At 58.7% G+C, this 55,295-nt stretch carries 63 protein-coding genes (2 of these 63 running past the window's edge); 24 read left to right on the top strand and 39 right to left on the bottom strand.

Annotation, left to right across the window (positions count from 1 at the left end; translation table 11 throughout):
• On the top strand, nt 1-149 hold the 3' portion of the coding sequence (locus tag G3N96_RS05100) for a hypothetical protein (RefSeq protein WP_206136493.1). The gene continues 118 nt to the left of window position 1, outside the view; the window shows 149 of its 267 coding nt (coding positions 119-267); its start codon lies beyond the left edge, outside the window; the stop codon is at nt 147-149.
• Nucleotides 150-229: 80 nt separating this feature from the next.
• Entirely contained in the window at nt 230-379 is a 150-nt protein-coding gene (locus G3N96_RS05095; RefSeq protein ID WP_206136492.1) for a hypothetical protein, read from the top strand.
• Nucleotides 380-582: 203 nt separating this feature from the next.
• On the opposite strand, the gene G3N96_RS05090 is transcribed toward G3N96_RS05095, so the two are convergent.
• Nucleotides 583-1,305, bottom strand: coding sequence for an SOS response-associated peptidase family protein (locus G3N96_RS05090; RefSeq protein WP_206136491.1), 723 nt, complete (start codon nt 1,303-1,305; stop codon nt 583-585).
• A 355-nt stretch (nt 1,306-1,660) separates the two neighbouring features.
• Here G3N96_RS05090 and G3N96_RS05085 point away from each other — a divergent pair, with 355 nt between their 5' ends.
• Nucleotides 1,661-2,227 (top strand): hypothetical protein, encoded by a 567-nt coding sequence (locus G3N96_RS05085; protein WP_206136490.1) that lies wholly within the window; start codon nt 1,661-1,663, stop codon nt 2,225-2,227.
• 32 nt (nt 2,228-2,259) lie between these two features.
• Here the strand turns inward: G3N96_RS05085 and G3N96_RS05080 are convergent, their stop codons facing one another.
• The 11 genes from G3N96_RS05080 to G3N96_RS05030 form a co-directional block, all read right to left on the bottom strand.
• Nucleotides 2,260-2,667, bottom strand: a complete 408-nt coding sequence (locus tag G3N96_RS05080; protein WP_206136489.1) for a hypothetical protein — start codon at nt 2,665-2,667, stop codon at nt 2,260-2,262.
• Nucleotides 2,668-2,697: 30 nt separating this feature from the next.
• The gene (locus G3N96_RS05075; protein ID WP_206136488.1) at nt 2,698-3,027 is read right to left on the bottom strand and encodes an H-NS family nucleoid-associated regulatory protein; all 330 of its coding nucleotides are present in this window, start codon (nt 3,025-3,027) and stop codon (nt 2,698-2,700) included.
• A gap of 58 nt (nt 3,028-3,085) precedes the next feature.
• Nucleotides 3,086-3,475 carry a hypothetical protein gene (locus tag G3N96_RS05070; protein WP_206136487.1) on the bottom strand — a complete coding sequence of 130 codons (390 nt, stop codon included), beginning with the start codon at nt 3,473-3,475 and terminating at the stop codon, nt 3,086-3,088.
• A gap of 17 nt (nt 3,476-3,492) precedes the next feature.
• On the bottom strand, nt 3,493-4,791 hold the full coding sequence (locus G3N96_RS05065; protein ID WP_241022487.1) for a DUF6402 family protein: 1,299 nt from the start codon (nt 4,789-4,791) through the stop codon (nt 3,493-3,495).
• A gap of 198 nt (nt 4,792-4,989) precedes the next feature.
• Nucleotides 4,990-5,244, bottom strand: coding sequence for a type II toxin-antitoxin system Phd/YefM family antitoxin (locus G3N96_RS05060; protein ID WP_206136486.1), 255 nt, complete (start codon nt 5,242-5,244; stop codon nt 4,990-4,992).
• Between the two features lie 21 nt (nt 5,245-5,265).
• The gene (locus G3N96_RS05055; protein WP_206136485.1) at nt 5,266-5,661 is read right to left on the bottom strand and encodes a hypothetical protein; all 396 of its coding nucleotides are present in this window, start codon (nt 5,659-5,661) and stop codon (nt 5,266-5,268) included.
• A gap of 24 nt (nt 5,662-5,685) precedes the next feature.
• Entirely contained in the window at nt 5,686-6,357 is a 672-nt protein-coding gene (locus tag G3N96_RS05050) for a hypothetical protein (protein ID WP_206136484.1), read from the bottom strand.
• Nucleotides 6,358-6,517: 160 nt separating this feature from the next.
• Complete coding sequence (locus tag G3N96_RS05045) at nt 6,518-6,787, bottom strand: hypothetical protein (RefSeq protein ID WP_206136483.1); 270 nt, start codon at nt 6,785-6,787, stop codon at nt 6,518-6,520.
• Between the two features lie 194 nt (nt 6,788-6,981).
• Nucleotides 6,982-7,662 (bottom strand): AAA family ATPase, encoded by a 681-nt coding sequence (locus G3N96_RS05040; protein WP_206136482.1) that lies wholly within the window; start codon nt 7,660-7,662, stop codon nt 6,982-6,984.
• A 62-nt stretch (nt 7,663-7,724) separates the two neighbouring features.
• On the bottom strand, nt 7,725-8,762 hold the full coding sequence (locus G3N96_RS05035; RefSeq protein ID WP_206136481.1) for a DNA-binding protein: 1,038 nt from the start codon (nt 8,760-8,762) through the stop codon (nt 7,725-7,727).
• Between the two features lie 254 nt (nt 8,763-9,016).
• The gene (locus G3N96_RS05030; protein WP_206136480.1) at nt 9,017-9,307 is read right to left on the bottom strand and encodes a hypothetical protein; all 291 of its coding nucleotides are present in this window, start codon (nt 9,305-9,307) and stop codon (nt 9,017-9,019) included.
• A 380-nt stretch (nt 9,308-9,687) separates the two neighbouring features.
• Here G3N96_RS05030 and G3N96_RS05025 point away from each other — a divergent pair, with 380 nt between their 5' ends.
• From G3N96_RS05025 to G3N96_RS04960, 14 genes are all read left to right on the top strand, one after another.
• Nucleotides 9,688-10,716, top strand: coding sequence for a hypothetical protein (locus G3N96_RS05025; protein ID WP_206136479.1), 1,029 nt, complete (start codon nt 9,688-9,690; stop codon nt 10,714-10,716).
• 2 nt (nt 10,717-10,718) lie between these two features.
• A complete protein-coding gene (locus G3N96_RS05020) occupies nt 10,719-11,939 on the top strand; it encodes a tyrosine-type recombinase/integrase (RefSeq protein WP_206136478.1) in 1,221 nt (406 codons plus the stop codon).
• A 67-nt stretch (nt 11,940-12,006) separates the two neighbouring features.
• Nucleotides 12,007-12,447 carry a single-stranded DNA-binding protein gene (gene ssb, locus G3N96_RS05015; protein WP_206136477.1) on the top strand — a complete coding sequence of 147 codons (441 nt, stop codon included), beginning with the start codon at nt 12,007-12,009 and terminating at the stop codon, nt 12,445-12,447.
• Between the two features lie 38 nt (nt 12,448-12,485).
• Nucleotides 12,486-12,941 (top strand): hypothetical protein, encoded by a 456-nt coding sequence (locus tag G3N96_RS05010; protein WP_206136476.1) that lies wholly within the window; start codon nt 12,486-12,488, stop codon nt 12,939-12,941.
• The gene (locus G3N96_RS05005; protein WP_206136475.1) at nt 12,850-13,200 is read left to right on the top strand and encodes an outer membrane protein assembly factor BamE; all 351 of its coding nucleotides are present in this window, start codon (nt 12,850-12,852) and stop codon (nt 13,198-13,200) included. The genes G3N96_RS05010 and G3N96_RS05005 overlap by 92 nt, the downstream gene beginning before the upstream one ends.
• Nucleotides 13,201-13,219: 19 nt before the next feature.
• Nucleotides 13,220-13,447 carry a hypothetical protein gene (locus G3N96_RS05000; protein ID WP_206136474.1) on the top strand — a complete coding sequence of 76 codons (228 nt, stop codon included), beginning with the start codon at nt 13,220-13,222 and terminating at the stop codon, nt 13,445-13,447.
• A 17-nt stretch (nt 13,448-13,464) separates the two neighbouring features.
• Complete coding sequence (locus G3N96_RS04995) at nt 13,465-13,899, top strand: hypothetical protein (RefSeq protein ID WP_206136473.1); 435 nt, start codon at nt 13,465-13,467, stop codon at nt 13,897-13,899.
• A 145-nt stretch (nt 13,900-14,044) separates the two neighbouring features.
• Nucleotides 14,045-14,431 carry a hypothetical protein gene (locus tag G3N96_RS04990; protein ID WP_206136472.1) on the top strand — a complete coding sequence of 129 codons (387 nt, stop codon included), beginning with the start codon at nt 14,045-14,047 and terminating at the stop codon, nt 14,429-14,431.
• Nucleotides 14,432-14,441: 10 nt separating this feature from the next.
• Complete coding sequence (locus G3N96_RS04985) at nt 14,442-14,747, top strand: hypothetical protein (RefSeq protein WP_206136471.1); 306 nt, start codon at nt 14,442-14,444, stop codon at nt 14,745-14,747.
• Nucleotides 14,748-14,756: 9 nt separating this feature from the next.
• On the top strand, nt 14,757-14,987 hold the full coding sequence (locus G3N96_RS04980) for a hypothetical protein (RefSeq protein WP_206136470.1): 231 nt from the start codon (nt 14,757-14,759) through the stop codon (nt 14,985-14,987).
• Nucleotides 14,984-15,244: a hypothetical protein gene (locus G3N96_RS04975; protein ID WP_206136469.1), complete on the top strand. Its 261-nt coding sequence runs from the start codon at nt 14,984-14,986 to the stop codon at nt 15,242-15,244. The genes G3N96_RS04980 and G3N96_RS04975 overlap by 4 nt, the downstream gene beginning before the upstream one ends.
• Before the next feature lie 32 nt (nt 15,245-15,276).
• On the top strand, nt 15,277-15,684 hold the full coding sequence (locus G3N96_RS04970; protein WP_206136468.1) for a hypothetical protein: 408 nt from the start codon (nt 15,277-15,279) through the stop codon (nt 15,682-15,684).
• Between the two features lie 27 nt (nt 15,685-15,711).
• The gene (locus G3N96_RS04965) at nt 15,712-16,134 is read left to right on the top strand and encodes a hypothetical protein (RefSeq protein ID WP_206136467.1); all 423 of its coding nucleotides are present in this window, start codon (nt 15,712-15,714) and stop codon (nt 16,132-16,134) included.
• Nucleotides 16,135-16,177: 43 nt separating this feature from the next.
• Nucleotides 16,178-16,429: a hypothetical protein gene (locus G3N96_RS04960; protein ID WP_206136466.1), complete on the top strand. Its 252-nt coding sequence runs from the start codon at nt 16,178-16,180 to the stop codon at nt 16,427-16,429.
• Here the strand turns inward: G3N96_RS04960 and G3N96_RS04955 are convergent.
• The 13 genes from G3N96_RS04955 to G3N96_RS04895 all read right to left on the bottom strand — a co-directional run bounded on the left by G3N96_RS04955 (nt 16,426) and on the right by G3N96_RS04895 (nt 33,198).
• Nucleotides 16,426-17,346: a zeta toxin family protein gene (locus tag G3N96_RS04955; protein ID WP_206136465.1), complete on the bottom strand. Its 921-nt coding sequence runs from the start codon at nt 17,344-17,346 to the stop codon at nt 16,426-16,428. The two genes, G3N96_RS04960 and G3N96_RS04955, sit on opposite strands and share 4 nt — an antisense overlap.
• The gene (locus G3N96_RS04950) at nt 17,343-17,564 is read right to left on the bottom strand and encodes a hypothetical protein (RefSeq protein WP_206136464.1); all 222 of its coding nucleotides are present in this window, start codon (nt 17,562-17,564) and stop codon (nt 17,343-17,345) included. The genes G3N96_RS04955 and G3N96_RS04950 overlap by 4 nt, the downstream gene beginning before the upstream one ends.
• A 65-nt stretch (nt 17,565-17,629) precedes the next feature.
• Nucleotides 17,630-18,301 (bottom strand): response regulator transcription factor, encoded by a 672-nt coding sequence (locus G3N96_RS04945; protein ID WP_206136463.1) that lies wholly within the window; start codon nt 18,299-18,301, stop codon nt 17,630-17,632.
• Between the two features lie 38 nt (nt 18,302-18,339).
• A complete protein-coding gene (locus G3N96_RS04940; RefSeq protein ID WP_206136462.1) occupies nt 18,340-19,518 on the bottom strand; it encodes a hypothetical protein in 1,179 nt (392 codons plus the stop codon).
• 34 nt (nt 19,519-19,552) lie between these two features.
• A complete protein-coding gene (locus G3N96_RS04935) occupies nt 19,553-20,986 on the bottom strand; it encodes a DNA topoisomerase (RefSeq protein WP_206136461.1) in 1,434 nt (477 codons plus the stop codon).
• Between the two features lie 9 nt (nt 20,987-20,995).
• Nucleotides 20,996-22,516 (bottom strand): DNA cytosine methyltransferase, encoded by a 1,521-nt coding sequence (locus G3N96_RS04930; protein ID WP_346778877.1) that lies wholly within the window; start codon nt 22,514-22,516, stop codon nt 20,996-20,998.
• A gap of 22 nt (nt 22,517-22,538) precedes the next feature.
• Entirely contained in the window at nt 22,539-23,570 is a 1,032-nt protein-coding gene (locus G3N96_RS04925; RefSeq protein ID WP_206136459.1) for a hypothetical protein, read from the bottom strand.
• 9 nt (nt 23,571-23,579) lie between these two features.
• Nucleotides 23,580-23,822, bottom strand: coding sequence for a hypothetical protein (locus G3N96_RS04920; protein WP_206136458.1), 243 nt, complete (start codon nt 23,820-23,822; stop codon nt 23,580-23,582).
• A 69-nt stretch (nt 23,823-23,891) separates the two neighbouring features.
• Entirely contained in the window at nt 23,892-25,322 is a 1,431-nt protein-coding gene (locus tag G3N96_RS04915; RefSeq protein WP_206136457.1) for a hypothetical protein, read from the bottom strand.
• Nucleotides 25,319-25,615, bottom strand: coding sequence for a hypothetical protein (locus G3N96_RS04910; RefSeq protein ID WP_206136456.1), 297 nt, complete (start codon nt 25,613-25,615; stop codon nt 25,319-25,321). The genes G3N96_RS04915 and G3N96_RS04910 overlap by 4 nt, the downstream gene beginning before the upstream one ends.
• Nucleotides 25,616-25,626: 11 nt before the next feature.
• A complete protein-coding gene (locus tag G3N96_RS04905) occupies nt 25,627-26,352 on the bottom strand; it encodes a hypothetical protein (RefSeq protein WP_206136455.1) in 726 nt (241 codons plus the stop codon).
• A gap of 68 nt (nt 26,353-26,420) precedes the next feature.
• A complete protein-coding gene (locus G3N96_RS04900) occupies nt 26,421-31,859 on the bottom strand; it encodes a strawberry notch C-terminal domain-containing protein (protein WP_206136454.1) in 5,439 nt (1,812 codons plus the stop codon).
• Nucleotides 31,860-31,965: 106 nt separating this feature from the next.
• A complete protein-coding gene (locus G3N96_RS04895) occupies nt 31,966-33,198 on the bottom strand; it encodes a hypothetical protein (protein ID WP_206136453.1) in 1,233 nt (410 codons plus the stop codon).
• Between the two features lie 408 nt (nt 33,199-33,606).
• Here G3N96_RS04895 and G3N96_RS04890 point away from each other — a divergent pair, with 408 nt between their 5' ends.
• Nucleotides 33,607-33,843 (top strand): helix-turn-helix transcriptional regulator, encoded by a 237-nt coding sequence (locus G3N96_RS04890; protein ID WP_206136452.1) that lies wholly within the window; start codon nt 33,607-33,609, stop codon nt 33,841-33,843.
• On the opposite strand, the gene G3N96_RS04885 is transcribed toward G3N96_RS04890, so the two are convergent.
• From G3N96_RS04885 to G3N96_RS04820, 14 genes are all read right to left on the bottom strand, one after another.
• A complete protein-coding gene (locus tag G3N96_RS04885; RefSeq protein ID WP_206136512.1) occupies nt 33,840-35,774 on the bottom strand; it encodes an acyltransferase family protein in 1,935 nt (644 codons plus the stop codon). The two genes, G3N96_RS04890 and G3N96_RS04885, sit on opposite strands and share 4 nt — an antisense overlap.
• 210 nt (nt 35,775-35,984) lie before the next feature.
• Nucleotides 35,985-37,535: a shufflon system plasmid conjugative transfer pilus tip adhesin PilV gene (locus G3N96_RS04880; RefSeq protein WP_206136451.1), complete on the bottom strand. Its 1,551-nt coding sequence runs from the start codon at nt 37,533-37,535 to the stop codon at nt 35,985-35,987.
• A gap of 11 nt (nt 37,536-37,546) precedes the next feature.
• On the bottom strand, nt 37,547-38,557 hold the full coding sequence (locus tag G3N96_RS04875) for an ATPase, T2SS/T4P/T4SS family (protein WP_206136450.1): 1,011 nt from the start codon (nt 38,555-38,557) through the stop codon (nt 37,547-37,549).
• Nucleotides 38,558-38,569: 12 nt separating this feature from the next.
• Nucleotides 38,570-39,127: a type 4 pilus major pilin gene (locus tag G3N96_RS04870; protein WP_206136449.1), complete on the bottom strand. Its 558-nt coding sequence runs from the start codon at nt 39,125-39,127 to the stop codon at nt 38,570-38,572.
• Nucleotides 39,128-39,219: 92 nt separating this feature from the next.
• Complete coding sequence (locus G3N96_RS04865) at nt 39,220-40,338, bottom strand: type II secretion system F family protein (RefSeq protein ID WP_206136448.1); 1,119 nt, start codon at nt 40,336-40,338, stop codon at nt 39,220-39,222.
• Nucleotides 40,338-41,981, bottom strand: a complete 1,644-nt coding sequence (locus G3N96_RS04860; RefSeq protein ID WP_206136447.1) for an ATPase, T2SS/T4P/T4SS family — start codon at nt 41,979-41,981, stop codon at nt 40,338-40,340. The genes G3N96_RS04865 and G3N96_RS04860 overlap by 1 nt, the downstream gene beginning before the upstream one ends.
• 154 nt (nt 41,982-42,135) lie before the next feature.
• A complete protein-coding gene (locus G3N96_RS04855) occupies nt 42,136-42,702 on the bottom strand; it encodes a hypothetical protein (RefSeq protein ID WP_206136446.1) in 567 nt (188 codons plus the stop codon).
• Complete coding sequence (gene pilO2, locus G3N96_RS04850) at nt 42,689-43,942, bottom strand: type 4b pilus protein PilO2 (RefSeq protein ID WP_277399428.1); 1,254 nt, start codon at nt 43,940-43,942, stop codon at nt 42,689-42,691. Before pilO2 ends, G3N96_RS04855 begins: the two co-directional genes overlap by 14 nt.
• Before the next feature lie 11 nt (nt 43,943-43,953).
• A complete protein-coding gene (locus tag G3N96_RS04845) occupies nt 43,954-45,711 on the bottom strand; it encodes a PilN family type IVB pilus formation outer membrane protein (RefSeq protein ID WP_206136444.1) in 1,758 nt (585 codons plus the stop codon).
• Entirely contained in the window at nt 45,699-46,493 is a 795-nt protein-coding gene (locus tag G3N96_RS04840; protein WP_206136443.1) for a toxin co-regulated pilus biosynthesis Q family protein, read from the bottom strand. The genes G3N96_RS04845 and G3N96_RS04840 overlap by 13 nt, the downstream gene beginning before the upstream one ends.
• Before the next feature lie 17 nt (nt 46,494-46,510).
• Nucleotides 46,511-46,777 carry an IcmT/TraK family protein gene (icmT, locus tag G3N96_RS04835; protein WP_206136442.1) on the bottom strand — a complete coding sequence of 89 codons (267 nt, stop codon included), beginning with the start codon at nt 46,775-46,777 and terminating at the stop codon, nt 46,511-46,513.
• Nucleotides 46,774-47,889, bottom strand: coding sequence for an ATPase, T2SS/T4P/T4SS family (locus tag G3N96_RS04830; RefSeq protein WP_206136441.1), 1,116 nt, complete (start codon nt 47,887-47,889; stop codon nt 46,774-46,776). Before G3N96_RS04830 ends, icmT begins: the two co-directional genes overlap by 4 nt.
• Entirely contained in the window at nt 47,886-48,566 is a 681-nt protein-coding gene (locus G3N96_RS04825) for a type IV secretory system conjugative DNA transfer family protein (RefSeq protein WP_206136440.1), read from the bottom strand. The genes G3N96_RS04830 and G3N96_RS04825 overlap by 4 nt, the downstream gene beginning before the upstream one ends.
• Before the next feature lie 148 nt (nt 48,567-48,714).
• A complete protein-coding gene (locus G3N96_RS04820; protein ID WP_206136439.1) occupies nt 48,715-49,158 on the bottom strand; it encodes a DotD/TraH family lipoprotein in 444 nt (147 codons plus the stop codon).
• A gap of 383 nt (nt 49,159-49,541) precedes the next feature.
• Between G3N96_RS04820 and G3N96_RS04815 the strand changes: the two genes are divergently transcribed.
• The 6 genes from G3N96_RS04815 to G3N96_RS04790 form a co-directional block, all read left to right on the top strand.
• On the top strand, nt 49,542-50,555 hold the full coding sequence (locus tag G3N96_RS04815) for a PRTRC system protein D (protein ID WP_206136438.1): 1,014 nt from the start codon (nt 49,542-49,544) through the stop codon (nt 50,553-50,555).
• A complete protein-coding gene (locus G3N96_RS04810; RefSeq protein ID WP_206136437.1) occupies nt 50,528-50,920 on the top strand; it encodes a hypothetical protein in 393 nt (130 codons plus the stop codon). Before G3N96_RS04815 ends, G3N96_RS04810 begins: the two co-directional genes overlap by 28 nt.
• A 623-nt stretch (nt 50,921-51,543) precedes the next feature.
• Nucleotides 51,544-52,476 carry a site-specific integrase gene (locus G3N96_RS04805; protein ID WP_241022484.1) on the top strand — a complete coding sequence of 311 codons (933 nt, stop codon included), beginning with the start codon at nt 51,544-51,546 and terminating at the stop codon, nt 52,474-52,476.
• A gap of 77 nt (nt 52,477-52,553) precedes the next feature.
• Entirely contained in the window at nt 52,554-54,128 is a 1,575-nt protein-coding gene (locus G3N96_RS04800) for a UvrD-helicase domain-containing protein (protein WP_206136436.1), read from the top strand.
• Nucleotides 54,129-54,377: 249 nt separating this feature from the next.
• Nucleotides 54,378-54,728, top strand: coding sequence for a helix-turn-helix transcriptional regulator (locus G3N96_RS04795; RefSeq protein ID WP_206136435.1), 351 nt, complete (start codon nt 54,378-54,380; stop codon nt 54,726-54,728).
• Nucleotides 54,728-55,295: the 5' portion of a DotI/IcmL family type IV secretion protein gene (locus G3N96_RS04790; protein WP_206136434.1), read on the top strand. 131 nt of this gene lie beyond the right edge of the window; the window shows 568 of its 699 coding nt (coding positions 1-568); the start codon lies at nt 54,728-54,730; the stop codon falls past the right edge of the window. The genes G3N96_RS04795 and G3N96_RS04790 overlap by 1 nt, the downstream gene beginning before the upstream one ends.

The raw sequence follows: 55,295 nt of genomic DNA, 5'->3' as shown, positions 1-55,295 counted from the left end.
TGGCCCATGCAGGAAAGGCGCTGCGTTCGACACTGGTTCAGCCTGTGGAGTTCGATGACTGCATGGACTGGGAGCAATGGACGCCCGAGAACTGCCATGAGCTTTATCACGCATTGGTCGGTGAGAAGCTTCAACACCTCACTGTCTAAATCGGGAAGCGGCAGTAGCGTGGGCCGGAATATTGCATTCGGATTGCCACAAATTCGTCGCCAATCAACGAGGGCCGACCATGACGCAAGAACAGGAAAGCATGACCCAAGAGCAAATACTGGCGAGGATCAGCGTGCTCTCAGACGAGATGGACGCGAACGAGGAAGAGAACCGCACGATGCAAGCGGAAATTGATGGCTTGTACGCGCGTCTCGACGCCATGAAGTGAGATCGGATGAACATGGAATTGACCCCGGAGCCGATACCGTTCGATCAGGGTGCAGAGGCGTACCGTAGGCGAGTGAATTTCAGTGCAAATCCGTTTCCACCTGAAACATGGCAGCATGGTGAATGGGATGGCGGATGGTGGAACGCCTGTGAATGCGATCTCGACGAGTCGTATGATTGGGCGACGTCGAAATTCAAAGAGGTCTAAGCGGCCTTTGCCTTGGCGCGCTTCGGTGAGTCCGTCGTTTCAGCCCGCATTTCGTCGGCCGGCAGCAACTGCATGATGGCGCGCGCAGCCTCAACGTTCTCCGTGTGCAGCCATTCGTCGTAGTCGGCCGGCCGCAGGATCACGATCGAGCGCTTCTCGTCCTCGGGTCCGTGCATCTGCTTCATCAGCGGGTGATTGTCGGCGTTGAGCGTGAGCATTGAGACGCCGATCAACGGCCGGCCGTCGCGATCTGGATATCGCTTCCAGATCCCGGCGACGCAATACGTCGACCCATCGGCCACGCCGATCCTCTGCCACACGCAAGGGCCTTTGACCCACTTGCCCTTTTCATCCAGCTTCGCATCAGGGTAGGAGGGCTCCAACACATATGCGGCCGGGATCAGGCATCGCTGTCCGTCCGCCCAAGCTTTCTTGAACGTCGGCTTGATGCTGACCTCCTCGGCGCGCGAGTTGTATGTGCTGAACTTGTGCAGCTTCTTGCCGTTCGGAAGGATCTTCTCGGGCTGCATGAATTTCGGCCAGAGGCCGTACACGCCGGCGACGATGATCGCATCATCGCCATCCGGTAGCACGGCTGGCGCAGTGTAGTCGGGCCATACATCCAGGGCCCACGGGTCGCGCCGGAACAGGTCGCTGATGCCGAGCTTCAGTTCGTTGATGCCCGGATCTTCGTTTGGCGCGCGGTAGGTAGTGCACACGGTGAATCCTCGCCGTCAGTTTTAGAACAGGTCGGCAGTCAGTCGCCTCATGAATCGACCGTGGCCGCCGGCTCCGCTATCGACCAGGCGAACCCAAACCGATCCGCATTCGTCGCATTGGAAAAACGTGTGCTCGGTCTGGTCGTGACCGCGGCCGACCGCGACCCGGCACGTAACGGGCCTGCCAATCTCCGTGAGGCCCTTCGGTTCGCGATCCTTTGAGCAAGCTTTGCAGGCGGACATCGTGGGGTTCCTTGGACAGGTGACAGCCTCCGTATCGTATTCGCCCGAACCGCCTATCGACAAGCGGACGCCTTGCGTTAGACTGTATATCCATACAGTGCCGGTGTCAAAAATGGGGACGGTTTGGGAGTATCAATACGAGTACACGGATCTCGATGACGGGAAGGTGAAGCTCTATCCATTTTGGCTAACGGTGGCGGAAGCCGGGCATTGCCAAACGCTCATCGAGAACGACTTCGGGCGCAAGCTCAAGCGCCGCGAGCGAGTCGGGCCGCCGGCGTGGCGCGACGCGTACAAGGTCGAGCCTCACGGCGTCAAGACACTGCCGGAGTTTGATTCGCCGATGCATTCGGAGCTGGTCGAGTTGTATCGACGCGAGCGCGATCCGGATGTTCGGAGGGTGATCCTCGAAGTGGTCCGCGCACGACGCGTGATGGGAGAAATCGAGAATCTGTTCCGCGCAATACGGGACGAGTACAAGGACAAGCTGGTGGCAATGAACGTGCTGCGCTGCCTCATCCAGAAGGAGCGATGGCGGGTTGGAGAATTCGGCGGCGCATCGGACGTGAACGCAAAGAAGCGGGCGGCGGCCGGTGCCCGCGTGGAAGATGGCCGGCCGGATGACGAAGTTAAGGGACGAAGTGAACCGGCTCAGGACTCGTCGTCCAGTTCCCAATAGGGCGTGCTCTCGCTAGGCGGCACGCTTTCGAATCACAGCGCCTCGGGACCAAACCGCCCGACACGCTCGGCAGTCTCAAACCGTGTTCGAAACATCATTGCATCCGAGCGTCCCACTTCGACCGGCAAGGCCCGCAGGCCATGATCGCGTAACCACGCGAAACGATGCCGTCCGTCCGTGAAAACTGCTTCGCCATCGACCAGCGCGAGACTTGGGACGGGAATCCGATCCTTCCCGATGGCGCGCGCCAAGTAATCGCCGACCCGCGAATATTTGCCGTCCTGGTTTGAGCCGCTGCCACCCTGACCGACGTAGTCCAGTGTCTTGCGCCACGACGCGTCGAGTAAGTCCACCGCCGTCCAGATGATCGGATCGGGAGACTCGTCCCAGCCTTCACCGATCGCGCGCTGGACCCAAACCAGCAGTTGAAAATCCGTCATCGCGCTCACCGTTTCAAGTTCGTGCCGGTACTACGCGTCGTCGCCTGGCCACCACGGCTGCGGGACGCGATCGACCGCATAGTCGTTGAGATCTTTTCCGACCAGCCACTTCGGCCGCGGGCCGTGACCAGACCAGCGGCGGCCCGACGACGGATCGTAGTACTTCGCCGGCGCGCGCTTCGACTTCGCTCCGATGTAGCCGAGCGCCGACAGCACTTCCTGTTGGGTAATACCGTAATGGGCGACCTGCTCCTTGAACGTGGCCAGCGCGGCTTTTTTCTCCGCGGCCTTGGCCTGAGCCAATTGAACATCGAGTTCGCGCAACTTGAATTGCAGCGAGTGCAGGGTGAAAGCTTCCATGAGTTTCTGTAAATGCGTAGAGGAAAAAGCAGCAGGGGGCCGCTATTATCCTGCTTTTCTATGAAAAGACCGCGAGCAGTCGTTGCAGCAAAGGTACTCTTGCCGTCCACCAGTCCATCCTGGAAGGCGGCATGGCAATGAAGCGCAACGGAGACGACTTCGATTGGTCGTAGTAGAAAATATTGTCGTCCCCGTACTCTAGCTCCCGAGGCGCTGCATCGTTAATCGTGCGCACCGCAAAATATCTCTCCGCCAGCACATCGCCTGCCGGCCCCATCACTTGGAGGCGGATTTCGTCACCGTCGCCAAAAGAGCGAGGCACCCCACACAACTCAATCTTGTACTTCTCGCCACCGTACTCTTTCGTCCCTCCATTAAGAGTCTGCGTATAGCTCTCGCAAGCCTCATATGACTTCCGCAACGCGAGCGACGGAATCGCCAGCACCAAGACTAGCGCGATTGCGATTACATGTTTTCTGGTGGCCTGCATATTTCGCCGAGACTGAGCTTAATGGGGTTGGTCAGCTTGAGATATTGCAAGTTTGAATATATCACGAAATCCTCCCCGCGATTATGCTTGTTTCTCCAGTCGCTGTACGTTTTGTTGAAAACGGGATAGTGTACGTCGCACGCTCTAAATTTCTTGACGACGCCCTTACGTGTATCGATTGGCTTATCCAGAAAGTCATCGATCAGATACTTCCACTTAACCGTTGACTCAACGTCAGGTGAATTTCCTAGGTTCGAGTTTACGCCGCTTCGATACAAAAGCTCCCGAATTCTTCCGCCATTCGTGATAATCATGCCGCTTTTGTTCCAGTGCCCCAAGTATTGGCTGCTCGATGGCGGATTCCCGTCATTGAAAGAGTAGCTATCTTTTATGTATACGTAGATATGTGTTATGGATGCGGTCAAGTCAGCGCAGTATGATTTGGATTTTTCATGGTTATCGTATTTATAATATCTATCGCCGTAAAACTCAACGCGCCCGATGGCGGCATAGATGTTGAAGTTCGCCAGGGCAGCGGTCAAATCAGTCGGCGCATACGGGAGACCTCCCGTCGTGTCAAAGCTGGACACATTGACCAACTGAAACTGCCACTTCCTGCAAAACTCGACAAGATTGCCTTTGTCGCCAACCGTCTGGAAATCAAAATCTACCGACGATCCGAATTTTTCTTTCACCACATGCCGCAGCCGATCTCTCAACAGCGCTCTGGCATTCTCGTTGTAGATATTTTTCGAGATAAGCTCGTCATATCGCTCTCTAACCTTCCCGAATTTTAGCGCCCACTCGATAGTGACGATGGTATTGTCAAACGGCTGGTCCGTTTTGAAGCTGTTATCCCAAATGTGCTTGGGCCCGCTGAACCATCGCCTGGCAAGTTTGGCCGCGACCGGCCATTTCATTTGCTCCATCGCCACGGGAACATCCAGTAGATCAAAAGGAGGCGGATTCTCGCAATCTTCCGCATCGGCCGGCGCGGACGACGTGGGAGGCGGGGCTTGCTTGGGTGGCGGAGTCTTTGCTGGCTCCGGGGCTTTCACCGCGTCACTCTTCGCTGGCGCGGGTTCCGGTAGCTTGAAGGGTTTCGGTTCGCCAGGCGCAAGCCTGTCCATGCAAACACCTTGCGGTGTATTCAAAGGAATGCATCCATTGATGCCAGCGTATTCCTTCCACTTCCGCGGCGAGAATGGAATCGACGATGCCTTTATTTCATAATACGGAACTTTCTTGACAACTGGCATGGATGGATAACGCATCTGAATGAACTTTCGTCAGAATAATCGATACCCAGACACGTCCGGCGATAATAATGAAAACAACTGTTAGATCACAACGTCGTCGCTGAATCTGCCGCACTAGTTATTCTGATAAGGGGCGTGCCATTGCGGCAATCTTAGGGCGGTCAGCTTGGAACACCCGGAATTTCCGGAAATCTTCGAGTCCAGTGTCGATGATCATGCCCACGGATCACGCACCCCGTCTTCAAAGCCGGCGCGACTGTCGCGCAACCAGCGGGCCGCATCGTCGGTGCCGAGGCTCTGCGGCAGGCCATCGAGCGCCTGCGTGGCATTCATGACTGGTTCGGCGGGCACCAGACGTGCGACCACGGTCTGGTTGCGTTTGATCACGACGGTCTCGCCGCTCTGGGCAACCTGGTCGAGGATCTGCCGCGTGTGGCGCGCCAGATCGGTGGCGGTAATGGTCAGCATAGCGGCCTCCGGGGACAATGACTATGTATCGCGCTCAGTCAGATAGTGGTCGATCGCCGTGTGAAATTCTCGCGTCAGTTCGTCTACTGTCTTGCTGTGAAAGCTGATGACCGAATCCGCGGCGAGCACGCGGCCGACGAAAATTCTGTCGCGCTCGTCGAAATCGATCCGGGCGACAAAGCCCCTATAGGTCATGCCCTTAAGTATGTCCGTTCGACGTTGCAGACCAGCTTTTGCCGCTGCGAACGAGGGGGTGCCCGGCGGGCACCACGCGGGCATCATGCCGGTATCGCGCGCAGTGCAAAAGGCGTTCGACAGGCCACCTTGGTTCGGCCGTCGTGTGTCGCCGACCTTTAGCATTTGCTCATAGGTGGCGCGCAGCATCGGGTTCTTCGGTCTGTACGGGCGATTGGTCACGTTGGCTCCTCGTCGCGAGCACAATCAATCGGGGAAAGGGCGGGCCATTGCAGCAATCCTGCGGCGGTCGGCCTGGAACACTCGGAACTGCCGGAAGTCCTCGAGGGATGGATGATCCCGCCATGCATCATTGAGCTTGTCGAGGTGCTGCCCAATCGACATAATCAGTCGCGACATCTTCGCCTGCCTGTCGGGTTCAGCACATTTCCGAACAACCTTGGCGAGTTCATCGAGACTGTAGTTGACGTAGAAGTCGAATGAACTTTCGGGCCTTCCGGTGGCCGTGACCCACCATGCTCGCGCTGCTTTCCCTGCGAACTCGGAAATGTCCTCGGCCAGTTTCAGCACTTCGTCCGTAGATGCAGTCCCGATGGAAGCAACGCCAAGCTGCGCGAGTATGAGTTTGGTTTGCCGTTCCGTCGTCTCCCGCTCGCGTCGCGCATCTGCGTCCTGCTTCACCTTCCGTGCGATCTTCTCTGCGCGTTCGAGATCATCACCCAACACATCGAGGGCCAGGCGGGCTTGCTTGATCGCATCGATCTGTTCGGACGACAGATATTGCCCGAACAGATCGAGCGCGCTGCGCAGCGATCCGACCGTGCGTCGCACGGTACCGCGATGCTTTTTGATGTCGGCGTCGCCGACCCATTCGGCGTTGAGCCGAAAGCGCTTGTAGATGAGTTCGTCGCGCGTCATCGCGGCAAAATCCGCGCACTCATCCTTGAGGTAGACGTACTTGTTCGGTGCCTCATAGCCCTTCGAGCACCCCCAAGTTAGCGAGGTGCCAGTGAAATGCCGGCATTCTTCACATCGGACTGGACCGTGAGCCGGGCGCTCGATAGGCGGCTTCATCGCGTCAGAGCGCCTTGCGGATCTCTTCGGCGCGGCGCTCAAGCTCAGGAAGCAGGATCAGGTCCAGAAGCTTTTGCTTGCTCTTGACGTTGGTGTGTTCGAAGACGAAGTTGTAGAGGTCCAACGTGGACGGCGTGACGCGCCAGAGCACCGACTCCGAAGCCTTTTCGGCGACATCGGTAGTGGCTTTCGCTTGTGCCGCGGCGACGCGTCGCTCAACGGCAGCCGGCGCAGCGCTCGCGGCGACCACTGGCTCCGGCGCAGGCGAGTCCACCGGCGCGGGCGTAGCGACGGGAGCCGGTGCGGCGGCCGCTCGGGGAGCGGGAGCAGGCGAAGGTGCGGCTGCCGGCACTGCGGCCGGCGGCTCCGCTGCGCCAACGGCAGCGCGTCGCTCGTCCGCGCCTGACGCAAAGCGCTCCAGTGCAGCCGGGTCTACAGCGGGTTTCCTGTTAGGACGGACGAATCCGCTCATGCCAATACCTCGTATGCGAACAACTGGATCTCAGCCTTCGCTTTGGAGTTGTCCATCTCGACCACGCCGAAGCCTTCAAGAAGCGCTTGCTTGTAGATCTTCCGATAGCCGATGGTCGTGTCCGCCAATTGGATCTGGTCGAATTCTTGGAGAAATGCCTTTGCGTTGAGCACTTCCTTCGGCGATGGATCGTGCGGGGTCATGTTCAGCAGACCAAACGCACGCAGTTCAGGATTGAGTCCCTTCGCCAAGCTGATGACCTCGTTCATGTGGTCCAGCGTTTCGAGATCGGCTTGGCTTGCTGCGAAGGGCACATACACCTTGTCCACCGCGGCAAGCGCCGTTCGAAGTTCCTTGCTGTCGTGACCGCCCACGTCAACGAGGACGTATTTGTAGCGAGTGGCGAGATCTTGAACGGTCTCGTAGACGTTCCCCGACTTTTGAGTGCAGTGAATCTTCGCGATCCGCGCACCTTCGAGGATCTTCTTGTTCCTGCGGTCGATCCAGTTCGATGCGGTAGCCTGGGGATCGCAGTCCACAATCATTACGTCGTGACTTTCACCGGCGAGATGAGCGGCGAGATTGGTAATAGTCGTGCTCTTCCCAGTGCCACCTTTCTCGCTGGCGACTGCGATAACCGAACCTTCGTCTCCGTTGACGCCAGGATTCACGTTCATTCGATTGCCCCTTTGTAACTATATCGAATCATATCAAATGCTATCACTTGATAGCACGTTTTCTAAGCGACCGATGCCGTGCCTGCGCCGCGACCATCGCCATGCAGCGCGGATAAGGCGGCTTCCAGTTCGCGAACACGGGTTTCGGCTGCTGCTGCACGCGCCGTCGCCTCCGCCAGCTTCGCAAAAGCTGCGTCGCGATCCTCCTGGAGGCGGTCAGCCAGTTTCTCGGCCGCTTCGGCGCGCCCCTCCAGGATTCCGCGCTCGTTGGAGAGGCGATTGATGTTGCCCTGCATGCTTTGCATGGCGATGTTGAGCGCTCGATTGTTCTCATCGGCCTCTTTCCTCGCTTCGCGATCGCGTGCGGCAGCGGTCTTGTAGTCATCCGCCACTACGAGCAAACGTCGTTGCTCGCGCTCGACACGATCGGAAGCGGCCCGAAGTTCTTCGATCGTGCGCTGCAAATCGGCAGCTTCCTCGGCACGCTTGCGCTCACGCTCTTCGCTTTCGGCCCGCACCTGAGCGAGCGATTGTTCGGCGGCATGACGGGCGGCTTGTTCGCCCGCAAGCTGGACGGCCAACTCTTCACGTTGTGCGTCGGCCGCCGACGCTCTTTCGGCAGCTTGGCGGGCGGCAGCTTCCGCCGCAGTTGCGCGGCGATCGGCTTCGGCCGCGCGCGTGTCAGCAGCGCTTATGGATGCTTCGGCTTCAGCACGAAACGCCGCAAGCGCAGCGTCTGCTTGGGCGAGGGCGTTGTCCCAGACGGTTGCCGCCGCCTGGCCGAAGACTTCGAGAAGGAAGTCGGGAAGATCTGGACGCTCAATCCGGACCTTTGCGCTCTCTTGAAGCCGTTTCCAGAACTGGTTGATCTCGTCCTGCGCGGTGCTTGTACTTGGCGATCGACCATCCTCGGCGAGCAGCGAAACCAAACGCGTTGCGCCTGCGCGCTCGCCGAACTTGAAGAAAAGGGTTTCGATCAGTGCTCGAAGCTGCTTCCGGTAGTCCCCGCGATAGGCGTGCTCCTCGCGGATACGCTCAACCTCCGCACGAATGCGGTCTTCAAGGTCAAGGTCGCGAGGTCTGTTCGTACCCGATTTCATGCCACTCCGCTTCGATTTGATATCACACGCTATCGAATGCAATCATACGATTGCATTCGATAGCAAATGGTTCGATTGCGCGAGGCGAGGACAACTATCTTCGCGAAATCAACCCTTTGCGGCGGGATTTTGCAGCATATCAACAGGGCTATCAACAGAAACTGTTGATAACTCACCAGATTCGATATCGAATCATATCAAATGATAGCATTTGATATCGAATCCAATCGAATTGCAGCATATCGAATCGAACGCTAAGCTATCGAAGGATTTGATGTGCTGATGTAGTGCAGCATCATCGCGTAGTTTGCTGCATGAACCTCATGCCCAGGCGACTTGTCCGCGCAGATCGCATGCGCAATCAAGTCGCTGACGATCGTCGCGCGCAGGGAAGGGTCGTCCCACCCGGTGCGGCCCTCTGCGGCCTTCCTAGCCATGGCCACTTTCATTGCGGCCGCGAAGCCGTCGATCGCGGCGTTGATCCGCAGGATCTCACGCTCGACGGCCGCGGGATCGATCGATTGTCCATCCAGTGCCTTGCGCATGCCAACTTCCTCCAAGGTGAATTGCGCGCTCGCCGGCGCGGGCTCGTTGAAACGGCCGACGCACGCCGCGAAGCATAGAAAAGCGTCGACTCGCAGTCAACTCATGATTACGTACAACGTCATTTTTATGATTCTCACTTGCTCTTATCTGACATAACGATTATTATGTCACTCAGTAGGCGCGGGGCAGGTTAGATCATCGCATTTCCGTGGAACATTGACAGCATTTAGCCGGAAATGCTTTGCTGCGCAAGGGATGCAGCGGGGGCGCAGTTTTGCCGTGAAACATCCCGAAGATTGCGTATCGTTATAGCGATACGTGTTTTTTGAGTGAAATTCTCGCTTTTAGCGGGCTTCGAGGCCCGCGACTGGAGATCAGAATGGCAAACCACGTATCCCTCAAGGCAATGGCCGAGGACAAGAGCATCGAGGGCGTATCGAAGGTCACCCACTTCAAGGTTGACCCTCGCCTCATCACGATCGAGGAAGGTTTCAACGTCCGGGCGAAAGTCAACGGCGTGATGACGCCCGCGCGCCGCGAGTACATCGACAGCCTCAAGGCAGCCAAGTTGGCTGGAGCAACCTTCCCTCCTCTCGATGTCCGGGTCGAGGATGGCGTCGTTATCCTCATCGACGGCGAGAATCGGCTAATCGCTGACCTGGAACTTATTAAGGAGGGGCACGACATCCAGACCGTGGAATGTCGTCAGTTGCGCGATAACGACGCCGAACGGGTCGCGCATATGGTCGGTACCGGTGAGCAAGGCTTGAAACTCACGCACCTCGAAGCGGGACACGGCTATCGTCGCCTTCGCGGCTTCGGCTGGTCGGTGCAGCGCATCTCCAAACGCGCTCGAAGATCTGACACACATATCGAGCAAGGCATCATGCTGGCAGAGTCGGACACGGCGATCCAACAAATGCTTATCAAAGAAGAGGTGGCGGCCGATGTGGTCCTACCCCTACTGCGTAAGCACGGCAGCAAGAAAACCCTCGAGATCCTGATCGAGCGCCTTGAGAAGGAGCGCGCCAACGGCGGCAAGAAGGTCACGGCGAAGTCCCTGTACGGCCCGGCGATCCCGCGTCAGGTTGTCAGCAAGGTGGTTTCTTCGCTCGATACCTTCTACACTCGGCTGTCGGAAAGCGATCGCGAGAACCTCCAAACGCTGCTGAACGGCAACGAGGCCGAACTGGAGGGCAAGACGGTCACCATGTCGGCCGCGAGCCTGAAGGCGCTTTTTGACGCGCACCAAGAGGTGCAGCAGGTGTACGCGAAATCCGAAAAGCGCGAGCAGAACAAGCGGGCGCGAGCAGCTTCCGCGGCGGCAGATGGTGACGCCAAGGACAGCGATGACGAGTTCAGCTTGGACGACGTGGTGACCCAACACAAGACCCAGGCAGCAGCGTGACGATGACGGCACTTACGACGACTCCCAACCAGGCGTTCGCACTCGCGCTGAACGCCACGCTTCCGCCCTCGCTCGACGGCAGTGCGGGCGAGAACCGGGGTGCCGGCAGGCAGCAGATCGCAGCAAATACCGATTGGGAAGCAATTCGGCTCTGGTTGGGCCAGTTCGCCGACCAGCAGAAGACCTACGCCGCCTACGAAAAGGAGGTCGTGCGCTTCTATGTGTGGGTGCTGGCGAGTCGCGGCAAGCCACTGTCATCCGTTGTCTACGAGGATTGGGACGCGTATCTCGCATTCCTCGCCGATCCTCAGCCGCGATCGGTTTGGGTGGGCACGAAGCGTGGTCGGCGCGACAAGGATGGCGGAGTGTCGAAGGACTATCGGCCGTTCGCCGGCCCGCTACGGCCATCGAGCATCCGTTACGCACAGGGCATCATCTGGTCGATGTTCGAGTGGCTGCGCAGCGTGGGCTACCTGGCCGGAAATCCCATCATTCGCAACCGCCGTCGCCTGAAGAAACCAGAGCGCTCGCAATCACGCTTTCTGACCGAGGATCAGTGGGGCGCGGTACTCGCCGCTATCGAGGAACTACCTCGCGAAACCGTCTATCAGCGGCAGCACCACGCCCGCTGGCGATGGATGGCGACGCTGTTCTATATGACCGGCATCCGTACTGCGGAAGCGATCAACGGGACGATGGGCGGGTTTTCTGCCATTCAGGACCGAGATGACGCGCGCAAGCGCCATTTCCTGACGGTGATCGGCAAGGGCGACAAGGAACGCGCCATCCCGATCCCGGACGCCTTCCTGCCCGAGATCTCACGCTACCGTGAGGCATTCGGCATATCGCCATGGCCAGCCCCGGCCGAGGCGACGCCGCTCGTGTTCTCGCTTCGCGCCAAAACCGCGTTCCGACCACTCACGCGGCAGTCGGTGTGGGTCTTGTTCAAGGAAATTTTCAAGCATGCCGAGTCGGTGCTCGCTCGAAGCGATCCGGAAAGCGCTTCGCGTCTGAAGGCGGCTTCGACGCACTGGATGCGCCACACTGCCGCAACCGACATGCTGAACGCTGGAGCGGACCTGCGCACAGTACAAGCGGTCTTGGGACACGAAAGCATTTCCACGACGTCCATCTACTCGCACACCGAAGATTTGAAGCTGCACCGCGACCTCAACGACAAGCACCGCATCCGTTGGTCTGAGTCCGGCGATAAGCCGAGCTAAAACCGACATTGCGTGTCAGGCAAATTTCACGCATCATATATACGATACGCAATTCATCGGGGGATATATGAGCAGCATCAACAAGCAGATCCTTCTCGGTCGTCTGACGGCTGACGCAGAGGGCCGGAGCATGCCGAGCGGCGGCATGGTTGCCAACCTCAGAATCGTGACCTACGAACGCTATCAGGAGAAAGGCAGCGGCGACTGGAAGGAATTCGCAGACTATCACCGCATTTCGGTGTTCGGCCCGCCGGCGGAGTTGGCGCGCACCCTGAAGAAAGACACGGAGGTGTACGTCGAGGGGCGCACGCGCACGCGCAAGTACCAGCAGGACGGCCAGGATCGCTACATCACCGAGGTCGTCGCCAATGTCCTTTTCCCGACTGGCGCAGAGGCCGGACGTGAAGGCGACGCGGCTCAGCCCTCACCGGCCTCTTCCCGGCCCGCTGCTACAGCAAGCAGCCCGGCAGCCGCGTCGGACGAGCCTGAAAACGAAGCGCCCTTCTGACGATGGCAGCCATGCGAGCAAGGAGTGGACGGACGCCCGTGGCGTTTTTCCACATCGTCAGCAACGGCGGCGTTGACATGGGATGGGTCGGCTACTGCGAAGCAATTGGCGAGGCGATGATTCCCGCCCTACTTCATCCCGACGGCGCGGACGGCGCGGAGAAGCGCTCTCTTTCTGATCCCCCGGAAGTGATCGGTGTGTACAACGGTGAGGCATACGTGCCGCACTCGTGGATAAGGAAAGCGCTCAAGGAAAAGCGTGATCTGTTCGTTATTGACGTAATGAAGATTGCCGCCGAGAACGGCATCAAGAAATCCAAGGGCGAAATGCCCGACGAGTCGGGCCAACCGGATGATCCGGCACAAGCTGCACCGGAAGGCCAACCACTGCACGGAGAAAAAGATGAAACGAATCCTGACCACGACGGCAACGATGCTCCTCGCGGCAGCTTTGTTGAGCGGCTGCGCCGTTGGAGCTTCCCCCGCCGTCGCTGATGATGCAAGCGTATCGACCATCCAGGCGGGCCGAACGACGAAAAATGACGTGCTCACCAAGTTCGGCCAACCGAGCGAGCAGACGAGCGACGACAAAGGCAATGCGACATGGCATTACCAGCGCGTCGAGAGTTCCGCGCTTGCCTTCCTTCCCGGCCTGAACATGCTCGGCCGCTCGGAGAAGAACAGCGAGCTGACCATTCGGTTCAACTCGCGCGGTGTGGTGACAGGCTACGACTACAACCATCGCAACCTGTAACGCAACCGACACGCCAACTATGCCGACCATCCTCAAGCGAGTTAAACGCGCCTCACTGGCGAGCCATCGCCGATCCGCGGCGATCGCCAGGCTCCGAATGGCTTTCTCGATGGACACGATGGAGATGAAACTGCCAGGCATCGAGTCTCTCGCCGAACTCGCGCAGAGTTATCGCCCGCACGTCGAGGTAGTGAGACAGGACTTAGAAGTGCTGCAAACTCACTACTCGAACGCGAAGCAAGACTGATCGGGCCGGAGGAAAGATTGACTACAACCAAGCTTCTAGTCGGTCTGTTTTCGCTAGCTCTGTGCGCTCAGGCTTTCGCGGCCGATTGGAGTGCCAAGTCTATCCAGATCGAAAAGCAGTACAACGATGGCCAATGGGGAGCTTACGATTCTCTGTTGCTGACCGAGAATTTCTCCATCCAAGGTCACAGCGTGGGCGAACCCGACGCGAGCATGAGACTTCAACCTCTGGCTTCTGATGGGAAGGTCAAGTTCGCGCGTGTGTTCAACGTCTTCTGCGGTACGCGGGAAATGTTCCACACGGGTTTCGATGAAGCGGCGTTACATGCACCATGGTCGATCGAAATCCACTCACCCTGTGGAACGTGGCGATACACGCTCGTCGATACCACGAAAGCGCGACATCCGGAGATTGCCAAGGGCCCTTTTCGACCAAGTATCGCGCCGCAGTGAAGAACCTGATGCCAATGGACGTGTGATCGTTGTGATCGTTGCCGCTATATCACCAGACGTGGGATTGGGGTAGCTCCGGTCACGCGTAAGAAGAACTTGGCGCGCTCGCGCCCCGCATCGGCCGGTAGCCGCTCTAGGACAAGCAATGAAAAAGATTATTCTCGCAGTCGCAGCACTGGCAACTTCGGGCTTCGCATTCGCGCAATCGTCCGCCGCAGTATCCTCGCCGGATGCAGCACAACAGGTCACGCAAGCCCATCTGGTAATGCTGCATCAGGATCTGCAGCAGATCGCCGGCGAACTGGTCAATCACCAGGCAAGTCAACTCGCCGCTCACCAGGCGTCGCAAGACCCCTTCTCGTTCTGTTACTTCAAGAACGAGGCATATTCGCTTGGCGCTGTTCGAGACGGCCTCGTATGCGAAGACACCGGCGTCCATATGAGGACGTCCGATGGTGACGTGGACCACAAACGTAGCGATCCGCTGCGCTGGAATCCCGTCAGCTCGAAAGCACACCGCAGCAATGGCTAACGAGGGGACGATGGACAAGCACCTGATACTGCTCGATGACGGCGATTTCTACATCGAGCGCAACATTAACGGCGATGCGGCCAAGGCCAACGGCTTCCTGCATCGCCGGTGCCCCACGTCACCAACAACACCGGGTGGTTACGAATGCGTCGGCGGGTACGAGCGGCGCGCGGCCGGCGAATGGCAAGCCTCGATCAATGCGCCGTATGACAGCGCGTCGGATAGCGATTGCCGGGAACTCGGACGCTTTGCGACCAACCTGGACGCGATTACGGTCCTATGGAAGGCTCGTCGAGACGCTTACTGCGAGCACTAGGAATCGGACATGCTAAAACGCCTTTGGTGCCGAGTATTCGGCCATGCGAAGCCGATCACGTACAAAGTGCGTGACGACAGCTTTTTCTACGCGGGACTGGATGGTCAAGGTATGGCCAGCAGCATTCAGTGGGAGTGCCCGCGCTGCGGCGGGCAAGCCAATGCGATTGCGCTGAAGGCCACTCGGCCACAGCGCGCACAAGCGGTCAAGCCCGCACTCCCAATGAAGGATAGGAGATGAGCATTCGTATCGCGATCGATGCATTGGCAGCCATCGCAATCGATGCATTGGCGCCCATCGCAAAGTTTGAATTTATCTCTGTCGCCATGGTGCCGTATGCATTGATGGCAGCACTCGCCATCGGCTGTGCGTTCGCCATCGCCGCACTCTGTTTGGAGGGTCATAAGACTGCCCATGACAAAAAGAAGGGCCGAGTGCAAGAGGCACCGTGGAAGGCCGCACTGTATAACCCGAAGCAATACCGACGAGACCGATAAAACAAGGAAGCGCACAAGTGACGATTCTTCGAATGGACTACGAAATAAAGGACCGCGTCGAGCGTGAGTTGAAGGCACAGCCCAACCGCGCCGGCCGCTTTATCCTGTCGGTTGCGAACGCGGCAGGCAAGATTGCCTACGAGCTTGAGCCGATCGCCGATCGGCAAGCGGCGATCGAAAGTCTTGCGCAGCGATATCGCCTGTCAGGCTCGCCTTTACGGCGGGCACTCGTGGTCAATTCAAATGACGAAGCACGCGCCGTGGGAACCTACTTCGCAGAGATCGACCAGGCGCGTCGCCTCGCGAACGATGAGCTTCTCGTTCTGGAGCGATTCACGAATGCCGATGACCGCGGCGAATACATGATTTGCTCGCCCGACCTAAAGGCGGCCGTGGAGCCCGCGTCGTCTGCTCCGAAACAAGCGCGGCACCGAGTCTAGTCGCAACCGAACACAACGGAGACCATCATGAACGTGACGTGGACGCAACTCGGAGTCCTCGCAATCTTCGCCTATATTGGCATCGCCCTCTGGATGCACCTGAATGAGCGCAACAAGGCCCGGCCCGAAGATCGCCCCTCGGGCAAAGTGCTTTGGCGGAGCCCGACACGGGTCGAAGAGAACGGCGCTGTCTACACCGATCAGATTTTCGATCGGTTGCAAGGCGACGATCGCGAGCGCTATAACTTGCTTCGGCAGAAGCATTTCGGTGACCGCTACGGCACGTACTGGCCGCGTGCAAGTGGCATGGGCGAGGCCACCGCCGTCGAAGCGTTTCTGCGCGACTGGTTTGGGTCGTCCAAACTGCAACTTGCAAGAGTGGTCGAGTACGAAAGAACGTTCGACGGCTATTTTGTGTGGCTGATTCAATACAAGACTGTCTCGGCCTGACGGCGTACCATCAGCACCTAACGACACGACCGTCGAGGGTGCGATGAAACGCATGACCACCTACAAAGGCTGGACGATAGATGCGGCACCTATCATCCTAGCGAAGCAGCGACTCTTCGAATCATGTGCGATTGTTGAGCGCGAGCACGGTGAGCGTTTCGTGTTCGTTGACCTTGGCAATCGTGTCTTTCGATCACAAGCCCACGAGCGAGGTATCGAATGGGCGAAGCGCTGGATCGACAACAATTACACCTACGGCGCGGCCGATAAGCGCGAATGCACCGTCGATTCCTAGCTCCGCTTCGGTGCCTGTGGCCGCATCGTTGCCGCGGGAGCGTCGACCGGCACGATCTTGCCGTGCTCGTACCGATAGCTCACGGTCTGCTCCTGACCCACTACATACGTCACCGTCGATGCCAGTTGCCGATCGTGCAGCAGCAGTTCACCCGCCACGTCCTGCAACGCGTGGTGCTCGGTGACCCGGACTACCACGCCGGTGTAGTCCTTGCCGTGCGCCGCCTCGGCGACGCGAACAGAACGACCATCCGATAGAGCGGCCGTCAGCAGCTTGCGTGACGCGAGCCGCCGCATGTAGGGATCGGTCAGCTTCTTGGCTACCCAAGGCAGGACTGCATCCTCGACCGGAAACTCCACCTCTTCATCAGCCTTCGTGGCTACGATCCGCAAGTTGCCTGGCTCTTCTGAGTTGTCGATCACCGTCGCCTGGTCCGCGTGCTCGAACGCGGCCGGCAGCAGATCCATAGTCGCAGCATAGCGACGACGAATCGCGTCCGGCTCGACAGCATGGCCACCGTCAGCAACGCGGCCGGCGACGCGGCGCACGTTGATTTCCGGATCTTCCGTCGTGATGAAGAACAGGGAGACGCGGTAGCCGAGCGCCTTTGCCTGCGTCATCAGCGCGACCTTTTCGGGCGTGGACATGACGGTTTCAAAGGCGAAGTCGCGCCCCTCCTGCAACGCCTGAAGACGGCGTTCCTCCGCCATCTGCGCAGCCTTCAGGTTGCGCTCGCGGTAATCGGGAATTTGATCTTGGAGGGAGCGGGCGATGTCGTCGGCGTTGATGTACTCCCCGGAAAACTGATCCGGGTCACCGACGACTGCCTCTGTGATGGTTGACTTCCCCGAGCCGTTCGGCCCGGCGAAGATGATGACTGCGGGATTGCCTTTTTCTTCTTCGTTCGTGAGGGTCATGCGACTTTGAGGGTTTTACGCTTCGCGCTGGACGCGCCGACGCTCACCTTGACGACATCGCCGGACACCTCCGTCGCAGCCTCTTTCGGCTCACGCACGACGTAGGCAGGTTTGATGCCCTTCGCTTCAAGGTTACTGACGGCCTTCTTCACCGCCGCGTTGGCGCGTGCCAGAAACACGTCGCTGGTCATATAACGGCCGAGTTTGTCAGCAGGCATGATCCACTCCATTGGATACCTTCTGATTGACATTATACTCCCCGGCATGGTACTGCGCGCAACATCTACCTCCTCTCGGCAAGTGTGCCGGCGCGCACCCGGCCGGCCACCGCTCCAGTCACGCCCAGGCCGTTTGTGAGCGCGTAGTGGATCAGATCCGCATTGGTGCGAAGCTGAAGCTTTTCGAGCAAGCGAGACCGGTAGGTGCTGGCCGTCTTGACGCTGATCGACAGTTGTCCGGCCACGTCCACCAACCTCAATCCCTGCGCGAGCAAACAGAGCGTCTGGTACTCGCGATTGGACAGGTCTTCGTGGGACGGCTCGGGTGCTTGCCCCGAGATCTGGTTGATCAGCGATGTCAGCGAACTCGCTTGAACAAATCTGCCACCCGCGGCGACGGCGCGCAATGCATCCAGTATTTCCGCGCGCGTCGCATGCACGCCGACGACACCGGTCGCGCCACTGCGAAGCGCTCGCAGCGTGCGATCTGCGCCCGCCGTTAAATCAAGGGCAAGAACACCCACCGACGGCGAGAGCGATCGCATGCGGCCAATGAGATCGAACGCGGGCGCATCATTTAGGTCCAGATCAATAATGACGGCCGCGTAGCTTTTCAGGTGGCGCATTTTCTCGGAGAAGTCTCGAGCCGAAGATGCGAAGGTGCACGCATTGGCGACGCCTGCGCCTATTACCAGCGCCTCGATGCCAAGGCACCGTAGCGGGTCTGAGACAGCCACCAGTACGCTCGGGATACTCGCCATGACGTGTGCCCCCTTTACGGCCGCATACGCGGCTTAACGACCCTTTCCTCGGCCTGATCGGACACGCGCACATCAAGACCGACCAACGAGACAGGCACGGCATCGAGCGGACGTTCGCTCGTCCATTGTTCCCGCTTTTCGGCTGGAAGCCGATCAAGCGACTGGAACGAAACCCCCTCCTTCTCGTCGCGATACTCCCATGCCTTTGCGTTGGCCACTTGTGAGGCAATCGCAGATTGAAGATCCGCGTCAGCAATCCAGCGGATCTTGTACTCCCGACCACGATCGGCGCATATGAGCTTCACGAGATTGCCGTCGCGCTCGACCGGCTCTCCAACAAAATTCGCCGTGTGCCCGTTGAATCCATCCGGCAAGCCGACCACAATGTACGGCGCAATACTCGCACCCGGTACGGGTCGCCCCAACATCCGACCAGCAATCGCCCGAACACTGTCTGGCGAGCGACTTGCCACGACCATCAGAGCCCCGGCCTTACCTGAACGCGAAATTTCTTGCATCACCTGAGATTGAAGTGATTGATCGGAAGCACTAGCATTGCCACCGACCAAATCGGGAAGGTCTCGTGCAATCGGGCCATCAATTGGCTGCGGGCGCGGCGACGTCTTCGGATGCCGCGTCATCACAAGGAGGAGATACCGGCTGCCTTCCTTGGTCTCTTTCCACCATCCAGACACATCGTTGGTGTACTCGATCTGATCACTGTCGTACTCCGAATCGATCGGCTCATCTAGATGACCAAGAAGGTCCGATGAACGTTCCGTTCGCGTATCCGATGGATGAAGCATGCCGGACGAAAATATCCAGTCATTGGTGTAACTCAGCCCGGCCATCCGAAGGGAGATGGTGTTATCCGAATTCACCACAGCACTGACGTTTCCGCCCTCAAAAAGTGAAGCCTTCGGATCACTACACAGATTCCGGACAAGCTGTCGATCTGCTTCAAACAGGCGTACAGTGGTTCGCCCCGGCGGCACAGCGGTCGCTTGCATCGCAGAACCAGACAACTCGGCCATTTCTTGCTCCGCGTCCTCACGTGTGGGGTGGTTTATCCCCGTTACCATTCCACATACCGCGCCTTCATCATCGATCTCGAATACTGCGAAGCCATCATGGTCTTTCTGGCCGAAGTCATCCACAAAGTAATCCGGTCGAACTGCCATCGTCATTGACATACTCCTCTCCTGTACAAGAGCACTTACTCATTGACTACTTGCTTCTCAGCTTCATCGCAGGCTTGCTCTCCAACGATTCGGCATCCTTTACGTCTTCGTCCGCTTGTTGATCCACAACCTTCCAGCCGTCCACAAGCGTCTTGCGCCATCCAGAGGCGAACACGTCCTGTCCGTACTCGGCCTCGAGCTTGTTCTCGACAAACTTGTGCTTCGGATAGAACTGCGCCATATAGCGACGCGCGACTGCATCGAACACGCGCTGCTCTTCCGTCGTCAGGCCGCTGGCCAGTTCACCTGTCGGAATGATTGCGTGGTGCGCAGATACCTTGGAATCGTTCCAGCACGAATACTTGAAAGCCGGGTTCGTACCGCTCGCGAGCTTCATGTACTGTCCGGAGATTCCCTTCAACACGTCGGGCGCTTCTTCATGCATCGACTGTGGAAGGAACTGGCAATCGGTGCCGATATAGGTGACCATCTTGCGGGTCTGATACAGCGACTGCGTGGCTTTCGACGTCTCCTTTGCCGACATACCGTGCCGCGCCGACATTTCCGACTGAAGCTTCGCCAGGTTGAACGGCAATGGCGGTTCCTGCTCGCGGTCGATCGCGGCGAAGTGCGTGACAACGCCCTCCAGCCCCGCCTTGATACGCGCCACGATGCCCTCGGCAACGCGCCGATCGATGATTCGGCCTTCGCTGTCGATACCGGTCTGGTCCGCACCCTCCAGACGGCCTGTCCATTCGAGCACGCGGCCGTCAGGCAATTCGATTTCGGGCACGTAATAGGTGATCGCCTTGAAATTGCGGATCTCCAGTTCACGCATGACCACGAGACCGAGCGTCGGAGTCTGGACTCGACCCACTGACAGCGCTTCATCCAGGCGAACGCCGATTGCCGCCCGCACACCGCGCGAACCGTTCATGCCGATGAGCCAGTCCGCTTCTGAGCGAGCCTCGCCGGCGAATCGCCTGTTCACGAACTGTGGCTCACCGTTCTTTCTGCGATTCTGCGAAGCGAAGGCGTTGCGAAGCGAAGCCTCGTTGTTTGCGGTGATTAACACGCGCTCGACTGGTTTCCCGCTGCCATCGGGATTGAACCCGGCATACGCGATCACCTCGTCTGCAATCAACTGTCCTTCACGGTCGATATCGCCCGCGTTGACGATGATGTCCGCCTCTTTGAGCAGCTTCACGACCGTTCGAAGCTGGTCGGCCTTCTCCTTGTCGGCAAAGTGCCGAAACTTCGGCGGCAGAATCGGCAACTGATCGAAACCGCGCGCGGCCTTCTGCGCCTCGCTCATGTAGTCCTCGGGAGACCCGATTCCGAGAAGATGCCCGACATTGTTAGTGACGTAGTCGCCGTTCTTCAGCAAATACGCGCCCGGCAGACGTTTTTCGATGCCGAAGAACTCGGCAACGTGCTTTGCAACGTCAGGCTTTTCGGTGAGGATGGTGCGCTTAGTCATCGAGTGCCCTTACATAATTCGAAGTTTGCGAATAGGAGCCTGCGGAACGTCATCGGTCGCCGGCATGTAGTCGTCCGGTACCACAACGACGTTTTCAGCGAGGAATCTTTCCTTCGCAGCCCTTACTGCTGGCGGGTCGCCGTCCGCGACGACAGGAAGGGTGACTTCCGGCCTACCAACAACGCGGTTTAGTGCATTGCCGGCGTGATGGCCGACGTCCACAAATTGCTCCCAAATCACTGACTGGCCAGCCATTTCATGCTGTACGGTATCCGACGCCCCCTCAAGCAGATGTGCGGGTATCGTCTTCATGCGCGCGTGCTCGGCTGGCGTGAACTGCCGCAGCAATTCAGGATTCGTCGGGTGGCGAAGCTTCGGGTCGGTACTTCGAACGCGGCTGTAGCCTTTCGTGAGCGTCCCTACGCTCGTATCCGATGCGTCGAAGATCTGCATCTTGAAATTCTTGCCTTCGGCCTTGTCTCGCACCTGCTTGTCTTTGAGACCCTGCATCGTGGACCACCGCGAGTCGTCCGGCCCAATCGGGTCCAAAATCTCCGAGAGTTCACGCGGCAGGGTATCTGGAGGCATGAGCTGATCGAAATCGAAGCTGATCCCGTGGGTGACGGCCACCATGCACCAGCGCTCTCGGTTGTCGATGGCCCCCCATTCCTTACCGCGCAGTACGCGCTCATGGGTTGTGTAGCCGAGGTCTCGTAGCTGCGTGCGCAGGATGCTGGCAGACGCTGACGTGGCGTAGGTGACGACGTTCTCGATCAACACGACCGCAGGGGCGGCCTTGTTAAGCAGGATCAACGCAGACACCACCAGGTGTCCGACCTCCGGATGTTCCTCCGGGTGCTTCAGCCCTCGCTTTGCGACACCCGCCCGACTCGCACCACTGCAAGGGATTCCGGCCTCGAGGATCTCGACCTTCGGCACCTGCGCCAATGCACGATCGTCAAAGGCAAGCTCCTGCATCGGCGCAGCTAGAGGAACCGTGTCATGCGACCAAGCGTCGTTTCTCTGCGACGCATGCTCGATTAGCTCAGGCCGAATGTCATTTGCAAATGCCAGCTTCGCCTCGATACCGGCACGGCGCAGACCCTCATGAATCGCGTGGGTAAGAATCCCCCCGCCATGCGAGAGGCTTCCGATCGCCAGCGGCTCGCCTTGCTCCAACTTTTCTCGTAGTCGCTGAAACCGCTCCTGCTTCTTGATTTCCGAGGCGAGCGGGACGATGTAAATTTCACCATCCTTCGGAATGACTCGCACGGCCGCCATGCCGTCGAAAATGGCGAGCAGCGCCTTACTGTTCAAATCGATGACCGGCAGAGTCCGCTCACGGACTTTTTTCGGAGACACGATTCTGGTGCCATCTGCCTTCACCGTAAGAACAACGGAATTGCCTTTGACATCGATTTCGTAGCTGGCGCCCGGCTGAAACCCTGCCTTCTCAAGCTCCAGTCCTTGAAGCCAAATGCGCGGCTTCCCGCGATTGGCCCCTATGTTCTTGACGAAATAACCGTTCACAGCGTGGCCTCCGACGCACGACCTACGCCATACGGATTTTGGTACGCTGGATCGGCGAGGTGCCGTAGGCTTCGTGCTCCTCCCGATCCCATCGCTTATGGTCTTCGAGGTTGGCCGGCGGATAGCCCAACTCATCGCTGATCAACTCGCGAAGCGCCGCATCCCATTCCAACGAATTGACGTCGGAAACCTTGCGATCCACGAACGCACTAGGGTTCTCCTCATAGACCACATCGTCACGCACGTACAGCGCGCCGGCATTCAATCCATGCTGACGCGCGAATCGATTGAGGATGTAGACTTGCCGCTCCGTCTCTCGCCAGAAAGGCGAATCAACCTCGCAAATCGGCCGGAAGAACGCCGGATTGCTGTCGGACCACGGCGGCGGTGCAGCATGCTCGCGCGCGAAACGTGCGGTATTCAGCACTACCTTTTCGCCACGCAGTTCCAGATCGAGCACGTTGACGCGATGCGCAAGCGCGATTCGCCTGAGCATTTCAACCGTCCCCGGCGGCTCGCGCATCTCGGCCTGCATGGTGTGCCGCCAATCCTGCCCTTGCCCGGCTTCCGTTGACCGATTCCGCGCCCAGGTATAGCGCCCCTCGTCATCTACCGGTTCGGGCTCGACGGCGATAGACGCTTGCGTCGCCTCACGCTGCAAAAGTGCAGCTTGACCATGCAACGCCCCCCGGATTTTCTGGAAGCCTCGCGAGAGCGTGACCGCGGCTGCACTGACGATCGGGGCAGCTACCATGAATGCGAAGCCGCGCGCCTGGGTGTTGCCGCCGAACGACGGAAGCTTGCCCTCGATGCCACGAAGAAGGAACTCCCCAAAGGGGAACTGCCCAAGCGTCTGCTTGTACGCGCCAATCGCCTCCACGCTTCCATGCTGGAGAAGGCCAAGCTGGCCCTGAGCTTCCAGCGCACAACCAGCAGCCACTACCGTCGCGCCGATCACGGCAGGGAGACTGACGGCCATCTTGAGATCGACCTTCGACAGCTTTTCGGCGAAGCGCGCGAAAATACCTTCCGCCTTCTTTTGGAACTCGCTCATTGGCTGCCCTCAGTTGATGACCGGATACTCGTGCTCAACGAGTTCGCAGAACTCGTCGGCCATGCTCAACATGCCGACCGTCTCGGGGTTGGCGGCGTCGATCCGGCCGGCCACGTAATCCGATAGAAAGGCTGCGTAGACCATCGCGTGGGATCTGACGATGCTCCCCTCGTCGATCCTCACAGCGCATGCATCCAGGCGCGGGATCAAGCGCTTGGCGCGTTCCTTGTGGGCAATAGCAGCGAGTGACATTCCCAAGCTCCAGAATATGTGTATCGTTGTAATGATACGTAGTTTACAGGATAAAGCAAAACCGCCGATTCACGGACGATAGCGGGCCTTCGGCGACTCCGGCATTTCAACGTTGGCCGCTCCGTGCTCCGAAAGGAAACGTTCCTTGGCGGAGCGGACCGCGGGCGAATCGCTCTCGCCGATGACCGGTGCGCCCCCCTCATCGTTCGTGCCAATTTCCACCGTATCAATCCAGCGCAACACCTTTAGGTGTGTGATGGCGGTCTGCGCCATCCCGTTGTATTCGTCGTGCTCCTTGATCTTGAACGTCGCCTCCATCGATCGGCCGACACCATCCTTGACTTCGATTGGGCAGGCCGAGGTTTTCCACTTGATTCGATTGCCATCGTTATCACGAAATAGCACGAGATCCGACGATCCGTAAATCGTGTCGAACGGAACCACCCGCTCCACAGTGAGGGAACCGGACGCCTTCTGGCCCGGTTGGCCGACGTGCTCGCTGCGCTTTCGGCTCTCAGCTTTCTCAGCATGTGCTCGCTGATACACCGGCACCGTCGCGGCCGCGAACGCTAGGTGATTGCTCTTGAGAGATATCGCATCCTGCCTCAACAGCAGCTTCACGTTGCGATCAAACGTCGATTCTTCGTTTTTGTCTTCGATCCACACGCGGACTGCGTTCGCTGTCTCCACGTGCCGCTCGTGCTGCGCAATGTATTTCTCACGAAGCTCCGCGTTTTTTCTAAGCAGATAAGGCAAGGAAAGAGCGTCGCTGTACGTCGGAGACAAATCCGTTTCCCGCGCTTTTGATGCGGACACGAAGCCAAAGTTTGCAGCCAAGAAGCTCACATCGGCGAGATACTGGTCCGTTCTGACTGCGTTGACGCGGCCCGAGCGCCCGAACTCAGCGAAGTCGTCCTCGGCGATCTTGATGACGTTCCACATCTGAGCCATGAACAGGGCCGCAGCCGGGTCGATGCCCGTGAAATCCTCCAGGCAGTTGCTGCCGACCTCCTTGTAGTCGCCGGTTTCGTCATCACGCAGGAGGTATCCGTCCTTGCGGCGACGATTGGTGTTGCAATGCTCGCATTCGATAGGACAATCGGCGCGCTCAGCCAGTACCACGACATCGGACGCATCGCGCGAGACCGCGAAGGCAAGGTTCCCGCCCTCGATGGCTTCGAGCTTGCCGATTACGCGCCAATGCCCGAGCTTGATCTCCGGGTACTCGATTTCCAACCGCTTAATGAGCACAGGATGGTCAACGTCCTGCAATCGCTGAACGGGGACGAGGTGAGTCAGAAGCTTGTCCGCGTCTCGACCAACGTATTCGCTCTTGCGCTCGTAGAGCGCATCCTGCGCACTAACGATTCGGATGGGCGACAAGCCGAACTTCGAAGCTTTCTTGTTGAGCGCTTCCAGCCGCTTTTCGAATGCCGCCATCTGCCCCGGCTCGACCAGCACGGTGGAAGCGTTCACGACCTTCTCTTGCGCCTCACTCATTCTGCTTGCTCCACGCGCATGAGCCGGATCGTCTCGGAGAAGCGCTCAAAAAACATCTCGTCTGCTTCGGCCCGGAAATGCATTTCGCCAGATTCAGCTTGCAGCAGGGCAACACCGCTCGTGACGCTCGACTCCCCATCCAACGCCTCATAAACACCGAACTCCACCCGCTCGCCCTCTCGATCAAGCCTCGCGGTGACCGTAACGCCAGGCGCATCCATCGACCATGTGACTCGCGCAGGAATGTCGGTCCCTACCAGGCCGATTTCTGCCATAAATTCTGTTACGAACATTTCGACGCTCCCTACATACGCGGGCGCACTGAAGACGCCGCAGGTTCGTTGCCTTGCTCAAGGCGAGCCATGGTCTGTCGAAAGAATGACCCGCCTTCGAAAGTCGTCTCTGCTCCACCGAAATATCGGATGTCAGCAGCAATGACGTTCCAGCCGCTTTGCAAGGCGACCTGAATGCGATGGTTGCCTTCGTAGATGCAGACCTCTTCGCCAACATCGATGTTGATCGTCACCGGCTCGAGCATGCCGTTCTTCGCGATATCCACCTTGAACTGGTCCCACTCCGCGGCCTCGTAATTGCCGAACCGCCGACTGCCTGACTCATCCACGGTGAAATCGCGACGTTCGCCACGCACCCCACGCATGTGTGCAAGCGCAGATACCGGGATGATGACGACTTCCTTGCGCGTCAAATGACGCTTATTGCCAAACTGGCCCTTGTAGTTGGCCTCGCTGAGTATTGCCGGAGCCTCGTTGCCGCGAGTTCCTACTCCCGGCTCAACGGTGGACGCCGCCTCGGCAAGCTTGTCGAACTCGGAATCCTTCACTCCCGTTAGCCATTCCGGCCCGAATTCGTTGCGCAGCCGTTGCAGCTCGCCGGGAAATGCTGCCCGCAGCCATCCGGACAGCAACTTATGCCTCCACGTCCGCCCATTCTCAGAGCGGAACTGCACGAGCGCCCCGAGGAGATCGGGAGGTAACTGCGAAAGCGACGGCTTTTCGTAGTCCTGCGTCATGTATAGCAACTCCTATTGAGTGTGTATCTGACCAATGATACGCATCGAAGTGTTGTGTCTCAATGCACTTATGCCGCAAAACGCGGTGCCGTCCCCGGCCCCTTTCGGGACTCGTCCACCTTCCCTTCAATCGCATCGGTCTCGCCGTCGTCACCCGCAAACTCAGGCAGAAGGCGCTTGGCAGAATTGGCGTCGATGTAGAACGCCTGCCCGCACCGGCTCATCAAAACGTCCATGACATCATCCATTTTGTGGAAATCTACCGACACGCTCATCGTTGCCCGATTGCCAGCAAAATCGCCCGTGATCTTCGTGAGATCCTTATTGCCGAAAACGACGCCCCCCACTGCTTTTGTGCCACTGGTCGAGATCGTCAGCGACGCCGGCCGACTGCGATCGAAGATGACCTGGCACTGCTTATCGTTCAGCGACGGGGACGCGATTAGCTTGATGCTATATCCTTCGGCATACGCTTTTTCGAGCACGGTTGAGGCGAGAGTCCGCGTAAGCGCGACCGGCATGTTGAGTACGTCATCTTGCGTAACCTTCGAATACAGCACAACCGCTCGATGGCGCGCGCCAGTTTCGTCGGTAAAGATTGCGGCGTTGCCAAGGCGATGCTCAGCGACAAACTGCGAGGCGGCGAACATGTTGCCGGTCAGCACGTTCCGCGAGAAACGGATCGTGCCCGGTTTCGCCGCATCAAATGCTTTCAACGGATTGGTATAGTCGCCGCCGAGCAGATGGTCCGTTGAGAACAGCGGATCGCCAATAAGCTGGTTCAGCGTGAACTCCTGCCACTTATCGCTGCCCGGCGCGATCACACGAACACTGTACTGCCCAAGAAGGTGTGATTGAGAGCGCTTCTCGGGCGGGAACAGCGACACGATCATCCCCTTTTCTGCCTGCTCCTCCATCCCACTGAAATTGATAATGCTGCCGGGCACAACAGTCGGCAACACGCGACGAATCCATTGGTGTCGGACCGACGAACCCTTAACCGGATTGGAATCTGCCGATGCGATCGCCTCTTCTACCGACTTGAACTGCGGGAGCGACTTCAGCGCCTGCTGCTGGACCCTCTCAAAGCACTGGTCCACGTCCTGCAGGATGGCATCACAATTGATCCGCCACTTGTCGAGTTGCCCGATCGCATAGCGATGTTCCACCAGCTTGAACCGGTTGTCCTGCTCTGTCAGGAATTGGCGCCCACGCTCGATCATGCGCAGCATGTCTTCGGACGAGTACGGAATAACCTCCTCCTCCCATTCGACACGAGAAATGTAGACCGGCAAATCGAACACCGACCCGTTGCGCTTGCCGGCGCGAAAAACCTTCTGGTCGACGATCTTGCCACGCCAGTCCCAGACGGAAGTCTGGAACGGGTTAACGCCCTTCGATTCCATCTCCTTCACGGTTTCGTTGAAGACGCGCGACAGTTCCGCGTATGCCTCCTTCTGCTTCGCTACGGGCAGCAGTGCGATCCGACCGGTCAGCTTGTTAGCGAAAAATGCCTCGTCCTCACTCGATGTCTCCTGCTCGGGATTGATATCGAGCAGCGCGGCAATGTCCGGGTTCTCTTCCAGGTAGCGGCGGCAAATTTCATTGCCGACAGGATTGAGAATGTCGGGTACGTCCTTCATCTCCGCCTGGTTGTTCCGGTTCGACTGCGTGTTCGCGGAGAGCTTGCGTAGCTTCGTGTTCTGCATCGCAAGCGTGCGCTTCTCGAAGGGAAGCGAGGTGATCACCGATTTGATGCGCGGCGAATTGACCTGTCCGCGGCGGTTCACCCGACCGAAGAACTGAACTCGCTCAGCGACGTTGTTGGCGATCTGCGCCTCGATCAGTTCGCGCTGCCGGCGATCTGCAAACTTGGCGCTGGAGTGCGCAGACAGACCGGTAGAGCCGGCGCGCGTCAACGCGGTCGAATCAAGACGACCGTTGTTGAAGTCCGCAAGGGTTTGGAGCCTCTGGTCCGGCCTGATGCTGACGATGATCTTGCCGGGGTCGTCGGGAGAGGGACGTGTCTGGAACGAACGCCCGGAGATCTCGCCGCACGAATACCCCGCGTCGTTGAGTTTCTGGCGCAGGGTGTCGAGCGGCGACACGGGTATATCCGGCAGCTGAGCGATTTTCGCTGCGATATCGTTGATCGCCTCGTCAATCGCCGCTGCTTCCTCTTTGTTTTTCGCCTGATCGGTGACGTGCACGTAGCGGCCCTGGCCGTAGTCATTGCGCACGTAGATGTATTCGAGCTTGCGCGCGACGCGTTGCATAACGTCACGAAAGGTCATCGCATCGACAGTGCGCCCGTCCAGGGATGCAGTGAGATTCCGTGCGGCCTCTTGGCTGACTTCACCCTCTTCGGCATCGATCTTTTGGGCTTCCGCGAGCGCCTCCTTCAGCAGCGACTCGAAGGTCTGTTCCAGAACAATGACTGGCTTCCGGTTTTCCTTCAGGGCAGTGATCGCCTCATCAGCCACCTTTTCAATTTTCAGCGCGAGCGCGAACTGACGAAGAATGTTGTACAGCCGAGAACCGAACCCTTGATAGGACACGCCCATCCGGTTGCCCTCACGCACGGATTCCGGCAGGCTTTCGAGCTTCTGCTTGATCTCCTTGTCCATGCGTCGCATCACCCTGCCAACGTCGCCGGACAGGTACGACATGGCCCGCAGCGCGGCGCTGAGTGCATCGGCCCACTGCTCGTCTCGCTCGTTCGTTTCTTCGGTGACGACCGTCGAGAATTCCAGCTTCGAAAGGTCATGCTCACGCCGGATGAATACGCCTTCCTCGGCGAGCATTGCAGACAGGATTTCCTGTAGCGGCTCGCCGCCCGCTTGCAGCGTGTCTGCGAGGGATTCGACGGACACACTTGATGGGAACACCTTTGCGTAGGCACGCATATTCTTTGCGTTCTTCGCAAACGTCGCACTCGAATACATGCACGATCCCGCGTGCTCCACAGCGAGACCAATGTTGTCCGAAGTGTTCGACTCGCCGGCGGCCACGTGAGACTCGTCCAGTAGCAGCATCGCACCTTTCGCGGCCGCAGGAAGCCATGCTGCCTTCTTGCTCGCAGACCGCTCGCGGTTGAACTGCGAGTAGGTCGAGAACATGAGGTTGTAGCCCGAGTCATGCAACGAAACATCGTTGTCCATCAGTTGCTTGATGACGGCGGGCTTGGTCGCAGGAATCTCGATCTTGTTGGTGTCCATATTACGCACCGGCTCGCCGTCGTTGAGGATCAGCGGTCGGAACAGCGTGTGCGAGTCGATGTCCTTCAGATCCCTCCAGAAGTCCGAGAACAGGTTCGCCTTCTCGGTGTTGAACACCACCGGCTGATTGTTGAGAGCGGCGTAGCGGGCCAATGCTGCAAGCACACGCCCCTTCCCCTGCCCCGTCTGGTCCCCGTTGATGAACCCTCGCCCTTCCTCCGCACGTTTGATAGCAAGCCCGATTGCATCGACCTGCTCGGCAGAAAAGGCGAGTTCCATTTCCTCGACGGTTAGTTGCAGTTTTTCCGCGACGTAGCTGTCCACGTCCATGCCGATTTCCTCGACCAGCTTCGCCAGCGCGCGGCGCACTGGCTCTTCGAGGTTGCGAGGAATCATCGCGCTCGGCTCGTTGAGCTTTGACGCCGGAATGTACGGGGCCTGGTAGTCGTTGAACTCGGCCTGTACAGGCTGCTCGACCGACGCTACATCGCCGGCCTCATGGCCGTGCTGTGCCGGTTCTTGCGGACTCTCTACGGCAGGCTCCTGATCCGTCACGCTCGCCTTATCGAGTTCGCGCCATAGCTCGGATAGCTTGAACTGGTGCCCACCTGGCGCATCAACCATGACATAGCCGGCCTTCACCATGGGCGCGCCGGTCTGAAAGGTCCGGCCGCGGTATATCGACGGCATCACATCGGCAGCGGTCATCGCGCCTGATTGCCGTTGCCATCGCAGGAATTCGAGCGCAGCCGCTCGATCGACGGCCTTCCCGTCGTCATCATTCGATTCAACGGACACGACGGGAGTGAGTTTGCGGGCAAGCGCCTGCACATGCGTCCATAAGGATTCCCACGTATGAACGACTGGCAAGCGCTCGCCCAGCCGATACTGTTTCGATCTCAGCGCCTCGGCCGCTTCCTCTGGCGAACGCCGTCGGCCAACGGTCACCATTCGAACGGGGTACTCTGCGCCCTGTTTCTTGTAGAGCGCACCGTCAAGTTCGATTGCGTCTTCGATCTCGTAATGGTCCGCCAGCCACGCGAAGAAGCTCTTGCTGCCGCCGGCGACCTTGCCTTGCTCAATCAGGCTTTCACGATCGGCCGCGATGATGAAGACGCCTCGACCAACGTCCTTGCGCTGGCGAAGCGCCTTGAGCACGATAAGGTGATCGACGCGGTTGCAACGCAGATTCTCGAACGCCACGGGAGAGGATAGGCCACCGAACGGCGGATTGGCTGCTACGAACGTGAAATCGGAATCGAGCGTAGCCGCGATATCGAGCACGTCGCCCGTCACGAGGCGAATGTCAGTCCGCAGCGCCGCTACTTGCGCGGATCTCGCCGGGTCGATTTCAACGCCCGTAATGTCCGTGCCAAGCGGAAGCGCCGTGACAAGGCTGCCATTCCCGATAGTAGGTTCGAACAGTTTTGCACCCGCTGTATCGCCGAGGATGTGCTGAACCGAGATCGACATCGGGAGCGGCGTCGAATATTGCTGATTCTCGACCGAGGTGGAGGTCCGATAAGCGAACGTCGGCTGATGCTCGGCGAGTGCTACCGCGAGCTTGAATGCTTCTGCATCTGCCTTCTGGTGCCGCGAGAACAGACAGCGATGCATCGCTGCTTCGACGGATTCCTGAACAGCCCGTAGCCGCGGGTCGGAGATTTCGAGCGAACGCGACTCGCCATAGACGATGCCACCGAAGTGCCTCAGATCGGCAGAGTCCATGTTCTTGCCAGCCAGCATCTCATCAACGAACGCATCCGCGCAAAGCGCCAATGCATTCGGCGACGTTGCGCGAAGGTACGATGCCGCAAGGGCCGCAGACGCGTCGTCATCAACCGACATTGCGTCCGGCCGCAAGTCACGCTCGCGCGAGACAGATCCATCAGCAAACGTGAGATAACGAGTGCCGTCATCATCCCGGCGCACGACATGTCCCAAGGCATTGCGCCCGAGAACTGCACGGTCCTGCTGACGCTTCTCGGACGTGTCGGCGGCCTGCCCCGTGACTCGAATCCAGACATCCGACAGCGGCAGATCCCGAATGACGTTAGCAGGAAAGATCTTGCGCAGCGCTCCAGTCTGGATATCAGTGCCGCTCCGGATGAGCGTCTTTCCAGATCGCGAGGGCTCGAATCCAAGAGCCTGCACGGCGGTCCACTCGGCAGACGCCGGTATCACGCCGGTCAGAACCAGGTTGACGGTCTTGTCGTTCAGTTGGAAGAGGCGCAACTTGACACCGTGGGCGGACAGGTCAAGCCACTTCATTGTTTCGGGCGTTGCCATCGCTTCTATCCTCGATCGTGGGGCCGCAGACTATAGTCACCACCAAAGAAAAAGACCGCGCTAGGCGGTCTTTTTCGTGGTTGCAGGAAACTGCCGTGGCATCGGCTTACACGCGCATGCGCGGCGCACTTGCTGCCATAGCTTCGGTCGGGATGGCGTTCTTCACGACATCATCGATCTCGAACGGATCGTCGAACGGCTCGTCTTCATCCGCGACGCTTGCCGGCACGACGGCCGCGTCGGTATGCTGCGCGATTTCCTTGTTCTCGGCGATCGCGGTCGGCTTGCCACTGAAGAACGGCGTGGGCACGTCGCGCGAATGGAATAGCGACGGCTTGTTCGACAGCGGCTCGGCCGACGAAAAGATCTGGCCGCCTTCGACCTCGTGCAGCACCATGTACGATTGCGCGAAACCGGTCAGACCCTGGTCCGCCTTCGTGAACCGGTATGCCCGATTGACCTGCTCGAGGCCGGACGCGCTCTGTTCGAACGATGCCTTCGCTTGCGGGCCGAGGCTCACGCGCTGCCCCGGAACGACTTCGATCGACAGGTCGGGATCACCGACGAGTTGAGCCACCTGCTTGCCGGACTGCGACGCCAGGAATGCTTCGACGGCCTCGGCGGGCGTCGCGTGCGTGTACTCGCGGGTCTCCTTGTTCTTCTTGACCGGGAGCGCGAATTCGACCGCCTTGCTCACTTCGCCGTCGGACAGACGCACGAGCGCGATCGGGCGACCCTTGATGCCACCGGCCCCCGAAAACGCGTCTTGCAACGCTGCCTTCAGTTGTTCGGCCGACGTCACCTGCTTGGACGCCGACGGCATCAACGCAGTCGCATTCGCATAGCCGATCTGCCGGCCCGCGCGCTCGGCATAGCCTACCGGATCGATGCGCAGCAACACGTCGCTGACAACCTGGCAGTGCTTCGGATACTTCGCTGCCGACTGGAGCCAGCCGGCGTTGACCACACCGGTATCCGACTCGGTGAACGCGCGCTGAACGATGATCGTGCCGCCCGGCTCGGTCTTCGCCTTCATGCCCTTGAGCACCGACTTGCGCATTTCCTCGCTCGGGAGCGCATTCATCAGTGTCGAGACCTCGCCCTCGTTGGCGATGAAGTCCTTGACTTCGGCGCGCGGTGCCTTGAGCGGCTTGTCGCTCTTGTACGGGCGCAGAACCACGGTCACCTCTTCACCCGTATCCAGACGGATGCCCGTGATCGCGTCGCGATCCTTCGAGTCCTTTGTATAGCCCGCCACCTGGAGGGCGAAGTTTTCGGTGGCCGGCAGATCGCTCTTCGAGCCGCCGATACGTTCCTGAATCGCACTCAGTTTCGACATTCCTTACTCCTTCATTGGGAAGCCGGCGCAACGCCTGGCTCGGATGGGACGCAATGCCCCTGAAGGGCTTCGCGCGCGGTACGCACCAAATTGCGTATCGTAGTAATGATACATACTTAATCGGGCGGGGCAAGGAACGTGCCGGACGGCCGTCTATTGTTGTTCTATGCGGCAATGGTTTGTCATATGGAGCAATGCTAGGCGGTCTCGGCCATGCGCCAGAGTTCAACCCGAGGCGCGCTCCGATTCCGATCAACCCTCAAGAATCGGCCCGCGATGACGAAAAAGCGCTTTGGCCCCTAAAAAACTCGTCGCCGTGTCGCGCCCGTTACAAAACTCTGACAATAGTCTGCTGCTGACTATTGTCCTCAAACCCACAATTCTGGCCCAGACGACCGGGCCGGGAATTTGAACAGTCAAGCCAACAGCGCATTTGCCGCCACATTGCGAAAGCTTCGAAACGAACGAGGCATGTCGCAGTACACCTTGGCGAAGGTGACAGACCTCGATCGGACCTATATCTCGCTTCTCGAACGTGGTCTGCGTTCGCCAAGCCTCGACACGATGCTCGCGCTCGCCAAGGGCTTGAACGTATCCCTCGTTGAAATGGCGGCTGCGGTGGAATCGGTGCTGCTCGCCAGCTAACCGCCGAACACCCTAGCCGAGATACCTTCCGCCACCGCTTCCGCGCCGGCCGGAGTCAGGTGCGAGTCATCGAACATGACGATGTTCCCGCGGCCCGACCCCGTGCGGGTGATGCAGCCCGCCGCATTGCACATCGCGTCGAATGCAGAAACGTACTCGATACCGAGCTGCTTCGCGATCGTCACCCCGTCCCGGTCATACTGCCTTGATGCGGGATCTAATCCGAAAAAGGAACGCGCCGGCATTTCCTCGTGATGCTCTCGCCAGTAAAGCCAGTAGAGCTTCGGCAACGAACTTTGCCAGGTGGCAACCTGCCCGATCAGGACAATCCGCCCGACACCGGCTGCACGCAACGCGTCGACGGTTGCCGAAAGCGCGTGAAGCCGATCAGTGGTCCAATTTGCGGTCAGCAACACGATAGCCGGCTTCGTTGCATTCACTACCTCGATCACACGGGCATTCGCTTGTGCGCACCGCGGATCTCCGCCGAAGACGGGAGGGCATCCAGAGGTGCTGAATTGCGCCAGCCGCACACCGCGCGCGCTGCTGACACTACGCACGCCGGGATACAGCGCAGCGGATCGCGAGTCGCCCCACAACATAATGAGTGGACCGGTGCCGGCATCCACGCAGGAGTCACTGAAAGACTTGTCGGAGCCTTCGAGATAGCACGCGCCGCGACGCCAAATCTTGTCGCGGTCGAAGTTCACGCCGTCTGCGAATGCGCCGACCATGTGGGACATTCGAAACTCCAGTCCGCCACGCTGGTAGGCGTTGTATCCAGCAAAGCCGCAGCCCGCCATCAGAACGACGAGAATGCTCACCACCACGCGAGGGTGCCGCGATTTCCTGATGGGCGTCTCGATATATCGGTACGTCGCCATCGCTAACGGGAAGCAAATCAACAGCGCGACGACCCGCCATACGGCCGGGACGGCACTGCCGCTCGAGATCTTCAGCGCAGAGAGCAGCGGCCAGTGATACAGATACAGCGGGTAGCTGATCAACCCGATCATGACGAGGGGTCGCCAGCCAAGTACGCGAGAGGCAAATGTCCGACTCGCGCCTGCGTCAATGACGAGATAGGCTCCCACGGTCGGCATAAGCGCCCACCAACCCGGAAACGTCAAAGATTCCTTGAGAAATACGAACGAGACGGCCAGGAGAAGTAACCCGACGATGCCCTTGGTGGAGGCGCGGCTCGAAGAGGCGCTGCTGTCAGCGGAGTGTCGATAAGCAAGCAGCGCGCCGAGCATCGGCTCCCAAGCTCGTGTCCACGGTGCGTAGAACGCCTCAACCGTGTCGTGGCGCACCACCGAAACGTTCAGCGCAAATGAGCCAAGGCCCACAAGCACGATAGGCCAGTACGTGGACTTACGCACTCGCACAGTCGCGAGAAGCAAGATGGGCCATGCCAGATAGAACTGCTCCTCGACGCCAAGAGACCACAGGTGAAGTAGTGGCTTCAACGCAGCGGATACATCGAAATACCCGGCTTCGTGCCAGAGCACGAGATTAGCAACGGAACCCGCACCGCCGGCGATGTCGAGCCCCAACTGTTTGAATTCCTCGGGTAGCATTTCAAACCAGCCGAACCCGTAGATGCAAACAAGTACCGGCAGCAGCGCCGGAAAAATCCGCCGAATACGTCGTCCATAGAACGCGAAAAAACTGAAGGTGCCGGCGTCGGCCTCGCGCAACATATGCTTCGTGATGACGTAGCCGGAGATCACGAAGAACACATCCACGCCGACAAACCCGCCTGTCAAAACTGCCGGGAATGCGTGGAAGATGAGAACCGCCAGTACGGACACGGCTCGCAAGCCGTCGATGTCTGGACGGTATCCAGAAATGCTGTCAGGGGTAGTAGCTACTTTGCTCGATGCGTGATTTGGCGATTTAGCGCCAAGGCCGTTCCGTAAAATTTCCATGTTCACTGCGGTGTGTTCGGTGAAGGAGCCCGCGGCAGAGCAAGCGCCCGCAATTATCCCCGAGTGACACGGAAATCGAAAGAATCATCACGCGCCCAAAATGGCGCACATGGCGGACAAAAAGAAGGAGTATGCCGAGATTCTGCGGTTGGCGGCCGAATCACCCACCATTCGGCAACTGGATGATCGACCGCCATGTGCGCTAAGCCATCATTCTTTCGTAGCGTGGAGATTGATCGTGAAATCGCCCCATGCGCTGCCCCAAGAAGTCGACGCGGGTATGTAGGTCGGGCCACCAACTGCAATTCGGTAAGAGCCGGACATCACACCGTAACCAGTGCCGTCCTGATCGCCCCAATTTCCATTGGTATCGACGACCGCACCGTTGATCGTGAATGTTGCCCCCGCCCACGCAGATTGCTGAGAATAGGCGACACCAAAAATGTCCCACGTGCCAGCGCTCGGAAGCGTGATCCCGCACGAATTCGATTTGCAATATGCCACCGCGCTCCCACCACCGCCTGGCGGAGTCCACACGCCATTTTGGCAGAACAAAGGACCAGAACCAGAAGTAGCAATCAACCCGTTAGGCCAACAACCTGCGCCCTGCGCTGCCCACCCGTTCGGTTGAATGTATTCGTTGGCGAAAAGCCTCCCTGCAACCACCAACTGACCGCTTCCACCGCCCCCACCGACGATAGTCTGTCCGCCGGACCACGGATTCAAATACAGAGGGCCGTTAGCATTGACGTTCAGTTGCCCCCCGCCAATAACCGTAGCGGCATTTGAGGCCAAGTAGACGTTGCTGTTCGTCGTGATTTGACCATTGGACCAGATGGTCCCATTCGCGTTGACGTTTCCGGAAGCGTTCACACTGGCAGCGTTGACGTCCGCCGCTGCCGTCCCTGCCGTGTTCTGGACATAGAGCGCACCGTTCTGCCTGATAGCTGAGTTCGAGCCGTCTCCATAAAGAAACGAACTCCCGATCTGCACACTGTTACCACTCGGCGTAACGACCTTCTGAGCGTTGACCGTCGCGGCATTCGCGATGTTATGCAGCGTTCCTGTCGTACCCTGGAAATTCAGGTCGCCTTCCATGGGAAGCGAGCCATCGCGGCGAACAAAGGCAGACCATCCGCTTGAGCCATATCCGACCCGCATCGCAAGCACACCGGCAACGTTGCCCACCGGATTGGTATCCGTCCATGATCCGTTCATGCCGGTCAGCGTGCCAGGCGTGATGGTGTCCGAGTAGCCACCGTCGCCACCAATAGCGGCCGCTCCATCCGCGAGAGTCAAAGGCTTCCCTGTCGAAGGATCGGTGATCGCCCCACCGATGTACACATTGCCGGCAATGTCGCACGCCGGCGCAACGCAACCGGCTGGAACCTTCGAGAGGGAAACCTGATACGGAAAACCGTAGGCGCTCGTCGTTGAGAACCCGGCCGGGATCACGTTGATCGCCTGAAGCTCCGCCATCGTCGGCGCATACTCATTCGCTACGCCGGGGATCGCCGTGCCGTTGACCAGGTTCGAGTAGTACAGCGCGAGATACTTCCCGTTGACCAGGTTGCCAATATCGAGAAGGATGCCACCCTGTGCAGACATCTGCTCCGAGAGCATCTCTTGCCGCTTTTCCCATAGCCCGACAGTAGCGAATGCAACTGCGATCGTCGCGCCAATACCGAGCGACACCAGGTCATACACACCGCGCTGCCCCGCGCGCGAACCAGCAAGAATGCGACGAAAACAGAAATCCATTTGCACGTCCCTTACAGTTGCATGCGCGGTTGCGCAGCGGTCCCGGCGCGAAGCGCTTGCGCGGCGAGTTGACGCCTCGCCTGGTCAATCGCCGAGGTAAGGTTGCCAAGCGGTGCATCTAGATTGGAAAGGGTGTTTCTGATCGAATCATCGACCTTCAAGCACTGGACAACCGGTTTTCCGCGCTGCAACTTCTGATGCACGACAGCGCGCAGCGACGAGCCCAACAACTGCCGAGCATAGGACTCGCCACCCCGCTCCGCGAGCGTCAGCAGCATCTTGATAGCCGACTCAGGCGAGTCAGCATGGATGCTCGTGAGCACAAGGTGCCCACGAGGCGAGAGGCGCACAAGCTCAGCCGCAGCGTCCTGACCAAGCACCTCACCGAACATGAACATGCTTCGAGTAGCCGCGGGGAACTTGCGCATTGCAGTCTCGACCTCGTACTTGTAGCCCATCGCGGTCGCATCCACTTGCTCGAGGTACCCCTCGCCGTGAAATCCCTCAAAGTCGACTTCAATCGGCGACTCAACACCAAGCGCATACCCACCAAAAGCTTCCAGCCGCGCCTTGACCACAGACCGGAGGGTCGTGGACTTGCCAGCGCCCGTCTCACCACACACGAGGATCAATCCACCCGATCGGAACTCCGGGTCTAGCAACAGTTCTTCCGCTGCTCGACCCAGGTTCAATTCCTTGATCCCGGCCACTTCCTTCCGGCTACGCCTCAACGCATAGCGGTTGGCGCGCATTCGCTGCCCGCGAAAGCGCAAATTGCCGATGTCAAACGCGAGCGCATCCGCGTCGCCGCTGTCGCGATGCTTCTTGAGCCACGTCGTCATATGGAAGAGTACCGGCAGCATTTTCTCCGGCACCTTCGACGGCTTAGACTCGGCAAGCTGCTGACCGTCGTCGTTCACCTCGCGAAAAACCACTGAGGTCTCCGGCTTGTCAATGTCCACATGCCAATCGGAGTACGACGCCGCCTCCAGCAGCAGCAATTCGTCAAGTTCGCTTTGCATGACGCGGCTCGTTCACTTGCTGAAGACGTACACGATGGTGTTCTGGCTTGACGTGCAGCTTGTCCCCGTCAGCCCCGGATCGCTCGCTTGCCCATCCTGCTTGACCAGCGTGCCGTTGACGGTCGTCGTGCGCACTGAGTTGTCCATGCCGGGAACGACGGATTCACATTCGGAATTCGGCACACCCGTCGTAGAGAGACTGATCGCGTTGTTCGAGACGCCACCAATGGTAGCCACTCCCAAGGTCACCGTCCCGCTCCATCGGTTGACCAGGTTGGTCGATGACGGGACTACCCAATCTGTCGGAAACGCCCCGTTATTGACGAGGATCGCCTGAGTAGCCCCCGAGAAATTCGGCCGATTACCATAGATTTTTTGAATCTTCGAGATTACCAGCGGAAGTTCCTTCAGTTCCGCGTTCGCTCGATTGTCTGCAATGACGCCGTTGACCAACTTGACGGCCCCATAAATCAGGAGGGCAATAATTGCCCCGGCGATCGAGAGTTCGATCAACGTGTAGCCCTTTTGCTTGTGCAGGCGCTTGAAATTGCGATTCGAGTGAGCGGACATGGAACCCTCTTGTAGTGTAAAACGATGAATAGATTGCGTATCGATATAATTATACGCATCTGCTGGAGTACGGGCGCCTCGTTTTGAGACGGTCACTTTTTTGCCACCTGTTGATGACGGATGGAGTCGCGGAGACCCGCGCTGAGACCCTGCGCGGTGTAGAGTGTTCCGAGCAAGAGATACGCAACAAGAGCGCCGAGAACAAAAATCAATGCGATATTCAGGGTCTTCGCTGACTTTCTGACCTGTTCGCGCGCCTCCTCAATACCTTCGACGCCCATCCGCTTTATGACCTGATTGAAGTCGGAGCTGCGGCGACTCTGGTCGATCAGTCGGTTAGACAGTTCCTGCCCGAATATTCCGGTGGCGAATGCCTCGCCATAGCTCAGGTTCTTCGTAAGGAGCCGATTCAGGATCGCGTTGATATGCCATCGAAGCCACGGTTTGCCACGACGTTTCAACTTCTCCAAAGATCGAACCAGCGTTTCGCCCGACACCATCAACGACGCCAGCGCCACCATGAAAATCGAACCGTGATAGTCACGGAAGACGCGATACGGAATGTAGTTGTCCACCTTAGCACGTCTGCGCCCACGCCAGTTCGGAATTGACCATTTGAACCACCACAGTAGCGCAACCGCCCCAATAATCAAAAGGAGACCGAAGTGCCGCGCTACATACGAGACGGCATAGATCGATTTCCCCATTGAGTTCCACTTCTCGGGGGGCACGATCGTCGCGTAGACAGGGATCACGAAGAAACTCAGCATGCCGATAAATCCCATGCACACCGTCGTAACCAAAGCCGGCACGAGCATGGCCGCGGCCATCTCAGCCGTCATCGCACGTTGGCTCTTGATAGTCGCTGCCAAGAAGCGGAGTCCTTCATCGACATCGCCTCGCGTCTCGATCGACGCGATCACCAGAAGGTCACTGTCAGGCACGATTCCGCCCAACATGTGCGACAACGACCCCCCCTTCTGATCCAGCCGCTCGAGGAAGATCTTGTACAGCCGACTGTACGGATCTTTCTGCTTGATGGCACGGGCGAGACGAATCGCCAGAAACTTCGCTGTCGGCTCCTTGTCCTTGATCGCCTCCGCCAGATCGATGTAGAACTTCTCCCGCCCACCGCGGAAGCGACGAATAGCGAAGGCGAGTGCTACGCGGTCAAGCTGTTCGCGTGGTTTGCGTTTCTGAGCGGTGCTCATTAAGCGGCCTCAAACATGATTTCGTATTGATCGAAGAGTTCGAATGTCTCTACTTGGCGCGGATCGATCAGACCGGTGTATGCCTTGTACAGTGCGTGCTCGAACATGGTCTTTCCGCGCATGTTTGGCGAGTCGAACCGTTTGTCCCCCTCTGACCTCCAGATGCGCTCAGCCTCGAAATCGTCGTTACGGCGCATGGCCTGAAGAAAGTTTCGAGTCGGCTGATACATCTCCGCCACGACTGTCAGCCCCTTCGTGCCACGGCCACCGCACAAGGGGCAACCGCCCTCTTTCTTTGTGCGCATGTTCGACGTGTCGATCTGAAATCGCTCTCGGATGAACGCGGTGATGTGGGGTATCGTTACGTCCGCGTGCTGATCACTCGAACAGGAACAGAGCTTAGGCACGAGCGATTGAGCAACCACGAGAGACCAAAAGCGCGGACGGGTCAACGTCTCCATAGAGAAGCCAATTTCGCTGCTCGTGAGCCGTACAAATGCGTCCATCACACCGGGCGCGTGTGAGGTCGCAAGCACTTGGTGGCCGGATTCGAGGAGCGTCTTCGCGCAGGTTCCAGAGTCGATATCTCGGATCTCACCCTGCGCGATGATGCATGGATCGCTACGCATCAACACGCCCTGCACTTCTCTGAATGGAGTCTTGTCTGACTCGACGGACAGGGTACGTTGCAGCGAGATCTGCAACGACGTACCATCAACTTCCTTCTCGGTCGGATCTTCGACCATGATGATGTTGAGCTTGTCGCGTTCGGGGAGCGACTCGATGTAGTGCGTGAGCGCTGTCGATTTTCCGGAGTTTGTCTCGCCGACGATCAGGATCATTCCCTTACGAGTGCGGGAGACACGGGCGAACATCTCGGCCTGGTCGTCTTCGTATCCGAAGTCTTGGAAGCGGTCCGCTTTGAACGTCTTGTCCTTCATCAGAAAGCGGATATAGACCGTGAATCCCTCAAACCCTCGCGACGATTGCCAGCGCAAGTTCATCGCCTTCTCCCCTACGCGATAGGGGATCATGCACGACTGGAAATCCTCACTGGTAAACGAGGAGTGCGAGCCAGTGCGATCGGCCATCAGCTTGTTGTACGCATAGCCAAACGCACCATGCAACTGTTCGCGCGTGTAGATGCCCTTCGTCGGCCCCATCATGACCTCCATTTCGCCGTCGATGCGGTACTTAACTACACCGTGCTGCCCCTTGACGATGACGTGAAGATCGGTTGCTCCATTATCGATCCCGTATCGAATGAATGTGTCGAATAAGCGACTTTCCTCGGACGAACTAGCGGCAATGTCATCAGCGAGCGCCTCGTGGCGTTCGGTCTTATAGATTGCAGCGATCAGGTCTCTGTCTGCGAACGCGGCTTTCGTGACGCGCACCTGCGCCTTACGCAGTCGCTCACGCAGGCTGTCGACATGCCTGGATGCTTGGCTGAACGAATCAGAATCAATCAGGATGCTAGCGGTTCCACCCTCATGTCCGGTCACGACGAGAACTGTCCTCAGTGACTCGGGCACCTCAAAGTCTGATTTAGATGCGGTGTAGATGCGATGAATGACCGGCAGTTCTGCAACCGACTGGACACGAGTCCAATTCGGCAACGCCTTTCCCTGGTCGTGCACCACGGGTCGGCCAGGCGCGGGCCTCCCAGCCGGCGCACGCGGCGCAACCACCTTCCGAGGACGCGCGCTGTTCGCGCCATCCACAAACAGGCGACTAAACCATTTCCCCAGGTGTGACGACGTGAACATATCTGTTGCCCTTGGCGAGCCGGCGAGTTTATTGAGCGCCCATACGCGGGAAATTCGGCATCGGCATACCGACCGGTAGGCCGATCGCCGGCATCGCCCCTGCCGTCGTCGTGGTCTGCGCGGTAGTCGCCGGCGAGGTCGTCGGCTCGGCCAAGTAGATGGTCTTGAGCGCTTTCGTTCGCATGTTTCGGAACGTCACCGACGACGGCGAAACTTTGGCGATCGTCCATCCTTTGATAGATCGATCCTTCGTGATCGGGTACGACGGGCCATCGCCGAGCGAAACGTCAACGGTCGTGATGCCGTTCACGCCATAAATTGCATTCACACGGAGATCGTCTACCGGCTTACGTGCTTCCTTCTTCGCATCGCCATCCGCAGTTGCGGTCGCGGGCGGCAACTGAACCGGAGAAGTCGCCGGCACCTGTGCGGCTTGCGCCAGCTTTGCGCCGCTGTCCTCCTGCAACTTCTTGTCCATCTCATGCACAAGCGCCTGGCGCTGTTTGTCCACGAGCATGTCGAGCGTATCAGCGATGGCCCCCTGTGCAATCGTGGCCAGGGAGACAACGAACACCAGTCCGCTAGTCTTTGACATAGTATTTCCCTTGAAACGTGAATTTCGGATCGGCCCCGCCGGTACTTACATCGATCTCATCGATGGACATCGAACTCGGCAGACGCGCGATGGTTTCCTTCAAAAGCGCGGCCGGCCCTGCTCCGCTCACTGCACCCGCTCTCACAACGTCGCGAAGGGCCGCGGCATTCCATTGCGGCTCGGCCCCAAAGACAGTCGGTTGGTCAAACGTGAGCGTTACACCAGCGAGCGCCAGATCCTGTGCCAAGGAGCCCACTCGCAGCTTGAACTGCGGAAATGTCGAGAAAGTGCTTCTGTCGAGATACGCGGCCTGCACCGGCGCGTTCGGAACGCTGTAGGAAGCAGTCTTCCCGTCGAGGGAAAGGTCATAGTCGTGCGGTCCGAGCGCAGCAACCAACGTCTCGAAGTTCCCACCCTGGATAGTCCATGTGTAGACGCACGCCGACACCTGGCAAGAGATCTTCGATAGAAACCACCCGCCTTGCAGCGGATCGATCTGCCAACTGCCAAGAAGCGCCGGCGCAGCCGCGGTAACTGGCGTCCCGGCGGACGCAAGCTTTCCGGCGATAGTCCTCTGGTACGTGACGTTCGGATCTTCCTGTTTTGCGGGGCTCTTTTGCGGCTTCTCTTTGAAGTTCGGTAATGCCAAATAGATTCCGACACCGACAAGCACCGCGAGCAAGGCAATTTGCTTGACGTTGACACCTTTGCTCGCCCTTTTTAGCGTCGCCCCCGCGACGCTACCCTCGCTTACAAGTTCTTGAAGCGTGATCGGGATCGTACTGCTGTAGACGGCTTCGTAGTTTCCGAAGAACGTAAACGTCACACCCCCGCTGTCTGCTTCGATCTGCCGGATGCGCTCTTCCGCATCACCGATATCTCCGCAAAAATCACCTGATGACATCGGCAGGCCATCCTTAAGAACGGCCATGCGAGCGGTCTGCCCTTCGATCTCGATCCAGATTGCATTAGGCGTGACTTGCGGGAAGGTCGCCAACAAAACAGATGCGGAGAGCAGCTTCGACTTCGCTGCCTTCGGAAGACTTTCGGGCACCTCACTGTCGGTCAGGAACCCGATCATGATCGCCTGATCGTTCGAGTAACGCACCTCGAACGCAGCGTCCATGTCGGAGACGAGCGCCTGCACCTCCTTCTTCTCGGAAGTCTCGCCGGTCAAGGGAACCCAATCCAGACCGAATACAACGTGATGGCCGTCAACGGCAACGAGTCGCACTGACATAGCATCCTGCCTTAAATTGCGCCTTCGGCCACAACCGGTGTCACGAGGATCACGACAGCCTCGCGATTCGTAGAGCCGTTGAACGAGCCGCCGAGACCAACCGGAGCCTTGTCCGTTAGCGTCCGCTTGTCATACTGACCCTGTTCGCGCTCATAGCCCGAGAGCACGAGTGTGTCACCTGGTCGCAATGCAACCTTCTGCAGGAAATCGGTGCTCGAGATCGTCGGCGTCTGGATACTATTCTGGTTGCTGCCGCTACCAGACGTTTGCTTGTCCAGTGAATCGAGCGACGAAATACCCATCGAGAACTGGAGCAGGATGCTGTTGCTGTCGAGGATGGTCGGCAAAAGATTGAGCATGAAACCGGTCGTGACCGTTCCCGGTGTAAGACCAGGTGTGCCGCCGACATTGCCGGACGCGCCGGCCGGCGCAGGAGTAATCTCGGCCAAATACCCGGTTTGCTGCGTGATGGCCACCGGAACGGGCTGGCGGTTCACGGTCATCGCATTGGCCGTCGTTACGACCTTGACCCGACCGTAGTCTTGCAGCGCATTGAACATGGCCTTTGACCCCGACCACGCCGACGACGACCCGCTCGTCGGCGTCAGGACCGACGCACCCAAGCTGCCCGCCGTCGTGGAAACGAGTGACGTTGGCGACGTGAAGGAAAGCGCCCAAGGAACCATATTGGTGACCTTGTTGAAGACGACGTTCCAGTCGATGCCATATTGCTGACCGCTCGTCAGCTTCACCGATAGCACCTCCACGCGCATCACAATCTGGCGCGTCAGCAGCCCGTTCTCGTGGTCGATGATTCGCGAAATCTCATCGACGGCAGCCTTCGTGTCGGTAACGGTGATAGTCCCCGTTGCCTCGGAGATCCAGTACCGGCCAGGCGGGGTTTTAATCGCCTTGATTTGTCCTTCCACCGACGTCCAGACGCTATAGGCGGAATCCATCTTGATCTTCGTGTTCGAAGAATAGCCGCCGCTGTTCTGCGAGGTTCCGCCTTGCGCTCCGCCTTGGGTGCCCGTTTGCGTCTGCCCGTCGCGACCGAGCGACGCGTCGAACCCCGAGGAGCCAGGCAGCGCCTTCAGAGACAGAACTTTCGTGACGAACCGGCGAATGGTGATAACGCCATCGTGGTAGTCCCAGGACAACCCACCTTTCGCACAGGTCAGTTCAAGGAACCCCTGCAGGGTTCCCACGTAGTTCATGTTGTACTTGGTCTCGTCCGATCGACCGCCATACGATGTCGAGGACAGGCCCGCAGCGAGCGATCCGCCGGCAGCAGGACTCGGCAACGGCGGCAACGAAGCGGGAGCGGGAGCCGCAGCGACGCCGCCGGCAGTCGCAGATGCAGAGCCGCCACCGCCCGATCTGTCCATGAAAGCCGAAAGCGGCATCAACGCGTCCGGCTGCACGCGAACCGGAATACCCGTGAGCTTCGTCAGTCGCTCAGCCAGAAGCTGAAGATCGCCCGGACCGTCCTTGAACTGAAACTGGAAATCGTTCTTTTTGAAGATCTCGGGCAGCGTTGCGTCCGATGTCATCGGCACCGCTCGACCACCCAACCATGCGCCATTGACACGCTGCACGACGCGAACGTTCGACGTCGCATTCTGGATGGTTGCCATACGATTGTAGGCTCCCACCTGATCCGCAACCTGGGCCGATTGATGGTCAACATCGCGCTGCATGGTGTTGCACGCCGACAGCGCGAATACGAGAACCGCCGCCGCGATGGCGCGTTGGTTTACTTGTCGCATTCTTTCTTGTCCCCGTAGTGAAGCACACGAACCACGTGATTGGCCTCGTACATGCACGCGAGCGCCGGATAGTCGCTATATCGCAGCGAACCCATGAACTGATCCACCGCATTCTCGAAACTGCCGGTGAACGAACCCTCCAGTTGCACGGGATAGTCGTATCCGATCTCCCACGAGACTTGCCAGCCAGCATCTTTCGCCCATCGAATCAGCGTCTGACGCAAGGTCACATCACTCGCCCTCACTTCCCACCGCATTGCGACAGCCAGCGGAGCCCCCGGTTTTGCGGAAGCGTCTTTGGCGTTGCCATTCGCAGCGATCAACGACACCGTCGACGCGACGCGCCTGAACGTGACGACACGTTGCTTCCAGTCGATTGTGGCCTCGACGTTTCCAATTGGCGTGATAGCGTCGGTCAAAACAGCATCCCAAGCCTTTCCGCCGTTCCACGCTACAAGTTGCTGCGTGTCCACGTTGCCGAAATCGAGTCGAAACTCTCGGGGCACGACTACCGGGGCCATGTCGCCCAACGCGATGTCGGTCCCTTTCCCACGCGGAACACTGACGTTCGATGGGCGCATGCCAACCTGGTTAACCTTCCGTCCAGACGACGGCACGGCAGGAGCCTCGATCAGCGGACTGGATGCGACTTCAGGAGCCGGTCCGGCCACGGCAAGCTGCTGCTGCGCGGCTTCGTTCACGAAGCCAGCCTGGGCACTCGGCGCGCAGGCGATACCGATACCGAATGCCGCCATGGCGATGACGATCTTGGTGTTGTGCATCTCGCACCCTCTCATTCTCAATATCTCCGGTGATGCCACCAAGCACGCGCATGGACCACGGCCCCACGCAATTTGTGGCGAATTGCGCGAAGAAGCACCGGAAGGGTGTATCCCCGCTTCTCCATAATGAAAAATCCGACAATCGCAAGTAGAGCCAGTGCGAAAGACCACTTACGCGGATAGAACAACGCACCCAAGAGTGGGAAGAAGGCGCGCGCATCGACCGGCCCGACGCGCGGAATCAAGGCGGCATCCCGCCATATCGAACGACGCATGTTCTTCATACAATCGCCTCGCCCGCATAGCGCCGGAACGCCTTCTGGTCAATCAGACCACTATCGAGCAGAGTTCGAAGGCCGGTCGCCATATCCTGCTTTTTCTCGGCAACGACCTTTCGAAGAAACGCGCCCCATTGCGTGTAGGGCATATCACTCATTTCCCGCTTGATGTCGCGATCGAAATAGAGATACTCCCGGACTGCATGACGATTGCCGTCAAGCGTCGGCACCAGAATCTGCACCACGATCAGTCGTAGTGAACCGAGAATCTTGGAGGCGATCGCGGAGTGCTGATCGGCAGGAAATACTTGAATAGCACGGCTTATCGTCTCCGGCACGCTTTCCGTGTGCATCGTTCCGTACGCACCATGGCCCGTAAGCGCTGCCTCTACCAACGCGCTGATTGTTTCTGCATCGCGCGCCTCGCCGATACCGATCAAAGTCGGTTTGCATCGCATGGCGTTGCGGATGCCACGCGCGAAGCTCGGGATATGACGGCCGATCTGCATTTGCCGGATCTTCGGTCCTGCGTTCTTGACCTTCGTGAACAGAAATTCAATCGGGTCTTCATAGAGCAGGATCTTCACGTCACCGTCAGTTTCCGACGTGTGAGCGTAAAACGACGATTGGAGCGTTGTCTTTCCTGAACCGGTAGGCCCACACACGAGAACGAGACCGCGCGGTTGAAACAGGTTTTCGCGGATTCCCACAGGAAGGTTGAGCGAGTCCAAGGCGGGCGGAACTTCGGGAATCGTCCGCATCGTGATGGACAAACCATCTTCTGCATCGCCGACTTGAGCGCCGGCGATGTTGACGCGATATCGACGCGTGTCGCGCTCGACCACGAATCGGTAAGGCCGGTCAGCGTCGTTTCCGCCCTTGATGACGCCGATCACCTCGCTTCCGAATGCAATCGAGAGCAGCGTCTTGATCTCGCCGTCTTTGATCGTCCGTGTAGTGAGTGGTGCCTGACGGCCCTTGATTTCTCCCCACACCACGTCGCCCGTCTGGAACAGAATGTCCGAAGACCCCACGTCGTTGCAGTACGAGAGGAAGGACTGAAGGCTGTCCAGCCCGAAATTCGGCAGGAGATTAAACGGTTCGGGGCGAACAATCACTTGGCCCCTCGCTTTGCACCAACCGCATCAGACGCGCCGGGTGCAACAGTAGCTTGCCACTTGTTGGGGTCCGTCACGAAGCCACCATGATCCGTTACCCGATACAGCGTGTCGCCCACATTGATCTGGTTTCTGTCACCGGAAACGATGCTCGGTGCAACGGCTACTGTCGGCTCGGAAACCATGCCCTTGTTGAGCAGTTCGGAATAGCGCAGCATGCCCATATAGTCACGGTCGAGCCGCGCGCGGTTTGTCTCCAGGATCTGGTCCGCGAGCTTTTGGCCTTGCGCGTACCCGATCATGATCTGATCCTTCCAGTACGCGCGCTCGGCCGAAGTCTTCGGCAGAACAGCAGCGAACGGTAGATCCTGCGTTTGCTTGATGCGCAGCCCGACAAACAGATAATCCCGCCACGATGGCGCGATCGTCACAAACCTGGCAGGCGAGATGATCTTGTACATGCGGTCGGCCGCGCGAATCTGGTCGGCCGTCGCCTCCACCGCATCACGCGCCTCGCTGATGACTGGCGGAAGCATCCCGTTTTTCATCACGAGCGCGCTGAACCGGTACAGCGTGTCGAGCCGCGTTGCGCGCGCTTCGAGTTCCCCGATCAGAATGGCAGAGCGATCCGCAAGGCCCTTGTGGCTTCCAAGGGGCAACGCCACCTCGCTCAGCATGTTCGCTCGTACGGGCGAGATGGCAGCAACAGCGGGGAGCGAATCCACCGAGAGGTTAGCGAGGTCATCCAGAGACATATCCGCCCGCGCGGGCTCGACCGACAGGCCGCACCATAGCGCCGCGCACGCGGATATGAGAACCGTCCGCTTAAATCGCACGGTAGTGAATCTCCAGGGAGTCGGCTTTCAGCACCACGTCGGCTCGACCACCTAGTTGCGTGCCGATGTTTTGGAGGACGTCGATGAAGCTTTCATTCGTGGCATCGATCGAAACCGGCACCGGCACCGCGCGACCGAGAGCCGAGAACTTCAACCCTTTGGCTTCGGCAAGCTTACGCAGCACCTCCGGCGCATCGCCCTGCCAGTCGACAGTCACGAGATCACCGTTCACGACCACGGTTCCCGTCTTGGGTGCAACGGACGACAGACCTCCCGCGCGCGAGATATCACCGAGGAGGCGATCGATCTTCTTGGCGGACTCATTCAATTGCGCGTCAAGCATTCGACCCGTCTGGTCAACCGCAACAGGCGGCTGCGCACAGCCCGCAACCCCGCTGACTGCGATGAATAGTGCTACGCGTGTCAGTTGCATAGATTTGCTCTTATCTGTAGCCGGTCGGCCGGCCGAAAAATTACGTATCAAGCGTAGCATACGTAAAACTCTCGATCAACGACTTGTTGCGTATCGGTTAAATCCTACGCATTTTAACAACGCGCCCTGCTTGCCCTTCTTCACGACACCCCGACAGAAATCGACGCACAAACAACGCCAACATGCGTCGTTCCGCTGCGCGCGGAGATCGTCACTCCAGCACGCCATTTAATACAACGACGCACACATGCGTCGTTCCGGCGTCGTGAGCAGTGTGTGCACGCGCAAACGACGCATATTCTTATTGCGTATCATTGCAACGATACGTAAGATGCCTACCAATGACGCAGCGGTGCGTCGTTTCCTTTGAGAGGGCTATGACAATGAGTAAGGAATTGGCTGTTCGTGCGGTCGATGTCGGTTACGGCAATACGAAATTCACGGTTGGCGCGCTGAACCAAGGTCTGAACGAGATCTGCGATATGTTCCCGTCGTTGACGCCGACCGCGTTGCAGAACAACTTCTCGCACGCGATCGGGCAGGAACGCGACACCGTGAAGATTTCCCTCGACGGCGAGACCTACGAGGTCGGCAAGGAGGTGCGCCTGGCGCTCGGTGGCGGCAGCCATGACCGTGTGCTCGACGAAAACTTCTGCCTCTCGAACCGCTATCTCGCGCTGGTCCGCGCGTCATTGGCCTACATGAAGGTGGACGATATCGCGTGCCTCGTCCTCGGCCTGCCCCTGACCACCTACGAGGCCAAGCGCCGACAGCTCGAAGAGTTCGTGTGCGGCCAGCATACCTTCGGCGAGAAAGCCGTAACGATTCAAAAGGTTACGGTTGTCCCGCAACCGATGGGCGGCTTCTACGATTACGTCGTCCAGAACGGCATGAGCCACGCTTTCGATGAACGCAACCTCATCATCGATCCCGGCTTTTACACGCTGGATTGGGTTACGTCCGAGGGTGATCGTCCGATCGATTCCCGCTCGGCGGCCGTCAACGACGCCGGCGCGTCCACGATTCTTGCCTCCGTGCGAGAAGCGATCGAGGCGGATCTCAAATGCGATCCGGGCGACATCATGCGCATTGACGAATCGCTTCGCACGGGCCGCCCGCTGCGGGTCTACGGCAAGCAGGTCGATCTCGAGAAATACCGTCCGCTGATCCGTCAGCAGGCCGATGGTGCGGTCAACAAGCTCATCAGCGGCGCGAAGGGCGTGGTCGATATCGAAAACGTGATCCTTGTGGGCGGGGCAACGCACCTGTACCTCGACGCAGTGAAAGCCCGGTTCCCGAATCTGGAGGTGCACGTAGGCACCGATCCCGTTTTCGCCAACGTCCGCGGCTTCCAAATGCTGGGTGAACAATGGCTGAAGTCGAACGCAAGCCGCTGAGGATCAACGGCACGGTGAACGACGCCACCGACAGAGCGCTGTACAACGCCCTGTCGGAAGTCAGCCTGTACAAGCGCATGGCCAGGTTGAGGCAGCTTGCCGCGCTCGGATTGATGGTGGAGCAGGGCACGCTGCCTGTTTCCACGCAGCGTCCAGCCGTCGCCGTCGCGCTTCCGCAAGCACCTGTTCCTGCGCCGAAAGATCCCACTCCAGCGCCTGCCAAGGCCCCGACAACGGAAGAGAATTCGCGCGTGGTAACTGCCGAGGTACGCAACACGCCTGAAGTCGTTCACGACACGAAGCCGCCGAAACGTAAGGTGGATTTGTCGTTGATGGACAAGATGAACCTCAACATCATGAGGTAGCTCGAAGGTTGTTACCACGCATCGCCGTATGCGTGGTAACAACCGAATCCTGTGGAATATCGCTGCTCGCCACCACCCGCGACCAATTCACCTCACCGTCGCTCTCTGCCGGCGGCCGCTTCGGCCTGCTTCCACCGCCCGCCTGGTCACTTCGACCAGCAGCCGCACTCCGTCCCGCAGGGTCGCTGCTTCGTCAGGCGCACACCGCACATTCGCAGTCGGCAGATCGCGCCAACCTATTCGCTCGTGTCCCAACAACACCCGGTCACTCACGGCGAACGTTTTCCATTCGGTGCAGGTATCATGCGTGAAACAGATCCCTATATGGCGGTTACACCGCAGCGAAGATGCGTGTGTAACGCGGCTATATGGAATATAGCCGCTACGTGATACCTCACCGTGTAACGAAAACTCACCACAACAGGACACGACAACACTGGGACACCGCACGAGCAGGAGCCGAACCGCCAGCACACGATCGACCGTGGCCGGTCCGCAAGGCAGGACACCATCAAACGGGAAGCGGATAAAGCGGCAAACGGACGGCCCGAATGCGAGCGGACGGGATACCATCGCAGCCGACACCCACAAGCGGGACCGCACCAAGAAGGAAGCGAACAACAATGAAGACCAACCGCGCCCGGTATCAAACCAGGACCGACGACACAGTGGCCCGCTACCTACAACGAGCAGATAGCCTGCTGAGCAGGATTGCGGACGAGATGCAGTTGCCAGAGGACGCCTATCCGGCACCGAGCGATGTGGTCGCCTACATGAAACGGCACGCGCACGAGTGGAAGTGGTCCACCTTCAGGCAGTACCAAGCCAGCCTCGTATGCCGCTACCAAATCGAATTCGACCGCAATGGCGACCCGATATTTGACGCCACCGCGAACGAGATCCGGGCACTGCCTTATTCGGAATGCAAACCGGAACGTGAACCAGGCCAAACATCGTCGCGAAAGAGGAAGGGCATCCCGAAGCGGGACTACGACGTGCTCGTTGCCAACCTGGCAAACCCAAAACAGGGTGGTGACTACGCGAAGCGGACCGCTCTGTGGCTGATGGCTGCGCTCGCCACGGGCCTGCGTCCGTGCGAGTGGCAGAAAGCAGAACTGTCTGATGACGAAGCGGCGCTCGTCGTCCAGAACGCCAAGGCCACCAACGGGCGTGCAACAGGCGTAAGCCGTACCGTGCCCGTGCGCCCGGATGACCTGCCGGTCATTCGGGCGCACCTCGACGCATTGCGCGAGCTACGCGGCAAGGGCATGACTTTCAACCAGATACACAACCGCTGCGGCGAGGCATTGAATCGCGCGTGCAAAGCTATCTGGGGAAAGGACTCATCCAAGCGGTATGCGCTGTACTCCGCACGACACCAGTTCGCCGCCAACACAAAAGCCGTCGCGTCGACAGAGGAGGTTGCCGCACTTCTAGGCCACAGTTCAACGAGAACTGCGCGCCGGCACTACGCACCACGCCGGTCCGCCTGGCTGCAATTCAAGCAGAATGCGAAGCCGGAAGTGTCCAACGATCCAACGCCGAAACCCAACTGAATCACAGCGTACTCAGGTGGATTGCTCGCGACCGTCATCACACGTATCATGTATACGATACGTAATCGGAGGCTTCCATGAGCGTTGAAACCAAGCCGGCATCGCAGCCGACTCCAGAGCAGGCGAAGGTGATTGGCACGAAGGCGCGGCGCGTCGGCGTAAATGCTTATGCAGGCACCGGGAAGACGACGACCGCGGTGAAGTACGCGGAAGCTCGCCCGCAAGAGAAGTTCCTGTACATGGCATACAACGCGAGCATCGCAAAGGAAGCGAAGACGAAGTTCCCTTCATGGGTCGAGTGCCGCACCATGCACTCACTCGCCTATGGCGCAATCGTGCCCCGGCTCTTCGCTGAACTTGGGAATGCAGGGTGGTCAGCCAAGCTCGGTGACATGCGTCCGATGGCGATCGCGAAGGCAATGCAGGTGAATCCGCGCATGGCGCGGCTGATCAAGTCCACGCTCGAGTCGTGGCTCTGCTCGGCCGACAAAACCATCACCGACCAGAGTATCCCCAAGGATCTGAAGGTTCCGACAGGGCAGCGTGCAATCGTCGTCCAGAGCGCGAAGGATCTGTTCGCGAAGATGTGCGATCCCAAATGTGCCGATGTCACGCTCCCGCACGACGGTTACCTCAAGCTCTGGCAGCTCACCAATCCCGATCTGTCCCGCAAATTCACCTCCATCATCTGCGACGAAGCGCAGGATCTGAATCCGACCGTACTGGACATCATCAAGAACCAGAAAACTGGTCTGCTCGTCATCGGCGACGAAAACCAGGCCATCTATCAGTTTCGCGGGGCCACGAACGCAATGCGCGAGATCCCGGTTGATGAACGGCACTTCCTTACGACTAGCTTCCGATTTGGGTCCGGGGTCGCGGCCGTAGCCACCGCGCTCCTCGGCACGTTCCGCAAGATTCCCCGTCCCATCACCGGCCTGGGTAAGCACCGAACGACGCAGTTTGAAATCGATCGCTCGCAAACCTACTGCACGATCTCGCGTACCAACGCCTCCTTATTCGACGCGGCCGTTTCCAACTTGGAGTCCGGTAAGCCGTACCACTTCATCGGAGGTACCGAGAAGTACCGCTTCGACATGATGATGGACGCGTACTACCTGACGACGGGTGAACACCATCTGATCAGGGACGTGGCAATAAAGCAGTTCACCACGCTGGCGCACCTGAAGTCAGCCGCGGAAGACACCGACGATCGCGAACTGAAATTCCTCGCGAAAATCGCGGAAACCTACGGCGAACGCATCCCGGATCTGATCGAAGAACTCAAGAGCCGACACAACGCCACGGTGACCCCGCAAACACTCAAAGGCGGCATCGTCTTCACGACGGCGCACAGTTCGAAAGGTCTGGAATTCGACCAGGTTGTGCTGACCGAGGACTATTTCGAGTTAACGGACGATAAAGAAATCCTGCTGCCTGCCGATAAGGTACCTGAAGAGGAACTGAATCTGCTGTACGTTGCTGCAACCCGCGCCGAGCGCGCGATCCAACTCAACGAGAGCATCCGTAGTTTGCTTCGCGCGGTGCAGCGCATGTCCGACGACAACAAGAACGCAGCGTCCGCGACCACCGTCGATGCGCAGAACAACGACGGCACGGAAAAGCTGGCCTCGTTCGCCGCACACCGCTGACGCAAAGATGCGTCGATTTCGACGCATCTGCTCTCCGGCAAATCTCGCGCGTCGATCGGCGCGCCGCACGACGCCACAACGCTCCGCCCACGCCACGCGCTACGCATATGTGAATGCGTAGCGCTCTTAGCGCTGTTCGTAACAAAGTGCAACTGCACTTGACGTTACCTAAAATTGCTTGACAAGCAAAAACGCGGCGAGAATAATTTGCGTACCGTTATAACGATATAGAATACACACACTTTCAACATGGCCACCGACTCAAAGCCTCTTACGCTTTTGAAGGCGTATCGGATCGTCAACAACCTCGACACGAACAAGATCTGCACGAAGGCGGATATCTCGCGTCCGTATCTGACCCGGCTGGAGCAAGGCGCAATTCCGAGCCCGGACATTGCCGAACGTCTGGTGAAGGTGTTGAAGGACCAAGACTGCGCGCGCGCCACGCTGCCGTCCGCGCAGTCTGCCAAGATCGAAATGCTCGAATGCGCTCGCCGGCTAATCACGACCATTGCGGCGCAGCACCCTGAATTTGAACGCGAGGGCATACGGGAAATACATTTGCTGTACCCGGCGCGCTTCCAGGTGGGAGGACTCTAATGGCAACGCCGACTCAGAAGTCGCGCGCGTCTTCACCGGGCTGGATGGGAATACATCCGGCCGTGCGTCTGCTCGCAGAGACATTTCTCTATAAGTTCAGTTGGCCGAAACTGCTCGGCAGCAACATGATCCTCGCGATCGCGCTGCTCGCTTCGATCATCTTGAATGCGGTGCTCATCAATCGCGATGTGCCGCCTGTTTATTTTGCCGTTACCCCGGAAGGCCGCCTTATCCGGCTGGTCCCGCTGAATGAACCGCTCGTTTCGCAGGAAAAGGTCGTGCAGTTCGCCCAAGACTGCATTTCGCGATCGTTCACGCTGACGTTCGTGGACAAGGATCTCAGAGAGCATCTGAACTCTCTCCATGGCGTCAAAGGGTGCTACACCGATCAGGGATACCAGGCGCTGATCGCTGATCAGGGGTACTCCGACCTCATCGCAAAGATCCGTGGTCGGCAGCAAATTTCCTCCGTCGTTGCAACCGGCGCTGGCGTCGTGACAGCCACCTCGAAACGAGGCGATCCAATCTACAAATGGACCGTCCAGCAACCCATTTCGATCACGCTGG

This window comes from Burkholderia sp. Se-20373 (assembly GCF_017104705.1).
Taxonomy (GTDB): domain Bacteria; phylum Pseudomonadota; class Gammaproteobacteria; order Burkholderiales; family Burkholderiaceae; genus Burkholderia.
Note: the sequence above shows the minus strand (reverse complement) of the source record. Positions and strands in the feature narration are given on the sequence as shown.

What these genes read in the sequence shown, in the direction of transcription:
- G3N96_RS05095 (WP_206136492.1), top strand. Translation starts at nt 230, where the DNA reads ATGACGCAAGAACAGGAAAGCATGACCCAAGAGCAAATACTGGCGAGG.
- G3N96_RS05085 (WP_206136490.1), top strand. Translation starts at nt 1,661, where the DNA reads ATGGGGACGGTTTGGGAGTATCAATACGAGTACACGGATCTCGATGAC.
- G3N96_RS05080 (WP_206136489.1), bottom strand. Translation starts at nt 2,667, where the DNA reads ATGACGGATTTTCAACTGCTGGTTTGGGTCCAGCGCGCGATCGGTGAA.
- G3N96_RS05075 (WP_206136488.1), bottom strand. Translation starts at nt 3,027, where the DNA reads ATGGAAGCTTTCACCCTGCACTCGCTGCAATTCAAGTTGCGCGAACTC.
- G3N96_RS05065 (WP_241022487.1), bottom strand. Translation starts at nt 4,791, where the DNA reads ATGCGTTATCCATCCATGCCAGTTGTCAAGAAAGTTCCGTATTATGAA.
- G3N96_RS05060 (WP_206136486.1), bottom strand. Translation starts at nt 5,244, where the DNA reads ATGCTGACCATTACCGCCACCGATCTGGCGCGCCACACGCGGCAGATC.
- G3N96_RS05050 (WP_206136484.1), bottom strand. Translation starts at nt 6,357, where the DNA reads ATGACGCGCGACGAACTCATCTACAAGCGCTTTCGGCTCAACGCCGAA.
- G3N96_RS05040 (WP_206136482.1), bottom strand. Translation starts at nt 7,662, where the DNA reads ATGAACGTGAATCCTGGCGTCAACGGAGACGAAGGTTCGGTTATCGCA.
- G3N96_RS05035 (WP_206136481.1), bottom strand. Translation starts at nt 8,762, where the DNA reads ATGAAATCGGGTACGAACAGACCTCGCGACCTTGACCTTGAAGACCGC.
- G3N96_RS05030 (WP_206136480.1), bottom strand. Translation starts at nt 9,307, where the DNA reads ATGCGCAAGGCACTGGATGGACAATCGATCGATCCCGCGGCCGTCGAG.
- G3N96_RS05025 (WP_206136479.1), top strand. Translation starts at nt 9,688, where the DNA reads ATGGCAAACCACGTATCCCTCAAGGCAATGGCCGAGGACAAGAGCATC.
- G3N96_RS05020 (WP_206136478.1), top strand. Translation starts at nt 10,719, where the DNA reads ATGACGGCACTTACGACGACTCCCAACCAGGCGTTCGCACTCGCGCTG.
- ssb (WP_206136477.1), top strand. Translation starts at nt 12,007, where the DNA reads ATGAGCAGCATCAACAAGCAGATCCTTCTCGGTCGTCTGACGGCTGAC.
- G3N96_RS05005 (WP_206136475.1), top strand. Translation starts at nt 12,850, where the DNA reads ATGAAACGAATCCTGACCACGACGGCAACGATGCTCCTCGCGGCAGCT.
- G3N96_RS05000 (WP_206136474.1), top strand. Translation starts at nt 13,220, where the DNA reads ATGCCGACCATCCTCAAGCGAGTTAAACGCGCCTCACTGGCGAGCCAT.
- G3N96_RS04990 (WP_206136472.1), top strand. Translation starts at nt 14,045, where the DNA reads ATGAAAAAGATTATTCTCGCAGTCGCAGCACTGGCAACTTCGGGCTTC.
- G3N96_RS04985 (WP_206136471.1), top strand. Translation starts at nt 14,442, where the DNA reads ATGGACAAGCACCTGATACTGCTCGATGACGGCGATTTCTACATCGAG.
- G3N96_RS04980 (WP_206136470.1), top strand. Translation starts at nt 14,757, where the DNA reads ATGCTAAAACGCCTTTGGTGCCGAGTATTCGGCCATGCGAAGCCGATC.
- G3N96_RS04975 (WP_206136469.1), top strand. Translation starts at nt 14,984, where the DNA reads ATGAGCATTCGTATCGCGATCGATGCATTGGCAGCCATCGCAATCGAT.
- G3N96_RS04970 (WP_206136468.1), top strand. Translation starts at nt 15,277, where the DNA reads ATGGACTACGAAATAAAGGACCGCGTCGAGCGTGAGTTGAAGGCACAG.
- G3N96_RS04965 (WP_206136467.1), top strand. Translation starts at nt 15,712, where the DNA reads ATGAACGTGACGTGGACGCAACTCGGAGTCCTCGCAATCTTCGCCTAT.
- G3N96_RS04960 (WP_206136466.1), top strand. Translation starts at nt 16,178, where the DNA reads ATGAAACGCATGACCACCTACAAAGGCTGGACGATAGATGCGGCACCT.
- G3N96_RS04955 (WP_206136465.1), bottom strand. Translation starts at nt 17,346, where the DNA reads ATGACCCTCACGAACGAAGAAGAAAAAGGCAATCCCGCAGTCATCATC.
- G3N96_RS04950 (WP_206136464.1), bottom strand. Translation starts at nt 17,564, where the DNA reads ATGCCTGCTGACAAACTCGGCCGTTATATGACCAGCGACGTGTTTCTG.
- G3N96_RS04940 (WP_206136462.1), bottom strand. Translation starts at nt 19,518, where the DNA reads ATGTCAATGACGATGGCAGTTCGACCGGATTACTTTGTGGATGACTTC.
- G3N96_RS04935 (WP_206136461.1), bottom strand. Translation starts at nt 20,986, where the DNA reads ATGACTAAGCGCACCATCCTCACCGAAAAGCCTGACGTTGCAAAGCAC.
- G3N96_RS04925 (WP_206136459.1), bottom strand. Translation starts at nt 23,570, where the DNA reads ATGAGCGAGTTCCAAAAGAAGGCGGAAGGTATTTTCGCGCGCTTCGCC.
- G3N96_RS04920 (WP_206136458.1), bottom strand. Translation starts at nt 23,822, where the DNA reads ATGTCACTCGCTGCTATTGCCCACAAGGAACGCGCCAAGCGCTTGATC.
- G3N96_RS04915 (WP_206136457.1), bottom strand. Translation starts at nt 25,322, where the DNA reads ATGAGTGAGGCGCAAGAGAAGGTCGTGAACGCTTCCACCGTGCTGGTC.
- G3N96_RS04910 (WP_206136456.1), bottom strand. Translation starts at nt 25,615, where the DNA reads ATGTTCGTAACAGAATTTATGGCAGAAATCGGCCTGGTAGGGACCGAC.
- G3N96_RS04905 (WP_206136455.1), bottom strand. Translation starts at nt 26,352, where the DNA reads ATGACGCAGGACTACGAAAAGCCGTCGCTTTCGCAGTTACCTCCCGAT.
- G3N96_RS04900 (WP_206136454.1), bottom strand. Translation starts at nt 31,859, where the DNA reads ATGGCAACGCCCGAAACAATGAAGTGGCTTGACCTGTCCGCCCACGGT.
- G3N96_RS04895 (WP_206136453.1), bottom strand. Translation starts at nt 33,198, where the DNA reads ATGTCGAAACTGAGTGCGATTCAGGAACGTATCGGCGGCTCGAAGAGC.
- G3N96_RS04885 (WP_206136512.1), bottom strand. Translation starts at nt 35,774, where the DNA reads ATGGAAATTTTACGGAACGGCCTTGGCGCTAAATCGCCAAATCACGCA.
- G3N96_RS04880 (WP_206136451.1), bottom strand. Translation starts at nt 37,535, where the DNA reads ATGGATTTCTGTTTTCGTCGCATTCTTGCTGGTTCGCGCGCGGGGCAG.
- G3N96_RS04875 (WP_206136450.1), bottom strand. Translation starts at nt 38,557, where the DNA reads ATGCAAAGCGAACTTGACGAATTGCTGCTGCTGGAGGCGGCGTCGTAC.
- G3N96_RS04870 (WP_206136449.1), bottom strand. Translation starts at nt 39,127, where the DNA reads ATGTCCGCTCACTCGAATCGCAATTTCAAGCGCCTGCACAAGCAAAAG.
- G3N96_RS04865 (WP_206136448.1), bottom strand. Translation starts at nt 40,338, where the DNA reads ATGAGCACCGCTCAGAAACGCAAACCACGCGAACAGCTTGACCGCGTA.
- G3N96_RS04855 (WP_206136446.1), bottom strand. Translation starts at nt 42,702, where the DNA reads ATGTCAAAGACTAGCGGACTGGTGTTCGTTGTCTCCCTGGCCACGATT.
- pilO2 (WP_277399428.1), bottom strand. Translation starts at nt 43,942, where the DNA reads ATGTCAGTGCGACTCGTTGCCGTTGACGGCCATCACGTTGTATTCGGT.
- G3N96_RS04845 (WP_206136444.1), bottom strand. Translation starts at nt 45,711, where the DNA reads ATGCGACAAGTAAACCAACGCGCCATCGCGGCGGCGGTTCTCGTATTC.
- G3N96_RS04840 (WP_206136443.1), bottom strand. Translation starts at nt 46,493, where the DNA reads ATGCACAACACCAAGATCGTCATCGCCATGGCGGCATTCGGTATCGGT.
- icmT (WP_206136442.1), bottom strand. Translation starts at nt 46,777, where the DNA reads ATGAAGAACATGCGTCGTTCGATATGGCGGGATGCCGCCTTGATTCCG.
- G3N96_RS04825 (WP_206136440.1), bottom strand. Translation starts at nt 48,566, where the DNA reads ATGCTGAGCGAGGTGGCGTTGCCCCTTGGAAGCCACAAGGGCCTTGCG.
- G3N96_RS04820 (WP_206136439.1), bottom strand. Translation starts at nt 49,158, where the DNA reads ATGCAACTGACACGCGTAGCACTATTCATCGCAGTCAGCGGGGTTGCG.
- G3N96_RS04815 (WP_206136438.1), top strand. Translation starts at nt 49,542, where the DNA reads ATGAGTAAGGAATTGGCTGTTCGTGCGGTCGATGTCGGTTACGGCAAT.
- G3N96_RS04810 (WP_206136437.1), top strand. Translation starts at nt 50,528, where the DNA reads ATGGCTGAAGTCGAACGCAAGCCGCTGAGGATCAACGGCACGGTGAAC.
- G3N96_RS04805 (WP_241022484.1), top strand. Translation starts at nt 51,544, where the DNA reads ATGAAGACCAACCGCGCCCGGTATCAAACCAGGACCGACGACACAGTG.
- G3N96_RS04800 (WP_206136436.1), top strand. Translation starts at nt 52,554, where the DNA reads ATGAGCGTTGAAACCAAGCCGGCATCGCAGCCGACTCCAGAGCAGGCG.
- G3N96_RS04795 (WP_206136435.1), top strand. Translation starts at nt 54,378, where the DNA reads ATGGCCACCGACTCAAAGCCTCTTACGCTTTTGAAGGCGTATCGGATC.